The organism is Nitrospirillum pindoramense, assembly GCF_007827955.1.
GTDB classification, from domain to species: domain Bacteria; phylum Pseudomonadota; class Alphaproteobacteria; order Azospirillales; family Azospirillaceae; genus Nitrospirillum; species Nitrospirillum amazonense_B.
Window position 1 is genome coordinate 173,015 of sequence record NZ_VITR01000008.1, and the last position, 57,454, is coordinate 230,468.

50 protein-coding genes (2 of these 50 cut by a window edge) are annotated in these 57,454 nt (G+C 66.3%); 24 read left to right on the forward strand and 26 right to left on the reverse strand.

The window, feature by feature from the left end; genetic code table 11:
• The 18 genes from FBZ90_RS15115 to tagH form a co-directional block, all read right to left on the reverse strand.
• Positions 1-476, reverse strand: the start of a protein-coding gene (locus FBZ90_RS15115; protein WP_145733435.1) for a hypothetical protein. The gene continues 484 nt to the left of window position 1, outside the view; only the first 476 of its 960 coding nucleotides appear in the window; its start codon is at positions 474-476; the stop codon falls past the left edge of the window.
• A gap of 89 nt (positions 477-565) precedes the next feature.
• The gene (locus FBZ90_RS15120; RefSeq protein ID WP_145733436.1) at positions 566-1,042 is read right to left on the reverse strand and encodes an Hcp family type VI secretion system effector; all 477 of its coding nucleotides are present in this window, start codon (positions 1,040-1,042) and stop codon (positions 566-568) included.
• A 147-nt stretch (positions 1,043-1,189) separates the two neighbouring features.
• Positions 1,190-3,865: a type VI secretion system ATPase TssH gene (tssH, locus tag FBZ90_RS15125; protein WP_246130432.1), complete on the reverse strand. Its 2,676-nt coding sequence runs from the start codon at positions 3,863-3,865 to the stop codon at positions 1,190-1,192.
• 215 nt (positions 3,866-4,080) lie between these two features.
• On the reverse strand, positions 4,081-5,151 hold the full coding sequence (tssG, locus tag FBZ90_RS15130) for a type VI secretion system baseplate subunit TssG (protein WP_145733438.1): 1,071 nt from the start codon (positions 5,149-5,151) through the stop codon (positions 4,081-4,083).
• On the reverse strand, positions 5,148-6,980 hold the full coding sequence (gene tssF / locus FBZ90_RS15135) for a type VI secretion system baseplate subunit TssF (protein ID WP_145733439.1): 1,833 nt from the start codon (positions 6,978-6,980) through the stop codon (positions 5,148-5,150). Before tssF ends, tssG begins: the two co-directional genes overlap by 4 nt.
• Positions 6,973-7,464: a type VI secretion system baseplate subunit TssE gene (tssE, locus tag FBZ90_RS15140; RefSeq protein ID WP_145733440.1), complete on the reverse strand. Its 492-nt coding sequence runs from the start codon at positions 7,462-7,464 to the stop codon at positions 6,973-6,975. The genes tssF and tssE overlap by 8 nt, the downstream gene beginning before the upstream one ends.
• Before the next feature lie 3 nt (positions 7,465-7,467).
• A complete protein-coding gene (locus tag FBZ90_RS15145; protein WP_145733441.1) occupies positions 7,468-8,292 on the reverse strand; it encodes a type VI secretion system accessory protein TagJ in 825 nt (274 codons plus the stop codon).
• A gap of 12 nt (positions 8,293-8,304) precedes the next feature.
• Entirely contained in the window at positions 8,305-9,768 is a 1,464-nt protein-coding gene (gene tssC / locus FBZ90_RS15150) for a type VI secretion system contractile sheath large subunit (protein ID WP_145733442.1), read from the reverse strand.
• Positions 9,768-11,261 carry a type VI secretion system contractile sheath large subunit gene (gene tssC, locus FBZ90_RS15155; RefSeq protein WP_145733443.1) on the reverse strand — a complete coding sequence of 498 codons (1,494 nt, stop codon included), beginning with the start codon at positions 11,259-11,261 and terminating at the stop codon, positions 9,768-9,770. Before tssC (FBZ90_RS15155) ends, tssC (FBZ90_RS15150) begins: the two co-directional genes overlap by 1 nt.
• Positions 11,261-11,770, reverse strand: coding sequence for a type VI secretion system contractile sheath small subunit (tssB, locus tag FBZ90_RS15160; RefSeq protein ID WP_145733445.1), 510 nt, complete (start codon positions 11,768-11,770; stop codon positions 11,261-11,263). The genes tssC (FBZ90_RS15155) and tssB overlap by 1 nt, the downstream gene beginning before the upstream one ends.
• A 76-nt stretch (positions 11,771-11,846) precedes the next feature.
• Positions 11,847-12,980, reverse strand: a complete 1,134-nt coding sequence (tssA, locus tag FBZ90_RS15165) for a type VI secretion system protein TssA (RefSeq protein ID WP_145733447.1) — start codon at positions 12,978-12,980, stop codon at positions 11,847-11,849.
• Entirely contained in the window at positions 12,977-14,260 is a 1,284-nt protein-coding gene (locus tag FBZ90_RS15170; RefSeq protein ID WP_145733449.1) for a serine/threonine-protein kinase, read from the reverse strand. The genes tssA and FBZ90_RS15170 overlap by 4 nt, the downstream gene beginning before the upstream one ends.
• Positions 14,257-15,834: a type VI secretion system-associated protein TagF gene (tagF, locus tag FBZ90_RS15175; protein WP_145733451.1), complete on the reverse strand. Its 1,578-nt coding sequence runs from the start codon at positions 15,832-15,834 to the stop codon at positions 14,257-14,259. The genes FBZ90_RS15170 and tagF overlap by 4 nt, the downstream gene beginning before the upstream one ends.
• Complete coding sequence (tssM, locus tag FBZ90_RS15180) at positions 15,816-19,406, reverse strand: type VI secretion system membrane subunit TssM (RefSeq protein WP_145733453.1); 3,591 nt, start codon at positions 19,404-19,406, stop codon at positions 15,816-15,818. The genes tagF and tssM overlap by 19 nt, the downstream gene beginning before the upstream one ends.
• Positions 19,403-20,794 (reverse strand): type IVB secretion system protein IcmH/DotU, encoded by a 1,392-nt coding sequence (icmH, locus tag FBZ90_RS15185; protein WP_145733455.1) that lies wholly within the window; start codon positions 20,792-20,794, stop codon positions 19,403-19,405. Before icmH ends, tssM begins: the two co-directional genes overlap by 4 nt.
• A complete protein-coding gene (tssK, locus tag FBZ90_RS15190) occupies positions 20,794-22,137 on the reverse strand; it encodes a type VI secretion system baseplate subunit TssK (protein ID WP_145733457.1) in 1,344 nt (447 codons plus the stop codon). The genes icmH and tssK overlap by 1 nt, the downstream gene beginning before the upstream one ends.
• 10 nt (positions 22,138-22,147) lie before the next feature.
• On the reverse strand, positions 22,148-22,696 hold the full coding sequence (gene tssJ, locus FBZ90_RS15195; protein ID WP_145733459.1) for a type VI secretion system lipoprotein TssJ: 549 nt from the start codon (positions 22,694-22,696) through the stop codon (positions 22,148-22,150).
• Between the two features lie 60 nt (positions 22,697-22,756).
• A complete protein-coding gene (gene tagH / locus FBZ90_RS15200) occupies positions 22,757-24,385 on the reverse strand; it encodes a type VI secretion system-associated FHA domain protein TagH (protein ID WP_186455824.1) in 1,629 nt (542 codons plus the stop codon).
• A gap of 986 nt (positions 24,386-25,371) precedes the next feature.
• Between tagH and FBZ90_RS15205 the strand changes: the two genes are divergently transcribed.
• The 18 genes from FBZ90_RS15205 (at position 25,372) to FBZ90_RS15290 (ending at position 43,068) form a co-directional block, all read left to right on the forward strand.
• The gene (locus tag FBZ90_RS15205; RefSeq protein ID WP_145733463.1) at positions 25,372-27,789 is read left to right on the forward strand and encodes a type VI secretion system Vgr family protein; all 2,418 of its coding nucleotides are present in this window, start codon (positions 25,372-25,374) and stop codon (positions 27,787-27,789) included.
• Between the two features lie 3 nt (positions 27,790-27,792).
• A complete protein-coding gene (locus tag FBZ90_RS15210) occupies positions 27,793-29,004 on the forward strand; it encodes a hypothetical protein (protein ID WP_145733465.1) in 1,212 nt (403 codons plus the stop codon).
• Positions 28,995-29,465 carry a hypothetical protein gene (locus FBZ90_RS15215; RefSeq protein ID WP_145733467.1) on the forward strand — a complete coding sequence of 157 codons (471 nt, stop codon included), beginning with the start codon at positions 28,995-28,997 and terminating at the stop codon, positions 29,463-29,465. The genes FBZ90_RS15210 and FBZ90_RS15215 overlap by 10 nt, the downstream gene beginning before the upstream one ends.
• Positions 29,466-29,469: 4 nt before the next feature.
• A complete protein-coding gene (locus FBZ90_RS15220) occupies positions 29,470-29,958 on the forward strand; it encodes a hypothetical protein (RefSeq protein ID WP_145733468.1) in 489 nt (162 codons plus the stop codon).
• Between the two features lie 7 nt (positions 29,959-29,965).
• On the forward strand, positions 29,966-31,684 hold the full coding sequence (locus FBZ90_RS15225) for a type VI secretion system Vgr family protein (protein WP_145733470.1): 1,719 nt from the start codon (positions 29,966-29,968) through the stop codon (positions 31,682-31,684).
• 55 nt (positions 31,685-31,739) lie between these two features.
• A complete protein-coding gene (locus FBZ90_RS15230; RefSeq protein WP_145733472.1) occupies positions 31,740-32,501 on the forward strand; it encodes a hypothetical protein in 762 nt (253 codons plus the stop codon).
• A gap of 12 nt (positions 32,502-32,513) precedes the next feature.
• Positions 32,514-32,972 (forward strand): DcrB-related protein, encoded by a 459-nt coding sequence (locus tag FBZ90_RS15235; RefSeq protein WP_145733474.1) that lies wholly within the window; start codon positions 32,514-32,516, stop codon positions 32,970-32,972.
• Between the two features lie 2 nt (positions 32,973-32,974).
• On the forward strand, positions 32,975-37,378 hold the full coding sequence (locus FBZ90_RS15240; RefSeq protein ID WP_145733476.1) for an RHS repeat-associated core domain-containing protein: 4,404 nt from the start codon (positions 32,975-32,977) through the stop codon (positions 37,376-37,378).
• Positions 37,375-37,692, forward strand: coding sequence for a hypothetical protein (locus FBZ90_RS15245; protein ID WP_145733479.1), 318 nt, complete (start codon positions 37,375-37,377; stop codon positions 37,690-37,692). The genes FBZ90_RS15240 and FBZ90_RS15245 overlap by 4 nt, the downstream gene beginning before the upstream one ends.
• Positions 37,693-37,757: 65 nt before the next feature.
• Positions 37,758-38,117, forward strand: a complete 360-nt coding sequence (locus tag FBZ90_RS15250; RefSeq protein ID WP_145733481.1) for a hypothetical protein — start codon at positions 37,758-37,760, stop codon at positions 38,115-38,117.
• Between the two features lie 45 nt (positions 38,118-38,162).
• Positions 38,163-38,804 (forward strand): hypothetical protein, encoded by a 642-nt coding sequence (locus FBZ90_RS15255; protein ID WP_145733483.1) that lies wholly within the window; start codon positions 38,163-38,165, stop codon positions 38,802-38,804.
• Positions 38,805-39,569: 765 nt separating this feature from the next.
• Positions 39,570-39,884, forward strand: coding sequence for a hypothetical protein (locus tag FBZ90_RS15260; RefSeq protein ID WP_145733485.1), 315 nt, complete (start codon positions 39,570-39,572; stop codon positions 39,882-39,884).
• Positions 39,885-39,944: 60 nt separating this feature from the next.
• A complete protein-coding gene (locus FBZ90_RS15265) occupies positions 39,945-40,304 on the forward strand; it encodes a hypothetical protein (protein ID WP_145733487.1) in 360 nt (119 codons plus the stop codon).
• A 776-nt stretch (positions 40,305-41,080) separates the two neighbouring features.
• On the forward strand, positions 41,081-41,344 hold the full coding sequence (locus FBZ90_RS15270) for a hypothetical protein (RefSeq protein ID WP_145733489.1): 264 nt from the start codon (positions 41,081-41,083) through the stop codon (positions 41,342-41,344).
• A gap of 17 nt (positions 41,345-41,361) precedes the next feature.
• Entirely contained in the window at positions 41,362-41,730 is a 369-nt protein-coding gene (locus tag FBZ90_RS15275) for a hypothetical protein (RefSeq protein ID WP_145733491.1), read from the forward strand.
• Positions 41,730-42,119, forward strand: coding sequence for a hypothetical protein (locus FBZ90_RS15280; RefSeq protein ID WP_145733493.1), 390 nt, complete (start codon positions 41,730-41,732; stop codon positions 42,117-42,119). Before FBZ90_RS15275 ends, FBZ90_RS15280 begins: the two co-directional genes overlap by 1 nt.
• Before the next feature lie 13 nt (positions 42,120-42,132).
• A complete protein-coding gene (locus FBZ90_RS15285) occupies positions 42,133-42,348 on the forward strand; it encodes a hypothetical protein (RefSeq protein WP_145733506.1) in 216 nt (71 codons plus the stop codon).
• A gap of 336 nt (positions 42,349-42,684) precedes the next feature.
• Positions 42,685-43,068, forward strand: a complete 384-nt coding sequence (locus tag FBZ90_RS15290) for a hypothetical protein (protein WP_145733508.1) — start codon at positions 42,685-42,687, stop codon at positions 43,066-43,068.
• Positions 43,069-43,132: 64 nt separating this feature from the next.
• Here FBZ90_RS15290 and FBZ90_RS15295 read toward each other — a convergent pair whose 3' ends face one another.
• Positions 43,133-45,400 carry a glycoside hydrolase family 3 C-terminal domain-containing protein gene (locus FBZ90_RS15295; RefSeq protein ID WP_211102061.1) on the reverse strand — a complete coding sequence of 756 codons (2,268 nt, stop codon included), beginning with the start codon at positions 45,398-45,400 and terminating at the stop codon, positions 43,133-43,135.
• 276 nt (positions 45,401-45,676) lie between these two features.
• Between FBZ90_RS15295 and FBZ90_RS15300 the strand changes: the two genes are divergently transcribed.
• The 3 genes from FBZ90_RS15300 to FBZ90_RS15310 all read left to right on the forward strand — a co-directional run bounded on the left by FBZ90_RS15300 (position 45,677) and on the right by FBZ90_RS15310 (position 48,887).
• On the forward strand, positions 45,677-46,081 hold the full coding sequence (locus FBZ90_RS15300) for a group II truncated hemoglobin (RefSeq protein ID WP_145733511.1): 405 nt from the start codon (positions 45,677-45,679) through the stop codon (positions 46,079-46,081).
• Between the two features lie 98 nt (positions 46,082-46,179).
• Positions 46,180-47,451: a glycosyltransferase family 4 protein gene (locus FBZ90_RS15305; RefSeq protein ID WP_145733513.1), complete on the forward strand. Its 1,272-nt coding sequence runs from the start codon at positions 46,180-46,182 to the stop codon at positions 47,449-47,451.
• Positions 47,448-48,887: an oligosaccharide flippase family protein gene (locus FBZ90_RS15310; RefSeq protein WP_145733515.1), complete on the forward strand. Its 1,440-nt coding sequence runs from the start codon at positions 47,448-47,450 to the stop codon at positions 48,885-48,887. The genes FBZ90_RS15305 and FBZ90_RS15310 overlap by 4 nt, the downstream gene beginning before the upstream one ends.
• Here the strand turns inward: FBZ90_RS15310 and FBZ90_RS15315 are convergent.
• The 3 genes from FBZ90_RS15315 to FBZ90_RS15325 form a co-directional block, all read right to left on the reverse strand.
• Positions 48,880-49,908 (reverse strand): radical SAM protein, encoded by a 1,029-nt coding sequence (locus FBZ90_RS15315; protein ID WP_145733518.1) that lies wholly within the window; start codon positions 49,906-49,908, stop codon positions 48,880-48,882. The two genes, FBZ90_RS15310 and FBZ90_RS15315, sit on opposite strands and share 8 nt — an antisense overlap.
• Positions 49,909-49,986: 78 nt before the next feature.
• Positions 49,987-50,778, reverse strand: coding sequence for a PIG-L family deacetylase (locus FBZ90_RS15320; RefSeq protein ID WP_145733520.1), 792 nt, complete (start codon positions 50,776-50,778; stop codon positions 49,987-49,989).
• Positions 50,768-51,904: a glycosyltransferase gene (locus tag FBZ90_RS15325; protein ID WP_145733522.1), complete on the reverse strand. Its 1,137-nt coding sequence runs from the start codon at positions 51,902-51,904 to the stop codon at positions 50,768-50,770. Before FBZ90_RS15325 ends, FBZ90_RS15320 begins: the two co-directional genes overlap by 11 nt.
• A 79-nt stretch (positions 51,905-51,983) precedes the next feature.
• On the opposite strand from FBZ90_RS15325, the gene FBZ90_RS15330 reads away from it, so the two are divergent.
• Complete coding sequence (locus FBZ90_RS15330) at positions 51,984-52,475, forward strand: DUF2141 domain-containing protein (protein WP_211102063.1); 492 nt, start codon at positions 51,984-51,986, stop codon at positions 52,473-52,475.
• On the opposite strand, the gene spt is transcribed toward FBZ90_RS15330, so the two are convergent.
• Positions 52,469-53,704, reverse strand: a complete 1,236-nt coding sequence (gene spt / locus FBZ90_RS15335; protein WP_145733524.1) for a serine palmitoyltransferase — start codon at positions 53,702-53,704, stop codon at positions 52,469-52,471. The two genes, FBZ90_RS15330 and spt, sit on opposite strands and share 7 nt — an antisense overlap.
• 3 nt (positions 53,705-53,707) lie before the next feature.
• Complete coding sequence (locus FBZ90_RS15340; RefSeq protein ID WP_145733526.1) at positions 53,708-53,959, reverse strand: acyl carrier protein; 252 nt, start codon at positions 53,957-53,959, stop codon at positions 53,708-53,710.
• A gap of 244 nt (positions 53,960-54,203) precedes the next feature.
• On the opposite strand from FBZ90_RS15340, the gene lptF reads away from it, so the two are divergent.
• Entirely contained in the window at positions 54,204-55,355 is a 1,152-nt protein-coding gene (lptF, locus tag FBZ90_RS15345; protein WP_145733528.1) for an LPS export ABC transporter permease LptF, read from the forward strand.
• On the forward strand, positions 55,342-56,454 hold the full coding sequence (gene lptG, locus FBZ90_RS15350; RefSeq protein WP_145733530.1) for an LPS export ABC transporter permease LptG: 1,113 nt from the start codon (positions 55,342-55,344) through the stop codon (positions 56,452-56,454). Before lptF ends, lptG begins: the two co-directional genes overlap by 14 nt.
• Here the strand turns inward: lptG and FBZ90_RS15355 are convergent.
• Entirely contained in the window at positions 56,426-57,307 is an 882-nt protein-coding gene (locus tag FBZ90_RS15355) for a CDP-alcohol phosphatidyltransferase family protein (RefSeq protein ID WP_145733532.1), read from the reverse strand. The two genes, lptG and FBZ90_RS15355, sit on opposite strands and share 29 nt — an antisense overlap.
• An 18-nt stretch (positions 57,308-57,325) precedes the next feature.
• Positions 57,326-57,454 carry the 3' portion of a phosphocholine cytidylyltransferase family protein gene (locus FBZ90_RS15360; protein ID WP_145733534.1) on the reverse strand. The gene runs 588 nt beyond the window's last position, so 129 of the gene's 717 nt are visible here — the last part of the coding sequence; its start codon lies off the right edge, out of view; the stop codon is at positions 57,326-57,328.

Here is a 57,454-nt window from a genome sequence, read left to right on the forward strand (position 1 = left end):
GCACCTAAGGCGACCAGACCAAGCATACCCAATCCGGTTGGGATTAGAATTAAAGAAGTTGCCACACAGAACACATCGATGGCGATGCCCATCGTATCGTCATTATGCGAAAAAGCTCTATCAATAACACGATTAATATTCCCAGACATTGCCAACTGGGCCTGGGTTTGCACCAGATCCGATTGGACCTGGGCTTCCATGCAGCGTTCTATAAAGGCTTTGGCCCTCCCCCAGAAACCTGTTGGCGGCGCAGGTTTCGGCACGGCTTCAGGAATATGGCTCCAATGAAAAACTAAAACATCTCCGAATCCATCTGCATCCAGTACCGGTGCGCGCAAAGGATATAAATATCCGTTGGAAGCCCAGCTAATTCCGACAGCCGGGCCACATGCATGGTCTACAAACATCGATAGATGGCTAGCGGCATCCTGCTGATCACGATAGGGGCCCCAATTACTATCTAATCCATAAGCCATGGCGAATCTCCGACCAGAGCTAGAACTTTATTCTTACATGCTCACGCAAACCCTGCGGGCAAAATGCCCGCAGGGTTGCTGCTACTCGATCAAGCCGACTTGGTGGTGGCCAGGTCGTAGGAGGCGATGATCGGGGACTGCGGATTGTGCTGGCTGTCGTACGGAGTGTACTTCATCTCCACCTTGGTGAAGTTCAGCACGATCTGCTCTTCCGGACGGTCGCTGGACGCCGAGATGTTGTAGGACGAGATCAGGGTGTTGGTCAGGGTGAACTCGATGTAGGTGTCACCCGGGTTGCCGGCGGTGACGATGTGGATCTTGGCGGTCACGCCCGTGCGACCGCTGCAGGCCTGGGAGAACAGCTTCACGGAGGAGCTGTCGCTGGTCTTGGTCAGGACGACTTCGCGCACCGACGGCTCGGACCCTTCGCGGTTGGCGGTGGCGCCAGCCAGGGTGTTCATGGACCGGGTCACGCCCCACTGCAGGGTCTTGATGTCGGTCCACTGCTGGTGGTTCTGCTGGGTGGCGTCGCCGGAGATGCCGTCGATCTGCAGGTAAATGGGCATTCGTAGTTCTCCTCACTTCATGGACTTTGGTTGAACGCGGGTTTGCGTCGATGCACCGGACTGGCGGGCGGCCAGCGGCCGGTGCGGTAGGTACGGTGCGCCGGGTGACCCCAAGCGGCTTGGGTCCGGGCGGGGCCTTGGCGGCCCTTATTCCGCCGCGGACTCCACCATCGGCCTTTCGGCCAGTGGCACCGTCTGGATGTCGATCCGGAAATCCCCGGCCTCGTCATCCCAATCCACGGTCGCCGCGGCCACGGTGCGCCGGGCGGCCAGGGTTTCCAGAAGGCGCTTGGACAGCGCCGGCATCAGGCTGCGTGACAGCACATGGTCGATGGCGCGGGCGCCAACGTCGCTTTCGCCGCAGCGCGCCACCAGCCGCTCCACCACCGCGGGCGACACCGTCAGGGTGGCGCCGTAGGTCTGCTCCACCCGCTGGCGCAGGCGGCCCAGTTGCAGGCCGACGATGTCACGCAGACGTTCGGCCGTCAGCGGCAGGTAGGGCACCACCGTGACGCGGCCCAGGAAGGCGGCCTTGTAGTGCTTCAGCAGTTCAGGGTGCAGCGCCGCCGACAGGCCCGCCAGGTCCGGCAGGGTCTCGCGATCCGCCGCCAGGGCGGTCAGCAGGTCCGACCCGGCGTTGGAGGCCATCAGGATGGTGGTGTTGCGGAAGTCGATGTCGCGGCCCTCGCCGTCCCGCAGCACGCCCTTGTCAAACACCTGGTAGAAGATGTCCTGCACGCCGGGATGCGCCTTCTCCATCTCATCCAGCAGCAGCACGCCGTAGGGCCGGCGGCGCACCGCCTCGGTCAGGATGCCGCCCTCGCCATAGCCGACATAACCGGGTGGAGAGCCCATGAGGAGGGAGACCTTATGCTCCTCCTTGAATTCCGACATGTTGATGACGGTCAGGCTCTGCTCCCCGCCATACATCATGTCGGCGAGCGCCAGGGCCGTTTCCGTCTTGCCCACGCCGCTGGGACCGGCCAGCAGGAAGATGGCGGGCGGCTTGCGCGGGTCGGCGATGCCGGCGCGCGCGGTGTGCAGCACGTCGGCGATCAGGTGCAGGGCATCGTCCTGGCCCACCACCCGCTGACCCAGACGCCCCTCCAGGCCCAGCACCGTCTCGATCTCGCTGGACAGCATGCGGCCGACGGGAATGCCGGTCCAGCGCGCCACCACCTCGGCCACGGCCTGGGCCGTGACGTCGTGGTGCATCAGCGGCTGCTCGCCCTGATGGTCCGTCAGGTCCTGGTGCAGGCGGGCGTGGCGGCCGCGCAGGGCGGCCACGTCGGTGTCGCTCGCCGGGGCGTCGTCTTGGGCCGACTGGGCGATCTTGGTTTCCAGGGCGCCGCGCACGCCGATGATCTCATCGACCAGGCGGCGTTCCTCCGTCCAGCGCTGGTGCAGGGCGGCTTGGCGCCGCTGGGCGTCGGCCAGCCGCTCGTCCAGGGTGGCGATGGCGTCGCCATGGTCGGCGCCCAGCGCCACCTCCCGCAGCAGGGAAACCTTTTCCGCCTCCAGCCCCTCGGTCTCGCGCGCCACGGCGTCCAGGGCCTCGGGTCGGCCGGCCTGGCTCATGGCCACCATGGCCGCCGCCGTGTCCAGGACGCTGACGCACTTATCGGGCAGCTGCCGGCCGGTGATGTAGCGGTGCGACAGGTGCACCGCCGCCCGCACGGCCGCGTCCAGGATGCGCACGCCGTGGTGCTTCTCCAGCGTGGGTACCAGGCCGCGCATCATGGCGATGGCGGTGTTCTCATCCGGCTCATCCACCTTGACCGGCTGGAAGCGGCGCACTAGGGCGGCGTCGCGCTCGATATAGCGCTTGTATTCCGCCCACGTGGTGGCCGCCACCATGCGCAGGGCGCCACGGGCCAGATCCGGCTTCAGCAGGTTGGCGGCGTCGCCCTGCCCCGCCTGGCCACCGGCGCCGATCAGGGTGTGCGCCTCGTCCACGAACAGGATGATGGGCTTGATCGAGCCCTTGACCTCGTCGATCACGCCCTTCAGGCGGTTCTCGAATTCCCCCTTAACCCCGGCGCCGGCCTGCAAGAGGCCGAGGTCCAGCGTGCGGATGCTGACCTCGCGCAGGGCGGCCGGCACCTCGCCCGCGGCGATGCGCAGGGCCAGGCTTTCCACGACGGCGGTCTTGCCCACGCCGGCCTCGCCCACCAGGATGGGGTTGTTCTGCCGGCGGCGGGTCAGAATGTCGATCACCTGCCGCACCTCGGCGTCGCGGCCGGTGATGGGGTCGATGCGGCCCTGGGCCGCCTCCGCCGTCAGGTCGATGGTGTAGGCGTCCAGGTTGGGGGTGCGCCCACCGGGCTTGGCGGCCGAGGCCGGGGCCGCGCCGGGAGCGCCGGCCGCGGGCATCTCCGCCTCGATCAGGGCGTCCAGCGCCGGCGGGTCGATGGCCTCCAACGCGGCCGCCAGGTCACCGAAAGCCAAGGCGCCCTTGTCGTCGGCCACCAGGGCCGCCAGCAGGTGCAGGGGTGACACGGCCCCTGCCTTGAAGCGCAGGGTGGCCAGGAACCAGGCCTCGCGCATCAGCGACACGACGCGGGGCGAAAAGGCCGGGGCGCGGCTGCTGCCGGTGCGACAGCGGGCCAAGCCCCGGTCCAGCGCGCGCTCCAGCGCTTCCGGCGACAGCCCGACCTTGGGCAGCGCCCCGCGCAGGCCCGTATCCGGCCGGTCGAGCAAGGCGTGCAGCCAATGCTCGATTTCGATTTCATAGTGGGTCTTGGCCATGGCGCCGCCGGCGGCGGCTTCAAGCGCCCGGCGGGCCGTGGGGTCCAGCCCATCGACCAGTGTCCTTAGATCCATCGAATCCATGTCAAGACCCGCGCTTTTGGTTGACGTATTCCCCTACCCCATCGCCCGACCCAGGCCGGCCGACAGCACAGTGCAAAATAAAACTCGGAAGAAGTTTGGAACTTATCCAATAGTTATAGAGTCTATTTTTTTGGCTGTTAGCGTGCCGTTTACGTAACATTACATTAATATACCGGCCGTACTTGCGACATATACTCAAAGTTAAATTAGTCTATGCCATCTATGCTTATGATTGCATCGTCTGGATCTTGCAGCATAGGCAATGCGGCCAGCCAGCTGTCGTAGCCCAGGCGCGGCCCTTCGCCGTTCCGGCCATCCAGCTGACAGGGCGGCACCTCTTCGCGATGCAGGACCAGCTGCACGTCGAAGCCCAGCTCCGGCCCGGCGTAGAGCCGCGCCAACTCCACCAGGCGGGTCAGGCCCGGGCGACCCGGCAGGTGATCCATGAACTGGCGCCGCGTCAGGGGGCCCAGGACGATGCGGAATTGGCCCTGCACGTCCCACATGCGGGCCCCCGCCACGGCATCCACGCCCAGGCGGTTGAAAGCCGGGGCCTTGCCCCCCAGCCTCAGGCAGGTCTGCTCCTCCGCCGGGATGGCGATCCAGCGGCCGGCGAACTGGCGCACCTTGACCGGCAGGCCACAGGCGTCGGCCAGCATGCGCTCCAGCGAAACGGCGGCGCGCGGCTGCTGGCTGAACAGGCCAGCGTAATAGACCGGCACACCCTCCGGCACGGACAGGCGTCCGCGCAGGTGGGCGGTGCCAAAGCCGGCGACGCTGAACAGGGTGGCCGTGGCGGCGTCCCCGCCCTCCAGCCCGCGATGTTCGAACAGGGCCGGCAGGCGGTAACGACGCCAGGCACGGAACAGCAGCGTGGCGATGCGATCGTTGAACAGGTCGAGGAAGGCGGCGAAGCCGGGCGTGCGGTCGCGCAGGCTGCGGATGGCCGTCTCGGTATAGGCCTGTGGCAGGGCGGAAACCGGCCCCGTCAGGGTCATGACGTTCAGGTCCAGCCGGGCGGGCTCCGCCGCCTCACCCTCTTCCCCGCCCTCGGTCGGGGCCGGCAGGTGCAGCCGCTGGATCTCATGCGCGGGGAAGCACAGCGACTGATGGGCGGCGAAGCGGATGGGCAGCTCATCCTCCTCCGCCGACGCGCCGAATTGCCGTTCCAACAGCTGGATGGCCCGGAACAGGTCGAACCGGAACGGCTCATGCCGCAGCATGTCCAGCAAGGCGGGCGATCCGGACAGGGGGGGCACGGGCGCCATGGCGTTCATGCCGTCACCTTGGCCCCGATGCGGGCCCCCCAGCGCACCAGCGCCTCCTTCCGCCCCTTGGCCCGCACGGTCAGGCGGGTGAAGGAGTTGATGGACGTGTAGAGCGCGAAGAAGCGCTCCAGCACCGCTGATGGCAGGTAGACCCCCGTGGCGCCCGCCCGTTCCGGGTCCATCACCAGGTCGATGTCGACACCCCGGCACAGGGCGGCAAAATCGGCGTGGGGTGCCCGCGCCGTGGCCCGGCGATAACTGATGGCGGTGACGCTCTCGACGATGGCCCGTGTCTCCGGCGTGTCCTTCAGATCATAGAGCTTCAGCAGCTCCCGCAGCGCCGCCGCCCCGCCCTGGCCGTCCCCCCTTTGGCCATCCATCAGCGACAGATGGTTGAGGTTCAGGTGGGAGATCAGGCGCCAGCGGGCGCCGTTGCCGGTTTGCGGCCGCACCACCGCCGTGGGCGGGGTCAGGCAGGTGACGCCTGCGATGGGGCCGCCTTCGGTCAGATGCAGGCGGGGATGGCCCCCGCCGAACGGCAATTGCGCTGGCAGGTCGCGGTTGAAGCACAGCGTCTCCACGCTCACCGTCCAGTCGGGCGGGGCGTTGGGGTTCAGCCCCAAATCCACCAGCGACAGGTACATCTCGCTGCTGGCGTCGCGCCCGCCCCGGGGCCGGCGCATGGCATGCCAGAAGTGCTGTTGCCGCGCCGGATCGGTGCCGTGGTGATTGCCGTAAAGCGGCAGGAACTCCGCCTTCTCGCCGCGAGGAGAGGAGGCGCGCACCCGCTCGATGGCATAGATCTCGCGGGCCTCCGGCCGGCGGGCGTCGGGCTGCACCAGATACTCGGTGGCGTCATGGCCCAGGATGATGGGCTCCGCCGACTGGCGGAACAGGTTGACCATGGGTGCGCAGCCCAGGGCGAACACCTGCGGGCGCACCAGCCGCTCCCCCTCCGCCCACGCGCGGTCGAGGTAGAGGTAGACCTCCATATGCTGGCCGACGCCACGCAAGGCGCGGGCGCTGAGGCCGGCCAGGTCCACGAACAGGAACTTCTCCGGAAAGGCGAACAGCTCACTCAGCAGGCGATAGCCCAGGAAGGACTGGGCACCGTAGGGCACCATGCCGTCCTCGGGCTCGAACCCCACGGGTGTCAGATGCTCCGGGCCCAGTTCCACCGGCGCCGGGTCGTTGACATCCTCCACCACCGCCATGCCGACCACGTTGTTCAGCAACAACTCATGCAGGGTGTACGCCACCTCCGGCGGGCCAGAGAGGAACAGGCGCAGGCGGTCCACGCCCAGGTCCGTCAGGCCCAGGCCCTGGGCGGTGGAACTGATCTTCAGGCGCAGCACCGACTTGGCCTGGCGGGTGGCCGCCACCAGGGGGGCCGCGGCCGGCAAGGACGCCAGGCTGGCCGCCGTCACCTCCACCGGCCAGATCTCGGCCGGCATAGTGGTCTGGAAGCGGCAGGGCTCGCCGCGCACGGCCTCGGTCTCCACCTGAGCGCCCCGGGGCACGGTGAAGCTGCCCGTCAGCTCCGGCGCCGCCTTCATCTGCACGATGGCCATGGACGGCAATGGCGTCACGTAATGGGGGTAGAGCACCCCCAGCAGGGCATCCGTCAGCTCGGGGAAATCGTCGTCCAGCTTCTGCCGCACGCGGGCGGTCAGGTAGGCGAAGGATTCGATCAGGCGGGCGACATGGGGATCGTCCACCGTGGTGGGACTGATGCGCAGGTTGCCCGCCACCTTGGGGTGTTCCCCCGCGAAGCGGGTCGCCGCCCGCCGGATGGCCGCCAGTTCCTGGTTGTAAAGGGACAGGAAGGTGTCAGGCATGGGGATCCCCCTTGATCAGGAAGGTCTGGCTGACGGGGTCCAGCACGGACTCAAAGACGATGGGCTCGGGCGATGGATCCAGGCGGATGATCGCCTCCACCCGGAAACGCAGCGTGCGGTCCAGATTGCGGCCCCCGTTCAACAGGGTGACCGCCACGGCCGACAGGCGCGGCTCGAACTCGCGGATGGCGATCTCCAACGCGCGGCCGAAAGCGGCTTGGCGCTCGGGTGCCGCCATGCTCATGGCCGTGAAGTCGGGAATGCCATACTGCAGGGGAGAGCGCTGCACCTCGGCGACATCCGGGCCCAGCTTTCCCGGTCGACGCCGGGTGTTCAGCATGGCCTCCAGGTCCCGGCGGATGGAGTTCTTCAGGTGCGACAGGGCGGCGTTCCAGCCGGGACTCCGCACCGTCGGCCCTTCCACCGGCTGGATCAGCCGATCGAGGACGGAGGGGACGATGGTGGCGGGCTGGGGGGCGGGCATGGCTTACGCCGCCTCCACGCCGGCCTGGGCTTCGTCGAAGCGCAGGGTGGTGAGATCGGCGGCGCTCACAGCCTCCTCCCCCACCAGGAAGCACCGCTGGCCACGGCCCAGGATGCTGCCGTCCCGCTCCACCCAATCGGTCAGGCGACCCAGGCGGTGCTGGTCGGTCAGGCCATCGGTTCCGGCCCCGGCATAAATCATGGGCATGTACAGGCTGCCGGCGGTGCCGTCGCGTAAGCTCAGGCGCACAGGTCGCCAGATCAGGTCGGACAGACGCTTGGCCGGGGCGAAATCCAGGCCCAGCACATCATCCTGGCCAACCCAGAAATACGTGCCGTCGGCGCTGAGCATTTCCAGCAGGCCGCCGCAGGCGTCGTCCAGATCACGGAAGTCGTCGAAGCTCGCATCCTTGTGCCGGCCGGCATGAGGGGTGCGCAGCGCCTCCGCCTCCGCCAGCGTGGCGGCTGCCGCCGGCCCGTCGCCCGCGCGGGCCTTGACCCCCGCCTCCAGATGCAGACGGGCGATGGCGGAAACCTCCGTCAGGAATTCCGGCGGCCGGCCGTCACGGTGCCAGTCCTGGCGGGCCGTCTCCGCCCGGATCAGCTGGCGCAGCAGCGAGATGGGAACCATGCTGCCCGGGTCCTGGTTCAGCACGACGGACAGCTGGGTGTCGGCCCGTTCCAGCTGGCCCGCCACGCACAACAGCTCCGCCAGCAGATAGCGGGCACCGCTGTCCGTGGGGGCCTTCTGCACGTGCGCCGTGGCGGCGGACACGGCCCCCGACAGGTCGCCGGCCTCGATGGCGTGGTTGATCGCGGTCTGGCTCATGGGTTCCTCCGGTCAGGCCTGCGGACCGACGAGTTCGGTGACCAGCCGGAAGCTGGTCTGGACGTCGTCGAGCTGGAAATGCGGTTTCAGGTGGATGACGCAGCCGAAGGCGCCCGGCCGGCCGGCGATGTCGCGAACCTGCACCTCGGCCTCGCGCAAGGGATAACGGGCCTTGAAGGAGGTGCTGGCGTCGTCATTGGCCAGGCAATAGCCGCGCAGCCACTCGCGCAGATGATCCTCGAAATCCTGCGCGGTGGCGAAGGAGCCGATCTTGTCCCGACCGATCATCTTGATGTAGTGCGCGAAGCGCGACGCGCAGAGCACGTACTGCAGCATGGCCGACAGCCGGGCGTTGGACGTGGCCGTCGCCCGGTCGTAGATCTTGGGCGCGTGCAGGGACTGGCAGCTGTAGAAGACGCAGGCGTCGAGATAGTTGACCCGCGACAGGGGCACGATGCCCAAATCGCTGAGCTGCTTTTCCTGCCGGTCGGACAGATAGACGTCCAAGGGGGCCGCGGGCGCCGCGGCGCCCCCCAGTGCCGGGAAGGCGTGGCCGGGGAACTGGTCCACCAAGCCGCCGCCGTTCAGATCGTCCGGCGTGCCCCGGATGTCCGCGAACCAGCCATATTGGTGGAAGGCGCGCATGACGACGGTAGCGAAGGCGAAGGCGGCATTGCCCCACAGGTAATCGCCCGCCCCCGGCCGCCCTGTCCGTTCCGCGAAGCGGAAGCCGTCGATGCGATTGGGATCGTGGCGGTAGGGTGGCCGCATCATCACCCGCGGCAGGGCGATGCCGATGAAGCGGGAATCGTCCGCCTCGCGTAGGGCCCGCCAGCGGATGAACTCATGCCCTTCGAAGGAACGGGCGAGATCCACGTCGCTGGCCATGTCGCCGAAGCTGTCCAGCCCGAACAGCGCCGGCGAACAGCTGGTGACGAAGGGGCAGAAGGCCGCGGCCGCCACGGCGGCGATGGCCTTCAGCGTGCCCACGTCGTCGGTGGGATGGTCGGCGTCACGTTGGTGCTGCACGGCATAATCGCCGATCAGCAGGCCGAACGGTTCGCCGCCGGGGGTGCCGAACTCGTCGCTGTACACCTTGGTGAACAGCTGACTCTGGTCAAACTCGATGGCGCGCTCGAAATCCCGGCACAGCTCTCGCCAGGACACGTCCAGCACCCGGATCTTGATGGCGCGGGTGGAGGCCGACGCCTCCACGAGCTGAAGCAGCCCGCGCCACGACGCCTCCAGTTGCTGGAAGCGGGGATTGTGCAGGATGGCGTTGACTTGGGCCGTGAGCAGAGCGTCGATCGCCGCGATCAGCTGGTCGATGACCAGGCGCTTGTCGGGATGGCGGCTGAGATCCAGCCGCCAAGCCGAGGGGGCGTCCGGCCGGGGTTGCCGGCCTTCCATCGCGTCGATGCGCCCCCCCGTCGCCAGGGCCACCCCCGGGGCTGCCGCCTCAAGGGTCTGTTGCATCAGAGTTTGCTCGGTATCCGTGCCACCATGCGCAGGGAGGTCGTCAGCTCCTCCATCTGCAACCAGGGCCGCAACCAGGCGATGGCGTTATAGGACCCGGGCTTGCCCGGGATTTCCTTCACCGTGATCTTGGCCTCGCGCAGGGGATAGGCGGCCTTCATTTCCTGGCCGGCGCCCTCGTTGGCGTTGACGTAGTTGTTGATCCAGCGGTTCAGCCAGGCCTCGCAGTCCTCAACCTCCAGGAAGGAGCCGATCTTGTCCCGTGCCATCACCTTCAGGTAATGGGCGAAGCGGGAAGTGGCCATCATGTAAGGCAGGCGGGCGGAGATGGCGGCGTTGGCCGTGGCATCCGGACGGTCGTACTTCTTGGGCTTCTGCACCGTCTGGGCGCCGAAGAACACGGCGTAATCGGTATTCTTGTAATGGCAGAGCGGCAGGAAGCCCAGCTTGCCCAGCTCGGCGTCGCGGCGGTCGGTGATACCGATTTCCGTCGGGCACTTCTGGTCGGGATCGCCGTCATCGCTGACGAAAACGTGGGTGGGCAGGGTTTCAACCTTGCCGCCGCCCTCGGCGCCGCGGATGGCCGTGCACCAGCCGTACTTGGCGAAGGCCTCGGTGGCGCGCGAGCCCAGCACGTAGGCCGCGTTCATCCAGCAATACTCGTTGTGCTCCAACGCCAGCGACTTGCCCGAGGGGTCCAGCGGCGCCTCCTCGAAATTGAAATCGTCAACGCTGAGCGTGCCGGCGCCGTACGGCAGGCGGGCCAGCACGCGCGGCAGAGTCAGGGTGGTGAAGCGGCTGTCCTCGCTGTCGCGGAAGCTGCGCCACTGCGCGTATTCCGCCGTCTCGAAGATCTTCTCCAGGTCCCGGGGCTTGGCCAGCTCCTGATAATCCTGGAAACCGAACAGCTTGGGGCTGGCGGCGGAGACGAAGGGGGCGAAGGCGGCGGCCGCGATGCCGGAAATGCCAGCCAGCATCTGAACGTCTTCGGGATGGTTGGTGAACTCATAGTCACCGATCAGCATGCCGTAGGGCTCCCCGCCCGGCGTGCCGAATTCGTTCTCATAGAGCTTCTTGAACAGCTCGCTCTGGTCGAACTCCACCGCCTTCGACAGATCCTTCATCAGCTCGCGCTTGCGCACGTTCAGCACGCGGATCTTCAGGTTGGCGCTGGTCTCGGTGTTCATGACCAGGTGGTGCAGGCCGCGCCAGCTGCCTTCCAGCCTCAGGAATTCCGGATGGTGCATGATGGCCGCCAACTGCTTGGACAGCTTGGCGTCGATGGCCTTCACCGCGGCGTTCAGCGTCTGGGTCAGGTTGCGGCTATAGGTGACGGTGCCGCCCAGCGCCTCTTCGGTCAGAGTGCGGAGCAGTTCCTGCACACGGGCCGGTTCCGTCTGCTTGGTGGCGCCGATGGCCTGGTCCAGCAGGGAGGGGCCATCGACGGTGCCGGCCGCGGCGTCCTCGCGGGATACGGTCAGGGTATCGGACATCACTTCACCTCCTCGGCGGCAACACCCAGCTGCTGCGACAGCTTCCGCAGTTGCGCGTCATCCTGAAGAATGGATTCCAGCAGGTCTTCCAGCTGGGTCGAACGGTCGGCCTTGGTCAGCAGGTCGCGCAGTTGGTTGCGCGTCTCCAGCAGCTTGCGCAGGGCCGGCACTTGGCGGACGATCTGGCCGGGCTCCATGTCCTCCAGCGAGGAGAACTTCAGGTCCACGGCCATCTCGCTGCCGTCATCCTGCAGCTCGTTGCGCACACGCAACGACAGTGACGGCTTCATGCGGGCCAGGATTTCGTTGAAGTTGTCCCGGTCGATCTGGATGAACTTGCGGTCCTTCAGTGGCTTCAGGTCGTCGGTCGGGTCGCCGGAGAAGTCGCCGAGCACGCCCACCACGAAGGGCAGCTCCTTCTCGACCATCGCGCCATCCGTTTCGACTTCGTACTTAATATGCACGCGCGGCTTGCGAACCCGCTCTAGCTTGTCATGAACGCTGGCCATCTACCTTCTCCTACCCAGGGGTTTCTTCATGCCATCCGGGATTTTCCCGGGACAAAAATCTTTGTTAATCAGCGGGTTATTGCCCATTGTTCGAAGCCGGCCTTATGCCGGCCGTGGTCAAGAGGGTGTTGCGCGCCCCGGCATCCGCCAGCAGTTCGGCCAGCAACTCGGGCAGGCTCATGCGCCCGCGCCGGACCAGGTCCTCGATGGTGTAGGACAGGGGGGAATGCGGCTCGGTCCGGCGGAAATACTGGCCGATCTCCGACAGCAGGCTCAGCGCCTCCTCCCGGCTGGTGATGCCCTGGGCCGGCCGCTGCGGCGCCGATGCCGCCTCGACCACCGGGGCGCCGCTGGCGGATTGCAGGATGACGTCGGGCATGGCGGCCTCCTCCACCTCTTCCTTGGCCGACAGGCCGGTCAGGAACACCACCGCGTCCTCCACCTCCTCCAGGATGTGGGTGATGGTGGAGGTGGGCGGGGCATCGGCGCCCGCCCGTTCGGTCAGCAACCGATCCAGGTCGCGGAAGGCCTGGCGGCAGGCCCGGATGTCGGCCAGCAGCGCCCGGTTACGCACCGCCGGCACCTGGCCCATGCGCTGCGACAGGGCGTCCAGCGTGGGTGGCGGGGTCCGGCCCGGGCGATTGCGGGTGTCCGGCGTCTGGCTGGCGCGCTGGGCCAGCGCGTAGTGCCAATAGGCGATGGGCTGGTCCTCGCGCAGCAGCGGCACCTTGCGAATGGGCTGGATCAGCGTGCCTTCGGCGCCATGGCCGTTCAGTCCGCCGATGGGTGCCAGGCGCACGGCGATACCGTCCTCGTCCGGCTCGGGATGGACGCCATCCCAATAGCGGTCCACCAGGCCGGCCAGCAGGCGGAAGCCATCGGCCAAGCCGGCGAAGCCGTCCAGCCGCACGGCGGCCTCCGTCAGCCAGACGGCGATCTCGATGTCCTTGCTGCGCTCGGCCAAGACGGCGCGGGCCAAATCCTGGATACGCTGCCATTCGCCCAGCGACGACTGGGCCTCATCCTCGGAATCCGCCCGGCGCTCGATGGCGCGGGCGGTGGCCCGCAAATCCTTGAGCTGGAAATAGGCGGCGTCGCCGCCGTTGTACACGCGCAGATCCGGGCCGCAGGGCTGGTCCCCGGGGATCGGGGCCAGCAGGGCCGACAGGTCCAGCACGCTGGATGACACGATAGCGCCATTGTCCATCATGCACCTTTCCGGGATGGCCACAGCCGGCCCCAGAAGCCCCCACCCCTGCCCCCGGCAGCGGCGCTGGCATCCAGCGCACGCAGCAGGGCGGCCAGGTCCGTGGGCCGGCGCTTGGGATCGGGCTGCAACATGGTGGCGACCACGCCGCGCAGGCGGTCCGGCACGGCGCTGATGTCCGGAACCTGGCGCCGGGCGGCCGTCGCCTCCTCCACCGTCTGGCCCATGGGCAGCTTCTCGCCCCGCGCGGCGGCGACGATGACCAGGCCCAGGCTGTAGATGTCGGACGCGACGCCGATGGCGCCGCCATGCATGCCCAGCTGCTCGGGCGAAGCGAAGGAGAACTTGCCGGCGAAATCCAGGCCATCGCGCGGGGTGGCGCCGTTGCGCATTTCCCGCGCCACGCCGAAGTCGATCAGCTTGGCCCCGGCCGGATTGTCCCCCGGCAGCAGGATGTTGTCGGGGGACACGTCGCGGTGGACGATGCCGGCGGCGTGCACCGCCGTCAGGCCCGCCGCCAGGCGGCGCAGCAGGGCTTCCAGCCCGGTCAGACCCAAGGGACCCCGCCGCAGGAAATAAGACAGCGACTGGCCGTCGATATATTCCAGCACCAGCATGGACCGGCCATCGCCATCCCGGTACAGGCCGGCGCAACTGACCACCGCGTCATGGCGGATGCGCTGCAGCAGGCGGCCTTCCTCATGGAACAGCCCGACGATCTTGGCGTCGTCCCGATATTCCGGAATGATGACCTTGATGGCCTGGTCGGTCTTCAGGTCGCGGTGGCGCACCCGGTAAATCTCACCCATGCCGCCGCGGGCCAACAGGGTGCGGACGACGAAGGTGTTCAGCATCGTGCTGCCGGGCGCCACCGACCAGCCGGTGGGATCGGCCTTAGCCGCCTGCCCCGCCGCAGCCGGCGCCGGGTCATCCTCCCACGGGCGCTGCACAGCCTGGATATGGCGGTCCAGCGCGGCACGGGCTCCGCTCAACAGATCCAGCGACGCCACCTCATCCAGCCCGGCGCGATGCGCCTCCGCCCGAACGCCGGCGATGAAGCTGGCGACCCGGCTTTCCATCACCTCCCGTGTCGGCACCACCGGCGCCGCATCCGGGGTGACCATGACCTCGGTCAGTTCCGCGGGGGCGAAACGGGTCAGTTCGTCCGGCGCCTCCGGGCTCACCAGCAGCGAGGTCATCTCGTCCGGCTGCTGGGGCGCCTCGACGGCGATGTCGGTGCCGGAAGCCTCGGGCACACTGGTCTTGGCGGCGGCCTGGGTCATTCAGCACCCCCTTGTGACGCCGCATCCAGGGTCGGCGACGGCTGCGCCGGCACCGGGCCACCGGCGTGCAGCGCGGCCTGCGCCACCGGGTGGTCGCTTTCCGGCACATCGACGACGATGGCCGTCAGGTTGTCCGGCGCGCCGCTGACCAGGATATTTTCGATCAGCGCGTCGACGGTCTCGCGGGCCGGCAGACCGCGCAGGATGCTGGCGATCTCCGTCTCGTTGAGCACCTTGGTCACGCCGTCACTGCACAGCAGGAACCGATCCCCGGGCTGGACGACATCCTGGACCATATCGATTTCCAGGGTGTCGGCGGCGCCCACGGCACGGGTGACCAGCATGGTGGCGCGCTGCTGCTGGTTGATGCCGGCCGCGACATGGTCGGTGGTCAGCTGGCGCAGCCGGCCCTCGCGCAGCAGATAGACGCGGCTGTCACCCACCCACAGGCAGTTGAAGCGGTTGGCATAAATCAACAGCACCACGGCGGTGGACGCGATCAGGGCCTGGTCGCCCAGCATGGCCGCCTGCGACCTCAGCTTGTCGTTGGCCTCCACCAGGGCCTCACGCACCTCGTCCACGAAGCCGCCGTAGGACAGCGGCGGCATCACCGCGTCCAGCGCCTTCACGGTCAACGCGCTGGCGACCTCACCGGCCGAATGACCGCCCAGGCCGTCCGCCACGCACCACAGCCCGAGGTCGGGACGCACCAGAAGGGCGTCCTGGTTGATGGTGCGTCGGGTGCCGGCATGGGTGCGCCCATGGCTGGGCAAAGCCACCACCGGACGCAACAGCAGAATGGGCAGTTCCTCATCCGCCAGGTGCAGCGCGGAATCCGCGGGGCGTTCCCAGCCCCAGCGTTCCCACCGGCCGTCCAGGAAGGCCGCATAGTTCTGCGGCGCCGGCAGGCCGGGGGAGATGAGCAAGGAAGACGCCACCTTGTCCGACCCGGTGGTCCACCACAGGCTGAAGCGGTTGTTGAAGCCGATCAGCACCTGGTCCAGCAGCTCGGCATAGGCGGTGCCCAGGGCGCCCCGTCCGTTGCCCCCGCCATTGTTGGCGAGACCGACACGGAAGGCGCTGCTCTCGGCCGGGCCCCGCGTCGTGTCATAGGGCGGGGCGCCCAAGACGCGGGCCGCCCGGTCGAAACTGTCGAAATCGAAATCGTCATCAAGGGAGCTGAGCGCCAGATCCTCCAGCTTGTCGAACCAGGCCCGGCCGCTTTCGATCAGCCGGATGGGGGCGACGCAGCCGGGCAGCGGGGTGGCCAGCACCAGGGGGAAATAGCGTCCCACCCGGTCCACGCTGGGCATCAGCACCCCGGCCATGGCCACGTCGCCGCAGACCCCCGGTCCCAGGACGAAGCGCCAGACCGGCGTGTCCAGGTAGCTGGGCAGCCACGCCTCGCCCATCTGCCGCTGGCTGGTCGACAGGGATGCCTGCAGCCATTCGTCCAGCGGGCGGACGACCGTGGGATCCAGCCGCCGGGAGACGAAGTCACCCCGGGCCGGGATCTTGCCGAAGAAACCCGGCTCGTGAGCCGAGACGGCGCCATTCAGAAAGAGACTGGACAACGGAACGCCCTCAGTTCTTTGAGGATGAAGGGATTGAGCGAGGTGCTGGACTTCACCTCGAAGCCGGCGTTGTGGCTGCCCGAGGTGAAGTTGACGCGGAAGTTGTCGCTGCCCAAGGTGGTCACCGTGCCCTGGTCGACCAGGTGGAACAGGGACCACGGGCCGGTCTTCATCACGCTCTGCGGCAGGCCGTCGGTCACCTCGAACACCACGCGGCTGACGCCGTTGGGGTCGCTGTCCGGCCACTGGAGGGAGGCCGGCCACTGGGGACCGTGCTGGTATTCGATCTGCTGGCCGCCGCTGGCGAACAGCACGCCGGTCGTCTTCGGATCCAGGGTGACCGGGGTCACCTGCAGGGCCACGCGGGGCTGCTGACCGCCATCGGGGAAGAAGGCGTCGCGGATCTGGGCGGCGTACTGGAAGGAGGCCAGGACGCTATCGGGAATGCCCAGGCCCGTGTCGCCCACCTTGCTCCACCGCCACTTGGCGCCCGAGGTGTCGACCAGGGTCTTCAGGTGGTTGTTGAAGAAGTTGTCCAGCATGCCGTTGGGGGCGAACAGCCGGGTGAAGTCACCCACCGAGATTTCCTTGGCGCTGTCCTTGGCGAAGGGGTAGCGGCCGTTCACCGCGCGAGTGCAGAAGCCGCCGACCTCGGCGCCCCACAGATTGCTCAACTGGGCGCGGGCGCCGCCCACCGACTGTTCCGACGCGCTGCCGGTGATGGTGGCGATCCAGCCGTTGACCGGACGCGGCATCTGCGGCGCCTGGCTGTTCAGCATCTGGATGGGGCCGCCGGCACCGCCGTGGGAGGTGCGGGCATAGAGGGCCATGCGGCCGTTGCCCGGCCCGCTGGCGACGTTGCTCAGCTCCTGATAGGCCTCCCCCAGCAGCCGCACCAGATCCTCCGCCCGCGCCGGCGCCCCGTTGTTGGGCGTGACAAAGTCGGCGATGGGCTGGAAGTGCTGGGCCACGGCCACGGCGCCCGAGGGGGCGTCCGGCGTCGGCAGCGCCGCCGGGGCCGCGGCACCACCGCCGGCGGCCACGGGCTTGGGCCCGCCCGGCAGGGGGACGATCTGCGTCTCCGCCGCCACGTCCTTCAGCAGCTTCAGCATCGGCATGTCGGGGCTGGACACCAGGTTCAGCACCGCGATGGTCTGCTGCATGTCGGCCAAGGGCACGACGCGCAGGTCGCCCAGCATGGTATCCCACTGCTGGATGTAGTCGGCGTAGTACAGCTGCGTCACACGCTCGCGCAGGTCCTCCGCCTGGGCCGCCTGCGACGGGGCGTTCGCCCCGGCGGGCTTGTCGCCCAGGACCCAGCTCTGCCCCTGCACCTCGGTGATGACCGCGTTCAGCGTCGGCAGGAAGGCCTTGTAGCCTTCGGGCGTATAGAGGCCCGGGATGCCTTCGGTCAGCGGCTTGCCGGAGATGCGGGTGAAGACGTGGTCCGCGGTGGCGCCGGCATGGTCGATGGGCCGCCACTGGGGCAGTTGGCTGACGCCTTCATGCTGACGCACCAGGGCATAGACCCGCTCCGCCGGCGACAGCTTTTCCAGGCTGCGGCGCGACTGGCTGATCAGGTTGGCATCGAGGGGAATGGGGGTCAGGCTGCCCAGGGTCAGCAGGCTGTCCAGGTGGCGCGCCAAATCCTCACGCAGGCCCTTGTTGGCTTCACCCGGCCAGGTGGCCGCCCAGTCGGCGGTCATCCACTGGCGTACGGCGTTCGCGTCCAGGGGGCCGCGGCTACCCAGCATCAGATAGATCTTCAGCGCGCCGGCCACGAAGTCGTCATCGTCCTCATGCGCCTGGATCTGCTTCTGCAGCCGGACCAGCAGGCGGGGCAGCATCAGGCCGTTCAGCGCCCGGTGGTAGACGGCGGCATGCACCGTCTTCAGCTTGTCACCCTGGTAGAGGCCGAAGGTCAGCCACTTGCTGGCCACACCCTCGTTGTTCTCCAGGCCCGTGGGCAGGTTGCGCAGGATGTTCAGCGGCTTCACGACGCGGACCAGATCCTCGTCCGTCACACCCTGGCTGGGAATACCAGCGGCCGCCTTGTCATAGGCTTGCAGGCCGTCGTCGATCAGGGCCACCTGGCGCTTGTTCTCCTGGTAACCGGTGCTCCAGGCATAGGCCAGGACGCCCAGGATGACGGCGGCGGTGGCGTAGGTGGCGATGCGCAGGCGGCGGCGGCGCTGCTCCACCTTCGGGTTCAGGCTGACGACGGCCGCCTCGGCGAAGATCACCTCGTTGAACAGCCGGGTCAGGAAGTAGCTGCGGCCCTGCCGGTTGTTGGCCGGCATGCGCACCGGGTCCAAGCCGAAGGTGGCGGCGATGGTGGCCATGGTGCGGTCGATGGGCATGCCCACCTGCACGCTGCTGGTGAAGTAGCTGCCGCGCAGCAGGGGCCGCGTCTCGTAGGGGCTGGCGCGGAAAATCTCCGTCAGGATTTCCAGCAGCGCGTCGCCGAGGCTGGCCACCTGGTTGGGGAAGTTGAACACCAGGCCGCGGCGCTCGATATCCGCCTCCTGCTGCACCCGTTCCAGCAGGCGTTCGTTCAGGCGGACGACCAGGCCCTCCAGCTCCTGCGGAAACTGGTCGACCACACCCGGGCTGTCGGCGGCGCCGTCATCCAGGGGGAAGGTCGTGCCCCAGACCTGCTCGCGCTCCGACTTGCCCAGGTTGTCGAAGAACTCGACGAAGCCCGGCACCAGGTCGACCTTGGTGAACAGGACATAGACGGGGAAGCGCAGGCCGAAACGGTCATACAGCTCGTTCAGGCGCAGGCGGATGGCGCGGGCATGGTTCAGGCGCTCCGTCGGGTCGGGGGCCATCAGGTCGGCCAGGCTCATGACCACGATAGCGCCGTTCACCGGCTGGCGTGGGCGGTAGCTCTTCAGCAGATCCAGGAAGCCCAGCCAGGCGGCCTGGTCCTGGTGCGGATCGCTGTCCTGGGTGGTGTAGCGGCCGGCCGTGTCCAGAAGGATGGCCTCGTCCGTGAACCACCAGTCGCAGTTGCGGGTGCCGCCGATGCCCTTCAGGGGGTCACGGCCGATGGTGGTGGACAGCGGGAAGTTCAGGCCCGAGGTCAACAGGGCGGAGGTTTTGCCCGAGCCCGGCGGCCCGATCATGATGTACCAGGGCAGCTGGTAGAGATAGCCCCGGCCCATGCCCTTGCGGCCGGCCTTCTTGCGCAGTTGGCTCAACGCCTCTTGCAGGCGGTCGCGCAGCAGGCGCAGTTCCTCGGCGGAGGCGGCATCGGCACCGCGGCGCTTCTCCTCCTCGCTGGGGTCGGTCAGGTCGTGGACCATGCGCCGGTCGGTCTGGCGGGCCTTGAGATTGACCTGAAGATTGAAGGCGGCCCAGATGGCGAAGACGGCGCCGCAGGCGATCATCCGCACCAGGTCGCCCTCCAACGGCCGGTGGCTGCCCACCGCCACCAGGGCGCCGAAGAACCAGATGACCAGGGCGAAACCGACGGCCCACACCAGGGACCAGGCCCAGCGGGCGCGGAAGGGCTGCGCCAGGGCGGAAATCAGGGGTTGCGCGAAGTAGACGCTGCTGGGGACGTTCATTGGGCCGTTCCCTGGTTGGGGGTCGGGGCGGGCGTCGCGGCGGGGGTCACTGAGGCGGCCGACGGCGCCGGGACGGCGGCCGGGGGGGAGCTCAGGATCACGTCGATGCGGCGGTTGGCTTCCCGGCCGGCTTCCTGGTCATTGCTGGCGACGGGCTGAGTGTCGGCCATGCCCTGCGCCTTCAGGCGGGACTTGTCGGTCAGGTGGGTGGCGATGACGGCGGCGACCGCATCGGCACGGGCCTGCGACAGATGCCAGTTGGAGGGGAACCGGATGGTGCGGATGGGGATGTTGTCGGTATGGCCGGTGATCAGCACATTGCCGGGCCGGGTGTTCAGGGCCTCGCCAATGCGATGCAGCAGGGCGATGTAGCTGTCATTGACCTCGCTGCTGCCCGACGCGAACATCCCGGCGTTGCGGATGCGGACGACCGTGTCGGTGCCCTGGGGCACCACCGTGACCAGGCCCTGCGCGATCTCCGGCGCCAGGAAGGCGCGGAACTGGTCAAGGTCCCTTGACTTCGGCTGGACAGGGGCGGTCGGCTGGGCCAGGGCGACGCTGGGCTGGCCCACTGGCGGCAGGGTGGCCATCTTTTCCAGCGTGGCGTCGGAACTGCCGTTCAAGGCGAAGCTGAAGCCCGTGGCCATCACGGTGATGATGATCAGCGTGGCCGCCATGACGGTCCAAAACTCGATACTGGGCAGCAGCGGGCGGAAGGGCGCCTCCACCCCGCGCCAATGCACCGACAATTCGCGTTCCGCCTCGCCGCGCCGCTGGGTCAGCACGCGGTAGAGGTTGTCGCGGATGCGGGCGTGCTCCAGGGAGCCTTGCGGCAGGATGCGCAGGCGGCCCTCGAACCCCAGCGACAGGCAGAGGTACATCAGCTCCAGCACCTGGAAGTTGGCGGCCGGATCCTTCAGCAGGTGGTTCAGCAGGTCGTAGAACCGCTCGCCGCCCGTCACGTCGATGTGGAAGGTGATGACCATGCCCGCCCGGGCCCAGCTGCTGCTGGCGCCCCAGGGGGTGTTCAGCACGATGTCATCGAGGGTGGCGCACAGCGCGTAATGGGCGGCGCGCGCGGCCTCGTTGGTCACGCCCGTGCCCTGCGCGCGCTTCTCGAACGTCTTGATCTCATCGGAAACGCGCTCGCGCAGTTCCTCGATGTTGGACTGGGCGGCGGAGGTGCGCAGGCGGCGCGCCAGGGTCAGGATGGGGCCAGCGGCCGCCACCAGCGGGTTCAAGCCGCCGAGCGTCAGGTCGACCGTGTCTTCGGGCGCATAGTCGCTGGGCGGGGCCGTCACCTGCACCGGCGCCGGACGCCGGCCACCCGGCGTCGGCTTGATGATGGTCGGTTCGTGCGCCGTCTGGCCGTAACTGGGATAGGACATCACGCACCCCCCTTGATGGCCCACAGCTCCATTTCGACCTGGGCGAAGTCACCCGCCAGGTGCAGGGCGATGCCGCCGGACTTCTGAAGCTGCTTGAAATGCTGGCTGCTGCGGTCCAGCTCGAAGAAGACTTGGCCGCTGCGATAGGGCAGCTGGCGCGGCGCCACCGGCAGAGGCCGCACGTTGATGCCGGGCAGGGCCACGTTCACCAGCTGCGCGATCTGTTCGACCGGGCCGATTTTCACCTGGTTGGGGAAGACGCGGCGCAGATGCTCCACCGGCATATCGGCGTTCACGGCCAGCACGAAGGTGGCGTTGAACAGCAGCGACCGGTCGACGATGACGCCGACCTTGATGCCATGGCGGCGCGCCTGCAGTGGGATGGCGACGGCGGTCTGCTCCAGCACCGCGCTGAGCGAGGCGCGCAGGTCGGAGAACACCGGGCGGAAGGTGTTCTGCAGATCCTCGTGCCGGTATTCCGGGAAGACGGCGGCGCGCTTGGCCTCGGTGGTGAAGGTGGCCAGTTCCCCGGCGATCTCCACGCACAAGCGATAGAACCGCTCGGGATGCAGCATGGAGGCCGTGGCGGCGTAGTGGCGCAGCAGCGGCTCGTACCGGTTCACCGTCTGCAGCAGCAGGAAATCCGCGATCTCCGCCGCGCCCTTGGCCGAGGGGCCGGACAAGCGCCCGGCCAGCGCCTCCGCCCGGTGCTGGATCAGGGCCTGCAACTCGGTCAGGAAGGCGGCCAGGGGCGCCTGCGCCGCGACCGAGGTGACCGGGGCGATGAACTGCTCATCCAGGATGATGGCGCGGTCGGACCGCACTTCGACCACCCGGGCGATGGCCACCTTCTCATAGCCGGCCAGGGGCTGGGTTTCCGGCGCCAGACGCAGGCGCAGGCGGGCCACGTCCATGGGGGCCGCCTGGTCGCTGCCCAGGTTGGCGTCCTCCGCCTCATACCGGGCGGGGACGAAGCGGGTGATGGCGTCCTCGGAATTGGCCAGGCCGACTTCGGCTCCGCCGGGCTGGCGCACCGGCAGCGTCAGGTAGATCAGGCAGTTCTTGGTGGTGTCGAACAATTCCAGCGGCGGCGGATGGTCGGCGTCGTCGGGAATGGAAAAGGGCGTGCCATCCGGCAGGATGCCCTTGGCGGACACGATGGCGAACTTGCCGATGCCCAGCAGCTCGCGGTTGATGGTCAGCTCGCTCAAGCCCCAGGCGAAAGGCGTCAGCGGTTCGGTGCGCGCGTGCAGCAGGCGTTCCACATGGCGGTCGGCCTGCTGGAAATGCTGGACCCGTAGGAACATCCCCTCGGTCCAGACCACGCGGTTGGCGGACATCATGGCCGGGGCCTCACTTGGCGGAGGTGCGCTGGGGGGCGGCACCGGGGGGCGGGACGGCGTCGGCCGTGTCGCGCTTCACCGCCAGCCCGGTGGCCCCCACGGTGACGCTCAAGGTCACGGGGCCGGTGTCCGGCAGGGCCACGACCTCGCGCCAATTGGCCTGGTCGATGGCGCGGTAGGCGGCGACGATGCCCACGTAATGCACCTTGTCGTTCTGCGGCAGGGTCATCTGCTTCTTCTCACCCGGCTGCAGCACGAACTCATCCCGGCCCAGCTGGTCCGTCCCCAACGCCTGGGCATCGTGCTGGATCAGCTGGATGGGGGCGGCGATCGTGAACTTGTCCTTGGACGCCAGCTGATAGACCCGGGTCACGATCGGCGAGGGCCGGCCCAGCGTATCGGGGTTGGCGTCGGGGCCGACATTGATCGACACGGGCACCGTGGTCCGCGCCGGCGGGGGCGGAGGCGGCTCGTGCGAGCACGCCGCCAGTTGCAGGACGGCGCCGGCGAGCATGGTGACAAGGGCGATGCGAGGGGCGGTGGTCTTGGCGAGAGGCATCGTCGAGGGAACCCTGTTGGTCTGGGCTGTTCTTGGGAGGATGAAAAGAGGCGCCACGGTTCAGAGGCTTCTGAACTGCTGGGTGTAGGCGGAGGAGAACTTGCTGCCGAGCGGCGGGCCGGAGGACTGTTCCCCCATCATCCGCTGGTGGGCCTGCTCATACCGTTCCCAGCAGCGGGCCTTGTGAACCTGCGGCAGCATGGAGGCGCTGACATCGTTCTTGATGGCGTCGGGCGACAGCTGTTCCAGCACGTCGCCCACCACCGTCTTCATCCCGGCGATCAATGCGACCTCATGGGCCTTGATATCGCGCAGGCTCTCGCGAATGGCCTCGGGCGCATCCATGAAGCCCATGACCCGCCGGCCGATCAGCACGGCGAGCGTGCCTTCCAGATTGGCGGAGAACTTCAGCGGGTTGTTCTCCTTGGCGCGCAGCAGCGTGTGCTCGATGCGGAACTCGGACTTCAGGAAGGCGCGCAGCTCCAGCAGCTCCCGCAAGCCGGCGACCGCCTCGCGCAAGGCGAGGCCCATCTTGTGCATCAGCGCGGGGGCATCGGCCGCGTCCACGGCGTCGAGGGGCAGGCCCACACCGGCGAGGAAGGCCTCGAACAGGTCGTTGGGAATCTGTGGCGCCGACGCCTGCGGCGCGGGGCCGGATGGCGCGGGGGCTTGGGCCAGATGGGTCTGAGCCACATGGGCTTGAGCCGTCGCGGGCATGGCGGGCGTGGCCAAAGCGGCAGGCGTCATGGTGCCCAGGGGTGCCGCCGCACCCGCCGCAGGACCGCCCATCGACACCGGAGGGGCCGCCGCGGGGATCGGCGCGGACGCGACCGCATGGGGCCGCGCCGGGGCGGACGGGTTGATCGGCAGGATGGTGGCGCCGGCGCCGTTGGCCGGGGCGACCGGCATGGCATTGCCCGGCGCCGGGCCAACCGGCGAGGACAGCGGCATGCGCGCCGCGGCCTGGCCGCCGCGCGTCCCGGCGAACGCCTCCGCGATGACGGGTGCGCCGACGGCCTCCAGCTCACCCGGAATGCCGGCGCCATCGGCACCTTCAGCCTGCCAGTCCATGGGGATGACGGGGTGCTTGACCTCCGGCGCCTCGAAATAGGCGCCGGTTCCCGAATGGGCGGCCAGCGACGGGGCCAGCGCGCCCCCGAACGGCGGCTCCACCTCCGCCTCCCCTTCCCCCAAGATATCGGTCAACTGCATCTCGCCGACGCGGTCGCCGGCCAGAACCTGGGTCAGGGAGGGTACGTAGCCGGTGCGGGCGCCGTTCAGGCCTTCCAGGCCGTATTCCATGTCCGGATCGGGTGCGGATAACCCGCCCTGGGCCAGGCCCGGATGGGCGGCCGCGCCCAGGGGATGGCCCAGCGCGGAGGACGCGGGCTGCTCACCGATCTCCAGGCGCAGGCTGCAGGGCCCCAGGTTGATGACGTCGCCGTCATTCACCGGCTGGGCGTTACCCCGACCCAGGGGCGACGAGGCGCCGCCGACGTATACGCCGTTGGTGCTGGTATCGATGACGAAATAGGTCTGCCCCCGCAGTTCTATGCGGCAGTGCTGTTTGGACAGGTGCCGCTGCGGGTCGCTGACCACCCAGTCGTTTTCCGCCCCGCGCCCTATCGTGAAACTGCCGCCATCGCAGACGCGCGTCTCACCTTCGGAAACGGAGCAGTCCCCAGCCATAATAACCCGTAAGACAAGGGCCATCTGTTCCTCGCTGAGCAAGGACGACGTTGTCGACATCCCCGAGAGGCCGACAATGCGTCCAATCTTTTAACGATAAATTTACCAAGCAATGCACGCTGATATAATTCGGAAGATAGTTCCGTCGAGCCCCCAGAAACGGCTCTCGGCGGCTTATGCATATAGAGGTAGATATAGGCTTCGCCCGCATGAAACCCCAATCATAGGGCATAGCTTCAAAGTATATTTTGAACGGTATTTTAATCGATATTGTTCAATGCAACCCCCGGAATCACTTGAATAAATTATAGATTCCCAGCGAAGAAGGCGGCGTTCTATGACGACTGGGCGGAACGGCATATATAGCGGGATGGCAACGGCATATGACCCCCACCGCAGCCCATAACGGCGGCCTTTGGAACCAGCTTCCCATCCTTTGGTCCAGTCCAATAACGCGTTAATACGAAGGTGCCATTTGCCGGCAAAGGCGCGGAAATCCTCAGTTTTTATTGGATTTTTCGGGGCGATAACGCTCCGTTCACCATGGCGCCTTCCGCCATCAGGATAAGCGGGCCTGTTCCCGATAAGTCGGAAGGACATAGTCATTCGTAGGGGATGACTACCTTGATATTGAGCTCATACCGAAGATGAAACGCCAAATTCTCCAGTAACGATCGGTTTTCCAAGCTGGATCACACGGCCCCGCCGCCCCGTTCATCCACGATTAAAGTATTAAATGCGTCACTTTCTTGCCGGATTCATGACGGCATAGGTCGAAGGCCGGTTTGGCAGACCCTTGACGTCCCGCTGCCGGCCCATAGCTTTCTGTCGCGGCATGACGTCGGAAATTGCCGATGGGTTTTAAAAGCGCGGCGTGTGAACCGCCGGTTAACTGACAGCAAGGGTAGAAAGCGGCGCCCCGCCTCGCGGGGCCATACCGGGATTGAAGCGTTCGGCGGCCCCGTCGCCGGGCACATGAGGAACGGATGGACGGTTACACGCAAGCGGAACGGCTATTGGGGATCGAGAGCCCCTTGGGTCCGGACCAGCTTTTGCTGGAGGCGCTGGAAGGGCGTGAGGGCATATCGGTGCCCTTCGAGTTCCGGGCGACCGTGCGCGCCCTGGACGACAACATCGACCCGGCCGCCCTGCTGGCGCAGAGCGTGGACCTGAAGCTGCGCGTGGACGACGGCGTCTATCGCGTCTTCAACGGCGTCGTCGCCTCCCTCACCGGGGGCAACGCCGCCTCGCGCGGGCAGCGCCACTACACCCTGCGGGTCGTTCCCCGCCTGTGGTTCCTCACCCGCACCAGCGACTGCCGCATCTTCCAGAACAAGACCACGCTCGACATCCTGGAGACCATCTTCGGCGAGCTGGGCGTCACCCACTACGACTTCTCCGGCGTCAGCGCCCCGCCGCCGCGCGAGTATTGCGTGCAGTACCGCGAAACCGACCTGGCCTTCGTCTCCCGCCTCCTGGAGGAGGACGGGCTCTACTACTTCTTCCGCCATGAGGCGGGAAAGCACACCCTGGTCCTGGGATCCCAGACCTCCGCCTACCAGACGGGCGAGGAGGCGCTCATCCCCTTCAGCGCCACCTCCTCCCGCTCCAACCACATCAACACCTGGAACCGCGACCATGCCTACCAGGCCAGTGCCTGGGCCATGTCCGACTACAACTTCCAGACCAGCAAGCTGGACCTGAAGCAGACCATCCCCACCGTCTCAACCTACGCCCAGGACCCCCAGCACGAGTATTTCGACTATCCCGGACTGCACGGCACCGCCGGCGATGGCGAGCGCCGCGCCAAGCTGGCCATGCAGGCCGAGGAGGTCGAGCGTGAGACCATCCGTGGCGCCAGCGACTGCCGCTCCCTCGCCCCCTGCGGCCGCTTCCAGCTCACCGACCATCCCGTCATGGCGGAGAACGGCGCCTATGTCGTCCTCAGCGTCAGCCACAGCGCCAGCGACCTGAGCTACGAGGGTGGCGGCGCCAGCCATTCCGGCTACGCCAACCACTTCACCTGCATGCCGGCCGCCACCCCCTTCGTCCCCCAGCACACCACCCTGCGCCCCACCATCCCCGGCATGCAGACCGCCGTCGTCGTCGGGCCCAAGGGCCAGGAGATCTACACCGACAAGTACGGCCGCGTGAAAGTCCAGTTCTTCTGGGACCGCCGCGGCCAGTCCAACGAGGCCAGTTCCTGCTGGGTCCGTGTCGCCCAGGGGTGGGCCGGCCGCGGCTTCGGCGCCCAGACCATCCCCCGCATCGGCATGGAGGTCGTCGTCGCCTTCATGGAGGGCAACCCAGACCGCCCCGTCATCCTCGGCTCCGTCCCCAATTCCGAAACCACCGCCCCCTTGGGCCTGCCCGCACAGCAGACCCAGACCACATTCCGCACCGCCAGCAGCCCCGGCGGCGGAGGCTTCAACCTCTTCACCCTGGAGGACAAGGCTGGATCAGAAGAGATCGCCTTCCACTCCCAAAAAGACCTCTCCATGGTCGTCCAGAACAACGCCTTCGAGACGGTGACCAAGGCGTCGGTGCGCCAGGCGAAGGAATTGCTGGCTTTCAAGGTCGGCAACAGCTCCATCCAGTTCACGCCGGACAGCATCATCCTGTCCAGCAACGGCAGCACCGCCGTGCTGGACAAGGACGGCATCCGCTATCACGGCGGCAAGATCTGGCTGAACATGAAGGAGCAGGCGAAGGCTGAGGCCAAGAAGGAGGAGCATAAGGTTTCCGCCGAGGCCGCGGTGGCCAACACCCCCAATGCCAAGGTGCTCTATGCTGGGGCGTCCGCATCGGGCAGCAGTTCGTCCAACGGCATGACTGGCGAGGCCAAGGCCGAGATAGGCATGGCTAATATCGGCGGCGAGGCCCAGGGCAAGTATGGCGCCATCGGCGGCCGCATGCAGGTAGCGACCGCCGGAGCGGAAGCCAAAGGCGGCATCACCTCCGACGGATTCGGCGGACAGCTTAAGGCGGAAGCGGCGCTGGCCTCCTTCTCCGCCAGCGGCTCCCTAGGCTCCGACCCCAAAAATCCCTATGAAAAGTTGGAGCTGGAGCACAAGCAGTTCTCGGCGGAGGCCAAGGGCGACGTGTTATTCGGTAACGACGGCACGCGTGAAGGCTTCGCGTTACAGGGCAAGGCCAGCGCCTCCGTGTTAAGTGGCGGCGCCACCAACACCATCAACATCCCCATCACCCCAACCAAGACTCTGACTATCAAAACAGCGGTTAGCGGCGACCTAGCGTCAGCCGGGGCTGGGGCTGGCATTTGGGGATACAAGGATCTGGCCGAGAATCGGGTCCACGTCGGTCTCTTCGGCGAATTTGAAGTACTAGCTGGCGGCGAAGGTAACGTCGACATTAGTTATGGCGACAAGCTCAAAGGGCCCTGACGCATGATTAACCCCGCCCGTACTGTAATCAGCGTTCGGATGATCAGTGGTCGTTTGAAGGCAAAATTACTCAGATTTAATGCGGTTAATTATTTTCCAGGATTATCACGGATGCACAAAATATCATGCAGACCACCTGGATTGATGACCGTCTTGTCAGTCACTTTATCCGTAACGTTTTCCGCAGTCGCAGGTGCGAAAATGGACCTCAAGTCCCAGCCAGTTTTATCCGAAGCGGAACTCAGGGCCACTTATGGGCAGGTGGACGTCACCAAGCCTCGCCACCCAGCATTCGATTTTAGCATTCTGCGCCCCAGAGGGACGGAACAGTACGATTTGCCGGATGCCGAACCTACACCGTCCGACAACCTTGCCCAGCTAGCCTTGTTTGGCAAGACAGGCGAGAACTACGCCATTGAGGTCGACGTCATCCTGCTGCCACGGGAGATGAGTGCCGCCGGTTGGCTGGCCGCCTGGTTGGAAGGCAACGGCTACCAGGTATTAGACAAGCGCTTGACCAAGACGCCAGCGGGCGATTTGGCGGAGGTGATGGCAACGCGCACCATCAACGGCATCGACTTCGTCTACCGCATGAAGACCTATAAGGACGGCCCGTATATTTTTCTCGTCCAAGGCCGCGCGCCCATGGTTGCCTACGCTCAGCATGCGGGTGAGATTGGCATCGCCGTCAACCGCTTCGCCTTGACTCATCCTACCGGGGCCATCGCGGCCGAGCCTCTAACCAGCTATGACATGCCGCATCCACGACCAGCGCGTTTCAAGATGCCGGCCTCCTGGATCATGTCACCGGATCCGGTGATGCCGCCGAATGGCACCTCCCTGCGCTTCAAGGCGGAGGAGCCGTCGCTGCACCACGTTTACGGTAATATGGTGGCGGTGACTCTGCCGCTGTCCAGTGCCCGGACGGCGGACGAAGTGGAAACGACCTACCTAGCCGCTCTGCATGCCAAGGGCGTTACAATGGACAGTACCAAGCTCATTCACATGTCTGGAGCCCGAGACGCCTGGATGGCTGAGCGAGCGGCGTCCCTCAATGGTGGCCCTATGCACATCTCGACCCGTGTCCACAGAGGGGGAGAGGGCTGGGTCTTCTTTGGGATGTTAATGTCCGATCCCAACGTCAAGTTACTGGCGCTGCAAGCCAGTGCCCAACGGGCCCTGGAAATCGCGGAAGAAAGCTTCCGTTGGAACTAAGCATCGTGCCAACCGGCCTCTCCCAAGCTCCCGCGGACGACAAGACCATGGATACATTGATTTCCATGATTTCAAACCTGGGTCACACTGCGCGATTGCCGCGCAGCCGGGTGTTTGTATCCGTCATCGCCGTGTCGGTTATTGGATTCATTATCTCCTATACGCTTTGGTTCCAAGTCACGGATGGAATTAGCAAGGAGTACGACGAGGTCGGCCCCTCGAAGTACGTGCTGGTCCCCTTCATGGCTTTTATGGTCCTAGCATTCTTATACAGCGCTACGGCAATGGTTTTCAGAACCGTCTTTCACACCAACGGTCTGAGGATCGTACGGAACGTGCGGCAACAAGGGATACCAACCGCGCGCCTGGAAGCCATTTCCCAGTCAGAATTCTCCGATGGCTGTACTGTCCTTGCCTGGCTCGCCTACCTAGTCGGTATTTATATGCTGTGGGTGGGCTAACACCATGGCAGCCCACTTGCACACCAAGCCCTTCCGTTCGCCCACCCCGCCGCCAACCCTGGGCCTGCTGGCCTCCCTGGCCGCGCGCCTGCCGGACCGGGAGCGGACGCCCAAGGCGTTCCTGGGGCTGTTCGGGTTGCTGGGCGTCTGCCTGGCCCTGTTGGCCCTGGGTGGCAAGTCCATGTCCATGGTGCTGGCGGCCCCCCTGCTGGCCGCCGCAGGTGTCGCGGCGCTGTCGCTGTTCTTCATGGTCGGCCTGCTGCAGTGGCGCTCGACCATCAAGGCCTGGATGGCCAGAACCGGGGGAACCGGCGAGTTCCCCGGCCTGTGGCGCCTGTTCCTGGCGCCTTACCGCAAGGCCGATGTGGACTACATGGCGGCGACCGATCGCCTGCCCGAATTAATGGCCTTTTCCATGATCATGATCATCGCGTCCGGCCTGGTCATCGCCGCCCTCCTCGGCGTTCCCCCGGCCGGCGCCCAGGTTTTGTGAGGCTTCCATGGACGGTTACACGCAAGCGGAACGGCTATTGGGGATCGAGAGCCCCTTGGGTCCGGACCAGCTTTTGCTGGAGGCGCTGGAAGGGCGGGAGGGCATATCGGTGCCCTTCGAGTTCCGGGCGACCGTGCGCGCCCTGGACGACAACATCGACCCGGCCGCCCTGCTGGCGCAGAGCGTGGACCTGAAGCTGCGCGTGGACGACGGCGTCTATCGCGTCTTCAACGGCGTCGTCGCCTCCCTCACCGGGGGCAACGCCGCCTCGCGCGGGCAGCGCCACTACACCCTGCGGGTCGTTCCCCGCCTGTGGTTCCTCACCCGCACCAGCGACTGCCGCATCTTCCAGAACAAGACCACGCTCGACATCCTGGAGACCATCTTCGGCGAGCTGGGCGTCACCCACTACGACTTCTCCGGCGTCAGCGCCCCGCCGCCGCGCGAGTATTGCGTGCAGTACCGCGAAACCGACCTGGCCTTCGTCTCCCGCCTTCTGGAGGAGGACGGGCTCTACTACTTCTTCCGCCATGAGGCGGGAAAGCACACCCTGGTCCTGGGTTCCCAGACCTCCGCCTACCAGACGGGCGAGGAGGCGCTCATCCCCTTCAGCGCCACCTCCTCCCGCTCCAACCACATCAACACCTGGAACCGCGACCATGCCTACCAGGCCAGTGCCTGGGCCATGTCCGACTACAACTTCCAGACCAGCAAGCTGGACCTGAAGCAGACCATCCCCACCGTCTCAACCTACGCCCAGGACCCCCAGCACGAGCATTTCGACTATCCCGGACTGCACGGCACCGCCGGCGATGGCGAGCGCCGCGCCAAGCTGGCCATGCAGGCCGAGGAGGTCGAGCGTGAGACCATCCGTGGCGCCAGCGACTGCCGCTCCCTCGCCCCCTGCGGCCGCTTCCAGCTCACCGACCATCCCGTCATGGCGGAGAACGGCGCCTATGTCGTCCTCAGCGTCAGCCACAGCGCCAGCGACCTCAGCTACGAAGGCGGCGGCGCCAGCCATTCCGGCTACGCCAACCACTTCACCTGCATGCCGGCCGCCACCCCCTTCGTCCCCCAGCACACCACCCTGCGCCCCACCATCCCCGGCATGCAGACCGCCGTCGTCGTCGGGCCCAAGGGCCAGGAGATCTACACCGACAAGTACGGCCGCGTGAAAGTCCAGTTCTTCTGGGACCGCCGCGGCCAGTCCAACGAGGCCAGTTCCTGCTGGGTCCGCGTCGCCCAGGGATGGGCCGGCCGCGGCTTCGGCGCCCAGACCATCCCCCGCATCGGCATGGAGGTCGTCGTCGCCTTCATGGAGGGCAACCCAGACCGCCCCGTCATCCTGGGCTCCGTCCCCAATTCCGAAACCACCGCCCCCTTGGGCCTGCCCGCACAGCAGACCCAGACCACCTTCCGCACCGCCAGCAGCCCCGGCGGCGGAGGCTTCAACCTCTTCACCCTGGAGGACAAGGCTGGATCAGAAGAGATCGCCTTCCACTCCCAAAAAGACCTCTCCATGGTCGTCCAGAACAACATGTTCGAAACCGTCGGCAAGGCGATGGTGAACGTCGCCGGGGAGATGGTGGTGCTGCAGGTGGGCAAGAGCGCCCTGCAGATGACCACCGACCACATCGTTCTCATGAGCAACGGCAGCACCGTGGTGCTGGACAAGGACGGCATCAGCCAGGACGGCCAGAAAATCTGGCTGAATTGCAGCAGTTGACGCCACCAGCCCCAACCCTAGTTCCCATTAGCTTCATTTCCCGGGAGATTTCCGGATGGTCGACCTACCCGCCCTGATCCAGCCCGGCGCCATTGGCGCCAGCCTCGGCATCCAGCCCTACACGCCGATATCCCTGTCGGCGGCGCCGGCCGGTTTCGGTTCGGCCGGCGACCTGGGCGCGCTGGCCAACGCCGCGGCGCCGGCCCTGCCCTCCTCCGTCGGCAGCCCCCTGGGCTCGGCGGCGCAGGCGGCCCAGCTGCTGGGTGGAGGCGGAACCCCGGCGGTTGGGTCGGCGGGGGGGATGGCCGGTGGTGGCCTGGCGCAAACCGCGCTGGGGCAAGGCATGTTGGGCGGCAGCGGCTTGGCCGCTCCCTCGCTGACCAGCCCGTCGCTGCCGGGCTCATCCGGTATGGGCGTGCCCAACGGGGGCGTGCCGGGCATTCCAGACGCGTCAACCGCCCCCAGCCTGTCCAATCTGGCCGCCAGCGGCGGCATGAACACGGGCTTGCCGCCCCTGCCCCAGGCCCCGTCGGTTGCAGCACCCTCCTTGTCGGCACCCACGTTGGTGCCGCCCTCCCTGGGGCAACCGTCCCTGGCCGCGCCTGTGGTGGCCACATCCTCCGCCACCCCGCCCGTGATGCCCTCCTCCTATTCCAGCGTGCCTCAGGCGGGCGCCTGGGGGCAGACGGGCAGCTTGCCGGCCAGCAGCCTGCCGGGCGGCCAAGCCACCCTGCCCACCCAGGCGCCCCTGCCCAGCACGGGCAATGCCGATGCCGACAGCGCCATCGCGGTCGCCCGCATCCTGGGTCAGATCTAAAGGACATCCGCCATGCCGCAAACCTGCCGCACCCCCGACTTCAGCATCCAGTTGCCGGACAGTTGGATCGACCGCTCCATGATCGCCTGGTCGGCTCCGCCCAGCGGCGGCCCGGTAGTGCCCAACATCATGGTCGCCTATGACCGGCCGCAGGCGGAGGAAGGCCTGGGCGCCTATGTCAACCGGCAGCTGAAAGACCTGATCGCCCGGGCCCGCAGCTTCCAGCTGATCACACGCCAGGATGTCATGCTGGCCGGCCGGCCGGCAGCGGAGCTGGTATTCCAATGGGATGCCGGCGCCGGTCCGATCAAGCAGCGGCAGGTCTACAGCCTGCTGCCCGACGGCCGTTGCATCACCATCGTCAATACCGCCCGCTTGACCGAGTTCCCGGACGCGGATGCACAGTTCATGCAGATCCTGAACAGCTTCGCCTGGCCGGCGCCCGCCGGTGCCGGCGCCGCCGGGGCCTGACGATGGACGGCGGCGCGCCGCAATACGGGGCAGCCCGGCTGGAAGACCCCATCCAGCACACCAGCGCGCTCTCCGGCTTCATCGCCGGGGCGGCCATTGGCTTGGGTGCGGCCCTGGCGGTTATCGCCGTGGTGGGAACAGGCGGGGCGGCGCTGGGCGTTATCGCGGCGGTGGGCGGGGCCATGGCCGCCACCGGTGGCGGCGCCCTGCTGGGCGAGGCGCTTGGCAGCACCTTCACCGACAAGACCGGGGAGATCGCGCCCGATTGCTCCAGCAATGTGCTGATCAACGACAAGCCGGCCGCCCGCGCCATCCAGGACGCGGCCGCCTGCTCCCGCGACGGGCCGCCCAACCAGCACATCGCCCAGGGCAGCAAGACGGTCTTCATCAACGGCAAGCCGGCCGCCCGCATCGGTGACAAGCTGGAATGCGACGGGTCCATCATGGATGGGTCGCATGACGTCTTCATCGGCCGCGATCCCGGCACCTATATGGAGATCCATGGCGAGGTACCGGACTGGGCCAATACCTTGGCCGAAGTGCTGATGATCGGCGGCACGGTGCTGGGGCTGGGCGCCGGTGCCGCCGGCGCCTTCATGGCGGAAGGGCTGTGCGGCCTGGCGACCTTCGGCGAGACCACGGTCATCAGCATGGCGGGCGGCTATGCCGGCTCCAAGGTGGGCGGCGCCATCGGCCAAGCGGTTGGAGGAGAGCGCGGCCGCATCATCGGCGAGGCGCTGGGCGGGGCCGCCGGCGGCTTCGCCGGCGGCAAGCTGGCCACCCGCTACACCGCCGGCCATCCCGTGGACGTGGCCACGGGCGAACTGTTCACCGAGGCGATGGATTTCGAGGGGACGGGCCCCCTGCCGCTGGTGTGGTCGCGCGTGTGGATGTCCAGTTCCACCCACAAGGGCGAACTGGGGTCGGGCTGGCACCACCCGCTCGACATGGCGCTGTACCGCTGGATCGACGGTGGCGGCTGGGCCGCGCGCCTGGCCGACGGGCGCCTGGCCTTCTTCACCGACCCGGCCCCCGGCCGCCCCAGCCTGAACGTGGTGGAGCGGCTGATCCTGCACACCGATGGCCGGCGCTACTGGCTGGCGACCTACACCGGGATCGCCTACGTCTTCGGCGACCGGGATGATCAGAGCGGCCTGCGCCACCTGGCGCACGTCGTCGACCCCAACGACAACGCCATTGTCCTGCACCGTGGGCCCGGCGGGCGCCTGACCGGCATCCACGACAGCGCCGGCCGCGCCTTCGCCGTCACCACGGATGACGCCGGCCGCATCACCGCGGTCGATGGGCCCGACCCGGCCGGCGGCGACCAGCCGCTGCGCCTGGTCAGCTACACCTATGACGCGGCCGGCGACCTGGTGGAGGCGCGCGACGCGCGCGGCAACGCCTGGCGCTACCGCTATGACAACCATCTGCTGGTGGAGGAGACGCGGCGCGGCGGCCTGCGCTTCCAGTTCGTCTGGGACGATGTGGCGCGCGGCCGTGATGCCCGCTGCGTCGACACCTGGGGCGTGTATCTGTCCGGTGAGGCCGGGCTGTACCGCGCCCGCATGGTCTATGACGTCCAGGCCCACACCACCGTGGTCACCACCGGACGCGGCGCCGTCACCCGCTATCGCTGGAACAAGCTGGGCCTGGTGGAGGAGGAGGTGAACCCGCTGGGCGGCGCCACCCGCCATCGCTACGACCCCGCCGGCAACCTGCTGGCCCTGATCGGGCCCGACGGCGGCACCCTGCAGCTGACCTATGACGATCTGGGCCGCCTGGTGGAGCGGGTGGCAGCGGACGGCGCCGTCACGCGGCTGACCTACGGCGACGACGGTGCTCAGCCCGATTTAAATCGGGCCACCTTGGGCCGCCCCGTCCAGGTGACGCGGGCCGACGGCGCGGTGGAGCGCTTCGGCTATGACCGGCGCGGCAACCTCACCACCTATACCGACCCGCTGGGGGAGGTCACCCGCTATACCCGCGACACGCGCGGCCTGCCGCTGGCCATCCAGGACCAGTTGGGCCTGCTTGCGCGCTACAGCTGGTCCCCCCAGGGCGACCTGCTGGCCGAGGGCACGGCCAAGACCGACCGCCGCCGCTATGCCCACGACGCCCTGGGCCGGGTGGTGGAGATGCGGCGGGGTGAGGACGCGCCCCTGCGGCTGGAGCGCGACGCCAACGGCAACGTCACCACCCTGCACCGCCCCGACGGCGGCGTGGTGACGCTGGAATACGATGCCGAGGACCACGCCACCTTGCATCGTGACCCGCTGGGCCGCGTCACCCGCTGGCGCTATGACGGGCTGCCCTACCCGGTGGAGCGCATCGCCGCCGATGGTTCCGTCTTCCGCTATCAGTACGACAGCGAACTGAACCTGGTGGCCCTGTTCAACCAGAAGGGGGAACAGTACCGCCTGGACTACGACCCCGCCGGCCGACTGGTGGGGGAGACGGGCTTCGACGGCCGGCGCCTGGACTACCACCGCAACGCCGCCGGCTTCGTCGCTGCGGCGGTGGACCAGGGACGGGTCACCCGCTACACCCGCGACCCGGCCGGCCGGCTGCTGGAAACGCTGTACGCTGATGGCCAGAGCCATCGCTTCGGCTACGACGTCGCCGGTCGGCTGCTGTCCGCCGACACGCCCGACACCCACGTCGCCATCGCCTATGACGCCGCCGGCCGGCCGGTGCTGGAACGGCAGGGCGACCAGGAGATCCGCTTCCTGCGCGACGCCCGGGGCCGGCGCGTCGCCACCCTGCTGCCGGACGGTCGCCGGCTGGACACCGCCTGGGGGCCGGACAACCTGCCGGCGGCGGTGGGGCTGGACGGCAAGGCGCTGGCCCGCTTCGCCCGCGACGCGGCGGGGCGGGAGGTGGAACGCTTGGCCGGCGGCATCCATCAGATCCAGGCCTTCGACCCCCAGGGCCGGCTGGTGCGCCAGGAAGGCCGCCGCCGGTCCAATGGCGGGGCGGCGGGAGGCGAGACCGTTTACGCCCGCGCCTATGGCTATGACGGCGCCGACACCCTGACCGCCATCGAGGACGCGCGGCGCGGGGTGACGCGCTATCGCTATGACGCCTGCGATCGCCTGCTGGCGGTGGAGGGCGCCAACCCCGAGAGCTTCGTCACCGACCCCGCCGGCAACATCCTGGCCTCCGGCCCCGATGCCGCCTTCTGGGGCGGCGAGGCCCGGGGCGACCGTTTGCTGGTCCATGGCGACGCCAAGTTCGAGTACGACGCCTGGGGCAACCGGGTGAAGGAATGGCGCGCCGCCGGCGGTGCCGTGACCGTGGACTATCGCTATGACGCCGGCAACCGCCTGACGGCGGTGGAGGAAACCAGCCGCCGGTGCACCACCCTCACCCGCTTCGGTTACGACGCCTTCGGCCGCCGCGTGTGGAAGGAAAGCGCCCATGCGGGCCCCGTCCCGGCCAACGATGCCGGCCCCGCCCCAATCGCCGCCCCTCAGCGCACCACCTTCCTCTGGGACGGCGACACCCTGCTGGCCGAAAGCGCCCCGGTGGAGGTCAAACCAGCAGACGCGGCGTCAGCACCCGCCGACCCCCTGGCCACCGTCTATGTCTACGAGCCCGGCACCTTCCGCCCCCTGGCGCAGCTGCGCCGGGCGGAACCGGGGCAACGCGCCCAGGCCTACCACTACCACCTGGACCATCTGGGAACGCCCCAGGAGCTGACCAACGACAATGGCGAGGTGGTGTGGGCCGCCGACTACAAGGCCTGGGGCGCCCTGGCCCGCCAAACCGTCGCCACCATCCCCAACCCATTGCGCTTCCAGGGGCAATACCACGACCCCGAAACCGGCCTGCACTACAACCGCCACCGCTACTACGCCCCGGCCGAAGGCTGCTTCATCACCCAGGACCCCATCCGGCTCAGGGGCGGCAGCAACATCGCCGCCTACGCGCCCAACCCGGTGCAGTGGGTCGATCCGATGGGGTTGGAGTGTGGCTTAGACGCGTTGGCCAGCAACAGGATTGATTACTCAAGAGGGTTTGAGGAAGATCTGGCCAACTTCAAACCCGGCTATAAGCTTATGTCTGGTCCATTGGAGAATGACCTAACTCTCGTTTCATACCACGCTGACACTCCGTTAGGTCAGGGACGAAGTGCGAAATGGTGGACGAGTCTTGAGCAGGGCAATAAATTCTCGACAATAGACGATGTCCATCAAGGACTTGCATTGCCTCCCGAATGGGGAAATCGTGAAGTGGCAACTGTTATTAAAATCCCAAAAGGAACTGATATAACGGCTTATGTTGGTGAAGCCGCTCAACAGAAAGGCGCTGACGGCACAATTTTCCAAGGCGGCGCGCTTCAATACAGGTTCAAAGATTTCGATCCATCTTGGATCGTAGAATCCAGAGGAATACCAAAATGAACACTCTTGATGAAGAAGAAAATGGCTTTATTAAGCTTATACAGGAAAATATTGATCTATCAGAACGAAAAATATCTGAAATTAATTACGAAAAACTAGATACATGGAAGATTGAATACTATCAAAGACTTATTAACAATCTGAAAACAATGAAAAATTCCGTTATTTCAAGAAAATTTCCACGACCTTCTTCTGGAATTCCTCCTGTTGTTACAAACATCGGAGTCACTAGGTATCTTGGAGAATGGTGCGATGATGAGGATGTGATCGAAATGGCAAAAAAATTGGAGGCGTTTCACAGGGATAAATATTAAAATACACAACACATAAGCCGAGGTTCAAACATCAGAATATTACAGCCAAATCGAGAGAGCCTGCCATGACATCCAGGGCAATGTTGATCGGCGTCGCCATCCTGGCCAGCGGCGCGATTGGTTTCGGCTACACCTTCATCAAAAGCAGCCATCCCGACGTCGCCACCTTGCGCAAGAACATGGCCGGCGGGATGATGGAGCAATGCGTCAAGGCGGCGCGCGCCGCACCGGGGATCAGCGAGAGCCAGGTCCAGACCTATTGCGGCTGCAACACCACCAAGCTGAACGCCGCCCTGAGCGATGACGAGGTTAAGCATCTGGTGGACCTGGAGCATCAGGGCCAAACGGGCGTGCCGCCGGAACTCGCCCCCAAGCTCGACCTGATTTCCAACGCCTGTCGCAAAGAGGCGCAGATCCCAGGCTGAAGCTGACCGGACAGCCCTTCCCGTCAGCATAACCTGCCGGCGGCGGTGGGGCTGGACGGCAAGGCGCTGGCCCGCTTCGCCCGCGACGCGGCAGGGCGGGAGGTGGAACGCCTGGCTGGCGGCATCCATCAGATCCAGGCCTTCGACCCCCAGGGCCGGCTGGTGCGCCAGGAAGGCCGCCGGTCCAATGGCGGGGCGGCGGGAAGCGAGACCGTCTACGCCCGCGCCTATGGCCATGACGGCGCCGACACCCTGACCGCCATCGAGGACGCGCGGCGCGGGGTGACGCGCTATCGCTATGACGCCTGCGACCGCCTGCTGGCGGTGGAAGAGAGCGGCCGCCGGGGCACCACCCTCACCCGCTTCGGCTACGACGCCTTTGGCCGCCGCGTGCGGAAGGAAAGCGTCCATGCGGGCCCCGTCCCGGCCAACGACCCGGCCCCGCCGCGTCCATCGCCACCCGGCGCACCACCTTCCTCTGGGACGGCGACGCCCTGCTGGCCGAAAGCGAGCCGGTGGTGGTCAAACCGCTGGAGGTCAAGCCGGCGGACGCGGCCCCCGCACCTGCCGATCCCCTGGCCACCGTCTATGTCTACGAACCCGGCACCTTCCGTAGTCTGTCGCCGACGAAATGATCAGCAACGCGGGTGGCAGCGTCTCAAAGCTGGAGCAAAGCTTGAGCCTTGATCCAGGCACACTTGGGGACAACCCCATACGGGTCGATATCCCAAATCCCAAGGGCCTCCGCATGCCGGATGGGAATGAACTTGGGGCGAATTCACAATGGGTCCCTGGAGGATATACTGCCGGTGGCATTCCAGAGGCCACCATTGATCCCGCGGTTCCCGGCACCTATACCGCCAACCCAATATTCTAAGAGGCAGCCCAATGATCGTCGCAAGTGCCCATGGCGTGAAAATCATCAAAGAAAACGACACGCTATATGCTCGATATGATCGAGGAGAAATCGTCCCTCAATTTGTAGATGTAGAGATTAACCAGGATGAGGCTGATATAATATTGAAAAGTGAAAAGGATGCATATTCCGTTATCGTTAAAACTCAGAATGAGAACAGGCCGCTTAGGAAAGCGACGTCTTAAAAAACATACAGATTTGTGCTAAATTCCAGATCGGATTTAGTAGTCGAATGTGGAAGGAAAGCGTCCGCGCAGCACCCACACCGACCAACGAAGCTGCACATCGCACCACCTTCCCCTGGGATGGCGACCCCCTGTTGGCCGAAAGCGCACCAGAGGAGGTCAAGCGGCAGATGCGGCATCAACTCTCGCCGACGCGCTGGCCACTATCTATATCTATGTACACGGCACTTCCGCCCAGCCTCGCCTTCTCCGAGCATTATTAGATGCCTCTTAATTAAAGTTTACGCTGATAAATCACACCCTGTACCGAGAGCAACGATTATTGGTGAAACGTTGTAGGGGGTATTGAATATGAACGAGCAAAAAAAATGTCAAGAACTATTGGTGCTTTTTGAGGGACTTAGAAAAATACTTTTAGAAGAGAATGAAAATAATTGGGTGAGGGGAATTAATTCGATATGCCACTCCCTATCTTCTTGTGTAAAATTTCATGGCGATTTTAATGGATCAATTAACTATGTCAGAGACACGTATAAATATATGATGGGCGGGAACGGCAGTTTTTCTGATTTCTACATATGGCGCGATAATTTTAATGAAAGAGTTTTGGAGAATAATAAGCTGGATAAAATAAAAGATGAGATATGGAAGCGACTAACCGAATGAATTATCGCTTACATTTATTTATTTCGGACTTCCAATTCTGAGATCTCAGAAAGGCTTACCATGACATCCAAGGCAGTGTTGACCGGTGTCGCCATCATCGTCGGTGGTGTGATCGGTTTTGGCTACACCTTGCTCAAAAGCAGTCATCCCGATGTCGCCATCTTGCGCAAGAACATGGCCGGCAGGATGATGGAGCAATGCGTCAAGGCGGCGCGCGCCGCACCCGGGATCAGCGAGAGCCAGGTCCAGGCCTATTGCGGCTGCAACACCACCAAGCTGAACGCCGCCCTGAGCGATGACGAGGTCAAGCATCTGGTGGACCTGGAGCATCAGGGCCAGACGGGCGTGCCGCCGGAACTCGCCCCCAAGCTCGACCTCATCTCCAACGCCTGTCGCAAAGAGGCGCAGATCCCGGGCTGACGCTGATCGGGCACCCCTTCCCGTTGGCCTGTTCTGCCAGCGGCGGTGGGCCTGGACGGCAAGGCGCTGGCCCGCTTCGCCTGTGATGCGGTGCGACAAGGCTGGCTGGTGCGTCAGGAGGGCCGGCCGTCGCCGGAGCAATGGGCAGGGCAGCAGGCAGATAAGTCGCCACAATACAATTTTCCCAGGCAGCCAAAATATTTCGGATATCGATTAGATGCAGGCATTGGGACGACGGCGGCCGGAGCGAGGGAGCACGAACCTGTGGAATCAGCACCGACAAAGCTGAATGAGAACCGTGACGCAAGGAGTGTTGATGATTCACGCCTGCCGGAAAATATTAATGATTAACTTATAAAATATTTGGGCTTTGGTAAGTTCCCACACCCAACAGAGAGCATGGACAGAGCCACTGCCGGCCTTGACGAAGGCATGTCCAGAGCCGTCGGCAAGAAGATAGAAGAAATCTTAGCATATGCGGATCAACTTCAACCTGACTGGCAAATTCACGACCTATTTTCCGGGTGTCACTGGATTGCGCAGAAGACATCGGAGAAATACACGACCCTAGATGATGCCGCGTTAAAGGCAATCAGCTGGGCGTACAGCTACTGGCACAAATAAGCGTTCCTGAAACGGCACGCCGTTAACGAACAGGCCCTATGAGCGCAACAACCGGCCAGGAAAAAGCGGCCACTCCCTACATTTTCCCGTATGGCGCCCTAGTTTCCTACCCAGTCCCCCAAGGAAAGCATGCCATCAAGTGTAGTCGGGATATGACGGTCAAGGATATCACCATCAGTCGGGAGCACCGCTTCGCCATCGGGGTGGATCAGGGCGATGGCCGGTTCTATCTGTCCATCCCCGTCAGCAACCGCCTAGCCGACTATGAAGAGTACTATGAGATCAGCCGGGCGGAGTTCGAGCGTTACCGTCAGGACCTTTCGGCGGCCTTGCCCCTGGTGGAGCGATGCCGCCAGCGTCAGGCAGACAGCCGGCTGACAACGCCGCCGGGCGCAGACCGGGGAACCGCATCGTAGGACCGGAAAAAGCCATCATGGATGGACCAATCACGGTGCACGCGGGCAAGAGTGTTTTCTGGGCGCGGGAGGGTGGTCCGCTCGCCCTGGACATTCCCGGTGCCGAGTCAGCTTATGCATACGGCGACCGATTGTTCGTCCTTGCCGCCCCCCCGCCTACCTCCGGCATCGTTCACCTCAGGCTGAAGATATTCGGCCCCGATGGCGCGATGGTGGCGGAGCTGCCGCCGCCGGCGGGCTATCTCTTCGAATACGTGTCCAGCAATCTGGAGACAGGCGTCTCCGTCGTTTGTGGAGCGATGAAATTTACGGAGCCTTGGCAAGATTGGCACTTCGCCTATGATCCGCTGGCGGGCGCCTTGGTCCGGCAGGGGCCCGCATATTGATGAGCGATCCATGGCCCCAAGGTGCCCAGTTTCACCCCCAGGGAGGTCCCACGACGCCGACAGCGGTCCTGCCTAAACAGGGCATCATCGTTACCGAACTGGCGGGAGAGCGGGCGGTGGCGATGGCCATGACCCCCACCGACCAGGGGGCCCTTGCCTCTTTAGGGTTTCAGCTGTGGAACGGTGAGCATAGACGCGCCATCACGTCCACCGAGGACAGAATCACCCTGATCCATGCCCTGATCGACATCGGCGCCCTGTTTTCCTCTGGCCGGGATTGGTGCCCGGCGGAGGTTGTTGCCCACTATCGAGACAGCGGACGTGTCGATCGACCGTATTGGGTGATCGCGTGGACGGGACCCAAGACGTTCTCAATCCGGCCCGCGTGACAAGGACCAAGCGATGACGGGAGAAGAAGCGACCATCATTCTGGAGGATCTGGTCCGCCTGTACGTGAACGACACGCACAAGCGGCAGGAATTACTGGCCATTCTGGCCTTGGATTTGCCCTCACCCCCCGTACGCGGCCTGCTGAATGACATCTATATCAATCTTAGCGACCCCATCGCCCCGGAAGATCGCGACAGGATCGCCGATCTCATCCATTATTTCGGATAAGGCTACTGAACAATGCGACGCCCCCTCCCGTTTTCCCCTGGGCAAGGCTATCCCGCCGGAAAAAAGATAAGTTACGAATGCCTGAGCTGCAGCGACACGGTGCCATCCATGCCCGCCCATTTCGCCGAGTGCCGCTGCGGTAACATCACAGTCGATAGCAGCAGTGGGCGCGCATACATCCGCCGACCGGAAGAAATGCGGATCTACCAGACCCAATGATAGGTTGGAACCCCGCGCGTAGTTCAAAATATTCTGGTCAAGCGCCCCTGACAAAACCGTCGCGTCCGTCCATACTCCCGTTCACACGGGATACACAGAACGGAGAGCCGGATGCCCATGAACAAGACCAAGATGGCCGTCGCCCTTGTCGTCGTTTGCGGCGTGGCCGGTCTCGGGGTCGCCTTCATGCGGTCGCCGTCGTCCCTGTCGGTGGCCCAGTCGGCAGAGGTGGCTGGTTTCCGGGCCGCCATGACGGCCAACTTCGCCGAGCATTGTTTCCAGGCCGCGCGGGCATCGTCGCCGGCCGGGGTGGCGGATGCCAAGCTACACCGCTTCTGCGACTGCACCGCAAGCCGCGTGAACGCGGCGCTGACGGACAAGGAGGTGACGGTCCTGGCGGAGCAGGAGCGCAAGGGCCTGACCGGCGCCCCCGCCCTGCTGATGGACAAGGCCAAGCCCATCGCCGCCGCCTGCCGGGGTGAGGCGGGCCTGACCGGCTGAAGCCCAGCCCAAAATGAAAGGGGGCGCCCCCAAGGACGCCCCCATTGCTCACCAGATGATACGCTTACGGCGCGCCCACGGGCAGGGTGGCGTCCGGCAGGTGCACCGTCACCTTGGCGGTGATGTCCTGGTAGGACGTGCCGGTCATCACCGTGTAGTCGCCGCCCTTGATCTTCCAGGCGTGCGCCGCGGTGTCGTAGGTCGCCAGCAGGCGAGGGTCCACGGTCAGGCTCACGCTCTGGCTCTCACCGGCCTTCAGCGCCACTTTGCGGAAGGCGCCCAGGCGCTTCGGCGCTTCCCAGCCACCAGCCGCCGGCGTCACGTAGACCTGGGCCACGGCCTTACCGTCGCGGGCCCCGGTGTTGCGCAGCGTCAGGCTGACCTTCACGCCCTTGCCGTCCAGCGCGGCGGCTGCCAGGTCGGACGCGGCGAAGGTGGTGTAGCTGAGGCCGTGGCCGAAGGGGAACAGCGGCTTCAGGCCCTTCTTCTCATACCATTTGTAGCCGACGGCCGCGCCCTCGAGGGTGTAGTCGACATGCGGATGCTCCGCCTTGTCCTTGCGGTCGCCGTCCACCACCTTGCGCGGCAGTTGGTCGACCGAGGCCGGGAAGCTGACCGGCAGGTGGCCGGAGGGGTTGACCTCACCAGCCAGCACGCGGGCGATGGCCTCGCCACCACTGGTGCCGGGGTACCAGGCGTCGACCACGGCCGCCACCTTGTCCAGCCAGGGCATCACCACCGGGCCGCCGTTCTCCAGCACCACCACCGTCTTCTTGTTGGCGCCGGCCACGGCCTTGATCAGGGCGTCCTGGTCGTTGGGCAGGTTCAGGTCGATGGCGTCCTGGCCCTCGCCCGTCCATTGCGTGGCGAAGACGATGGCGACGTCGCTGCCGGCCGCCAGCTTGGCGGCGGCCTTGGCATCCTTGCCATCGATATAGGTGATCTTGGCCTGGGTCAGACCCTGCAGCGCCTTGAGCGGCGAGGAAGGATCGTAAACCATGGGGCCGGGGAAGAAGGCGGGCCCCTCGTTGGGGATGATCAGGCCGTTGGCGGGTGCGCCATAGGGGTAAACCTGGGCCGAACCGCCGCCGGACAGCACGCCGACGTCGGCATGGCCGCCGATGATGGCGATGGTCTTCACCGTCTTGGCCAGGGGTAGCACATCGCCCTGGTTCTTCAGCAGGACGATGGCCTCTTCCGCGTCGGCCTGGGTGACCTTGGCGTGGGCGACGTAGTCGATGGTGGCCGCCTGGTCGCCGTTCAGCGGATGCTCGAACAGGCCGTTGGCGAACATGGCGCGCAGGATGCGGGCGGCCATGTCGTCCAGGCGAGCGGCGCTGACATGGCCGTTGTTCACCGCCTCATCCAGCGCGTCCTTGAAATAGGGCGACTTGTCGAAGGGATAGCCAGACTGCTGGTCCAGCCCGGCGTTGGCCGCCGGGGCGGTGGAATGGGTGGCGCCCCAGTCGGACATGACGAAGCCCTTGAAACCCCAATCCTTCTTCAGGACCTGGTTCAACAGCCAGTCGTTCTCGCAAGCATAGGCGCCGTTGACGCGGTTATAGGAGCACATGACGGACCCGGGGTTGCCCGTCTCCAGCGCGATCTCGAAGGCCAGCAGGTCGGACTGCCGCCCCTCCGCCTCATCGACCTTCACGTCGATGAAGTTGCGGCTGGTTTCCTGATCGTTGAAGGCATAGTGCTTCAGCGTCGAGATGATGTTGTTGGACTGGATGCCCTTGATGGCCTGGCCGACGATGGTCCCGGCCAGCAAGGGATCCTCGCCGCCATATTCGAAGTTGCGGCCGTTGCGCGGCTCGCGCGTCAGGTTGACGCCGCCGGCCAGCTGAACGTTGAAGCCGGAGCGGCGCGCCTCGTCACCGATCATGGCGCCGCCGGCGAAAGCCATCTCCGGGTTCCAGGTGGCGGCCGTCGCCAGGCCGGACGGCAGCGCGGTGCGCAGGCGCGGGGTGGGGCTGGCCTGTGTGGCCACGCCGACGCCGGCGTCGGTCTGCGACTGGGCGGGAATGCCCAGGCGGGCGATGCCGGGAACATAGCCGGCGGAGTCGGCCATGCCCCCCTCGATGCGGGTGTAGGCCTTGGGCTTGAAGTCGGTCGAGAAATAGCCGAACACCAACTGCAGCTTCTCTTCCCGCGTCATCACCTTCAACAGGGCGCTGGTGCGCGCGTCGGGCGACTGGGCGGCGTCCTGCCAGGTGCCCGTGACCGGGGCAGCCGGGGCGTCGGCGGCCAAGGCGGCCCGGGGACCGGCATAGGTAAGCGTTGTCATAAGCAACGCAGTGGAGAGCAGCAGGTGATGTTTAACCGACATGGACGTTCCCGATTTTCGTTTGGTCGTTAAGGCGGCGGCGCCGGTGGCGGCGCTGCTGGCGCGTATTCTCCCTGGGCATACCCGGATGGGCGCCGCCCCCCTTCATACCAGCACGCGGCGGGCGGGCGAAGGTGATAATTCCGGGATATCGCATATCCCCTGACTAATGGCCTGGCGCCACGGGAGGCGCGCGGCGCTTCCGGGCGAGGCGGCTTTGCGGTACAAGGCGCGGCGCCCCGTTGCCTTGGGGGCCGCAGGACAGGCAGAGCCCAGACCATGACCGGCGACAGCGGACAGAAGACCACCCTTTACCAGTGGATCGGCGGGATGGAACCCATCGGCCGGCTGGTGGATGCCTTCTATCATCAGATGGACACCGTGCCGGAGGCGCGCGACTTGCGCGCCATGCATCCCTCGGATCTGGCGGAAACCAAGCGTGTGCTGACTCTGTATCTGGCGCAATGGATGGGCGGACCGGGCGATTATTCCGCCGAGCGTGGCCACCCCCGCCTGCGAGCCCGCCATCTGGGCTTTCAGATCGGCGAGGCGGAGCGTGACGCCTGGTTGCTGTGCATGAAGCGGGCGCTGGACGAGACCATTCCCGATGCCCGGGGCCGCCAGGCCATCCTGGGCGCGCTGGCGCCCCTGGCCGATTTCATGCGCAACCAGCAGGCCGGATAGCGCGTCGGCATGGCGCGGCTGGCGATTGAGTCACCAGGCCATATGTGCGAACACTCCCCGCGAGCCCGCGCCCGGGTCCCTGCCTGGTATGGTTTTCAATGCGAATATTGTTCACCTTTGAAAATTCCCTCGCCAGCACAGAGGCCGATGCCGAAGTCTTCACGACAACAGCCCGTTATCTCGCCGCGCTGACCGAGCGGTCGTGGATGCATGTGCCGGTGGCGGACGGTGACGCGGCCATCGTGGCCGAGCGGGTCAGCGGCCTGACGGTGGTCCCCGCGCACGCGCCAGCCGGCCCGGCGGCGCTGCGGCATTTCCTGTGCGGGCTGACGCTGCCCTTCCGGGCGGAGTTCAAACAGGCCGATCTGGTCTACACCCGCAACCTCTGGGTCGCCTGGATGGCGCTGCTGTTCGGGCAGCGGGTTGCCTTCGACCACTACCGTCCCTGGCCGGACCAGATCCCGCCCCTGCAATACTGGCTGTACCGCCTGGTCGGCCACCGGCGCTTCATCGTCAAAATCTGCCATTCCGAGTACACGCGGCGGAAGTACCTGGCGCTGGGCCTACCGGAGGACAAGGTGCGCTGCATCCGCAACGGCTTCGAGCCCGCGCGCTTCCAGGCGCGCATCCCGGTGGCGGAGGCGAAGCGGCGCATCGGTGTCGAGCCCGACCGCAAAACGGTGGTCTATACCGGCCGCGTGAACCACAAGAAGGGTCTGGCCCTGGCCATCGAGGCGGCAAGGCTGCGGCCCGACGTGCTGTTCATCCTGGTGGGGTCGTACGGCGAGGGCCCCATCGAGGTGATGGCACGCGACCTGCCCAACGTCCGCATCGTGCCCTACCAGCCGGCGGATGCGCTGGCCGATTACATCTACGCCGCCGACATCCTGCTGATCCCCCCGTCCCGGCTGCCGCTGGCGGAGTTCGGGTCGACCGTGCTGCCGCTGAAGGTGTTCTTCTACTTGGCCTCAGGGCGCCCCATCCTGGCGGGGCAGACGCCGGACGTGGCGGAGGTACTGCGGCATGACGAGAACGCCTATCTTTGCCCACCGGATTCCCCGGCAGAGTTGGTGGCCGGCATCGACGCGCTGCTGACCGATCCCGCCCGCGCCGCCCGCTTGGCGGAGGCTGCCCTGACCGACAGTCAGGGCTACACCTGGGCGGCCCGGGCGGCGCGCATCCACGCGCTGATCCAGGAACGCCTGACGACACCGGCACCGGCGCGGCGCCCCTGGGGCAAGGCGGAGTTCCGGGCGTGGTTCGGCCAGTCGCGGGATTGGCTGCGGCACCTGCTGCGCACGCGGGCCTGGGTCCTGCCGCCCCGGCCGGAACCCGGGACATCCCCCTCCGCCGTCGTTGACCGCCCGTGAGCGACACCGATCATCAGCGACACCTGCGCCGGGGGTTCAACTGGCTGGGCGGCGCCACCGTCCTGGCCAAGGTGATCGACTTCACCACCATCCTGGCGGTGCTGGGCTTCCTCAGCAAACAGCAGGTCGGCGTCGCCTCCCTGGTCATCTCCGCCGGCATGGTGATCGAGGCCTTCGACGGCCTGGGCACGGGCGATGCCCTGCTGCAGGCCCCGTCGGTCAGCAAGCGCCAGTTGGACAGCCTGTTCTGGTTCATCATGGCCGCCGCCCTGGTCATGGGCGCGCTGACCCTGCTGGCGGCGCCGGGGTTCGAGTTGCTGTACGGCGTGCCGGGCATGGCCGCCTATTTCATCGCCGTGGGCGCCAAGCAGCCGCTGGTGGCCGCCGCCGTCATCCCCCTGGCGCTGCTGAACCGGGACCTGCGCTATGAGCGCATCGCCATGGTTAACGTCGCCGCCACCCTGGGCGCCGCCCTAACCCGCCTGGGCCTGGCCATGGCCGGGGCCGGCGCCTGGGCCCTGGTGGCGGGATATGTCGCCAGCGGCCTTTACACCCTGGTCGGCGCCACACTGGCGCGCCCCTTCCGGCCTGGCCTGCATTTCCAACGGGACGACATCGGGGGCCTGGTCCGCTTCGGGTTCCGGGCCGCCGCCGTGAACCTGTTCGAGCAGATCTTCAAGAACATCGACTTCCTGCTGGTTGGCTGGTTCTACGGCGCGGCGCCGCTGGCGCTGTATCGCGTGGCCTTCGACATCGCCATGGAACCGGTGATGGCGGTCGGCACGCTGATCAACCGCACCGCCCTGCCCGTCTTCGCCCGTATGGCCGGAAACCTGGACGGCCTGACCCAGTCGCTGACCTGGTCGCTGCGCCGGCTGGCCCTGCTGACGGCGCCGTTGATGGTGGGGTTGATCCTGGCGGCCGACTCACTGACCGCCCTGATCCACGACGACAACGGCGCCAGCTATGCCGCCGCCGCCCTGCCCCTGAAGCTGCTGGCCGGCGCCGCCCTGCTGCGCGTGACCGCGCAGTTGCTGACCCCCTTGATGATGGCGTCGGGCCGGCCGGGGCTGGCGGCGCGGCTGTCGGCCACCAGCCTGGCCCTGCTCAGCGCCGGCATCGTCGGCGTCGGGCTGCTGCTGCCGGCGGCCATGGGCATCGTCGCCGTTTCAGCGGTATGGCTGGCGCTGTACCCGCCGGTGCTGCTGTGGGGCGCGCACTATCTACGCGGTACCTGGGGCATCGCCGCCGGCACCGTGGCACGGGCCTTCGCGCTGCCGGTGGCGGGCATCGTCGTCATGGCGACGCTGGTCTGGCTCTTGCGCCTGCTGCCAGGCAGCGAACGGCCCGCCGCCGGGGTCGCCATCGTCGTGGCGGCCATGGCGGCGGTATACGGCGGGCTGTTCCGCTACGACCGGGAAAAGCCGGTCAACTGACCGGCTCAGCCGCAGGCCCCTGGGGGGCCGTCGCCTGGGTCGTCGGGTCGGCGATGGTTTGCCGACGGCGGTCGAACATGCTCATCTGATGCACACAGCTGAGGGTGCAGGTCGGCGCGCAGCCCTTTTCCGTATGATACTCCCGCTTGATGTCCTCCAGCGTGTAGTCCAGCAGCGGGATGTTGGGGTATCCGCGCTGCTGTGAGCACCAATGCACCCGGCCATCCTCGGTGACGTAGAGATAGCGGGCGCCGGCACGGCAGTGCCAATCGTTGCCCTGGCCATTCATCAGGTTCTTCTGGAACAGCCAGTAATTCAGGCTGTGTACCAGCGATGGCGAAATCTGGGTGACCTTCTCATAGGCCTGCATTTGCGCCGGGCTCAGCGGCTTCAACGTGCCGCTGCCGTCATGCAGGACGCCCACGGAATGCTGCAGGCCGTATTTGGCGGCCGTCTCCGCCACCGTCACCACGTCCTGCGTCCTTTCCCCGGTCACGCCCAGGACGGAATTGACGTTCACCTTGAACTGGGCGTGCTTGGACAGCAGCTCCAGCTTGCCCTCCACCGACTTCAAGCTCTTCATCGAGATGTCGTCGGGTTCCAGGTTGTCGATGCTGATCTGCATGCCCTGGAGGCCGGCGAGGTTCAGTCGCTCGATCCATTCCTGGGTCAGGCGGAAGCCGTTGGTGATGGTGGTGACGATCATGCCCTGTTCGCGGGCATGGCGAACCGCCTTGTCCAGGTCGGGGTTCAGCAGCGGCTCCCCCCCGGTGAAGGTGATGGACGCGGTCTTCAGCTTCGCCAGATGATCGACGCGCGCCAGCAGGTCCTTCAGCGGAACGGGCGGTGAGAAGTCGTCATATTCGTTGCAGTAGCCGCACGCCAGGTTGCAACGGCGGGTCACCACCACCTGGGCCAGCAGCGGGGTATAGCGCTGCCCGATGGCGCGGGCCGCGAACCGCAGGCCGGAGGCCAGGTTTTCCAGGCGCCCGGGGCGGGCGTTGTCAGTCGTCGACGTCATGAGGACATTCCGGAAAGGGGCCGGGAAACCGGCCAGGAAACAAGGAAGCGTACGAAAACGGAAAAGGTGGGCATCGGGTCAGGCCGGACGATCCGGCAATCGCCGTCGCGCCGGGCGCCAAGGTGGCGGCCACCAGCGCAAGCCTGCCACATCCAACAGAACCTCGCCCGCCAGGGACCTCCCCGACGACTCAGCCGGCGCATGGCCATAGAGCGTCTCCTCCACCGGCCAGCGGTGGAAGGGCGTCCAGGTCCAGGCGCCCTGGCGCCGGTACACCGCCCGGAGGCGCCGCGCCGTGGCGACATCGGGCCGCGCGGCCCGACGCTCGCTCCAGCACGGGTCACCGGCCAGACGACAGGCGAAGGGCCAACTGGCGGCATCGACGTAATTGCTGAACCAGAGGCGGAAGCCAAGCTCCGCCTGCAAGGCCGCGACGGCGCGATGGACCTGGACATGCTCGGCATGTCCGTATTCGCCCCAGGGATTATGGGTGTAGACCTCGGCGCAGCCCTCCAGCACGGGGCGCAGCGCCGCCACCAGGCGAGGAAAGTTGGCCTCGTACCGGCCCCGCGCGTCCGCGTCGCGGATCGCCAGGCCAAAGGGCGTGGCCGCCGGGTTGGCCCGGTCAACGGCGAAGCCGGCCCCGCTTTCCGGTATGCGCAAATCCACCAGGCTGGGTAGCGGCAAGGCGGCGACCGCACGCCGCCGCGCCGCCGCCTTGGCCGGACGGCCGAAGGGGTCGCCGAAACAGAAGACGACGCGGTCGGCGTCGGCCAGCACGGAACTGAGCCACAGGATCTCATCATCCGGGTGGGCAACCACCACGGCCGTAGGCCGCCGGCCCTCCTCATGCCGCCCTTCATGCCGCATGGCCGGTAACCCCGTCGTACAGACGTTCCAACGCGGCGGTCTGGTGGCGGATGTCAAAATGCCGGGCGACATGGCTGCGGGCGTCCGCCCCCATGCGCTGGCGCAGGTCACGGTCGGACAACAGGGCGTCCATGTGACGCGCCAGGGCCTCGGCATCGCGTTCCGGCGCCAACAGGCCGGTTTGACCGTCGATGACGGCCTCTGGAATGCCGCCGATACGGCTGCCGACCACGGGAACGCCGGCGGCGGCGGCCTCCAGCACCACCATGCCCAGGCCCTCCACCCGGCCGCTGCCGGTGCGCACACTGGGCAGGACCAGCATGGCGGCGCGGCGCATGCGCGCCAACACCTCGGCATGGGGCAACGCCCCCAGGAACCGCACCCTCTCACCCACGCCCAACGTCCCCGCAAGCTGCTGCAACGATTGGCGCAAGGGCCCGTCACCGATGATGTCCAGGTGGGTCCCGGGATGCCGGGGCGCAAGGCGGGCGAAGGCGCGGATCAGATATTCCGCCCCCTTGACCTCCACCAGCCGGGCGACATGCAGGATGGTCGGCGTCTCCTCCACCAGGTCGCGGGGCGGGATCGCCTGGGTGTCCACGCCGATGTAATGCACCTGTGTCCGTTCCGGCGGGAAGCCCATGGCCAGGACCCGCTCCCGGATGAAGGCCGAGGCGCAGAGGAACAGGTCACCCTGGCGGGCCAGGCGCCCTCGGAACAGCGGATAATTGATCCATGCCGGCGACAGCATCAGCGCCGCCGTCGACAGGGTGGCGTCAAAGCCATGGAAGGTGGTGACCAGGGGCACGCCCAGGCGTCGCGCCAACGGCAAGGCGTAGACCCCCTCCACGCCGAAATGGGCGTGGATCAGGGCGGGGCGGCGACCGGCGAGCAAGCGCTGATAGGGGCTGGGATCGCGGGTGAGCATCTGCCAGCCGATGCGCGGCAGGGCAAAGTGCGGCCACAGATCCCGCAGGGCCAGGGACTCGGCCCCCTGCGGTCCTGGGCCGTACCGCAGGCGGCCCAGGTACAGCGGCGTATGCCGCCGCAGGAAACGCGCCTGCTCGGTGATGAAGGTTTCCGAAACCCGGAACAGGTTGTGCCGGAAGATGACCACCTCAGCCATGGTGCCCCCCCACGCCACCCTTGCGGTCCGTCCGGTCCCGACCATAGATGATGACCGACGCGAAGGACGGAAGGGCACCATGGTGAAACGGGGCGTGATGATGGCGGGTATCTTGGCGGCGCTGGCCTTGCCGACCGCCGCGTGGGCGGAAAAGGCGACCCCCATGCCGGGCCCGGCCTGCGACGCGGGCGACAGCGGCCAGGTTCGGCTGCGCATCAGCGTAACCGGCATGCGCTCGGCCCAGGGCAACGTCACCATCACCGTCTACCCGGACGATGCGGCGCATTTCCTGGACGGCGCCTACAAGGTGGCGCGCCAGATCCTGCCGGTCACGCTGCCGATGACCGAGGCCTGCATCGTCGTGCCCCAGGCTGGCCATTACGCGGTGGCGCTGTTCCATGATGAAAACGACAATGGCCATTTCGACACGACGATGCTGGGCATCCCGGCGGAGGGGTACGGTTTCTCCAACAATCCGACGCTGTACCTGGGGCCCCCGGACCTGAGCAAGGTACGAATCCCTGCCCAGGCCGGGGACAACCCCGTGTCGGTGCTGATGAAGTATTACTGAGCGGCCACACGCATCTCGGGCGGGGCCGCGGCCTGGTCACCGATCAGTCCCATGGCCCGGCCCGTCTCCGCGAACAACTGCACCGCGTGGTCGATCTGCGACCGGGAATGCGCGGCGCTGACGCTGGACCGCAGCAGGGCAAGGCCCTTGGGCGTGGCCGGCGGCAGGCTGACGTTGGTGTACAGGCCCGCCTCCAGCAACTTGGACCAGAAGGTGAAGGCGGTGGCGGGATCGGGCATGATGGCCGACACCACGGGGCTGGCCTCCGGCCCGATATTGAAGCCCAGGTCGGCCAGCCCGGCGTGGAAGCGGCGCGCGTTGTCCAGCAACTGCTGGCGCAGGGCGGGCCGGTGGCGCAACTGGTTCAGCGCCTCCGTCACCGCCGCGACCACGGACGGCGGCAGCGAGGCCGTGAACATGTAGGGGCGGCTGGCGACACGCAGGATGTCGAAGCCGTCCATGTCGCTGACGCAGAAGCCACCGATGCCGCCCAGACTTTTGGAGAAGGTGCCGACGACGAAATCGACGTCGGCCTCCACGCCGGCGGCCTCGGCCAGGCCCCGGCCCGTACGGCCCAGGACGCCCAGGGAATGCGCCTCATCGATCACCAGGTAGGCGCCCCACTTGCGCTTCACCTCGACGAATTCGCGCAAGGGCGCGGTGTCGCCCAGCATTGAATAGATGCCCTCGACCACGATGATCTTGTCGCCCGGCGTGTCGGCCAGGCGGCGCAGCCGATTGTCGAGATCGGCGGGGTCGTTGTGGCGGAAGCGGGTGACCTGGGCGTGGCCCAGCCGCGAGCCGTCATAGATGCTGGCGTGGCTGTCGGCGTCCAGGATCAGGTGGTCATCCTTGCCGGCGAGCGCCGACAGGATGCCCAGGTTGGCCTGGTAGCCGGTGGAGAACACCATGCCATGCTTGCGACCGTAGAAGTCGGCCAGGTGCCGCTCCAGCTGCCGATGGGTGCCGTAGCTGCCGTTGGCCACCCGGGACCCCGTGGTGCCGGCACCAAGGCGCTGCGTCGCCTCCGCTGCGGCCTCGATCACGGCGCGGTCGTAGGTCAGCCCCAGGTAATTGTTCGTACCGAACAGCAGGATCCGCCGCGCGCCGATCATCGCCTCCGTTGGGGAGAGGACGGTGTCGAAACTGACGTTGAACGGATTGTAGCCGGTGGCCTCTAGACTAGCGAACTGGCCTATGAGCGCCGCGTACTTGTCGAATAGGGCCATGGCTCAGGCGACACCCTTCAGGTCATGTGCCGTGGCGATAAGATCACCGATGGTCTTGACCTCGGCGATCCGGTCCAACGGGATGGAAATGTCGAGGGCATCCTCGATTTCCATGACGAAATCCATGACCGCAACCGAGTCCAGCCCCAGTCCTTCGGTGATGTTCGTATCTTCCGACAGCTCTATTGGACTTGGCAACGACGCCTGAAGGGCATCGAATACAAGTGTGCGGATCTGATCAATTGAGGTAGCCATGCTTTTTAATTGGCCCTGATATCGCGACGGCGCCGACGTAGCCGTGGTCGCATTTTTAGGGAAGGGTTCATATATCCATCGTAACCTTTATAGAAGGCCGCCATCGGATTGTCATAGACATTAGTGCAAGATGTCATATATCGCGAGTGACGGTGGCCTTCCCCATGCCTAAGGGTGGTGACCGGGCCATGCCCGGGTAGCGTAACGCCCTGGATTCACGGAACGTACGGGGCGACGGACGATTTTGATCATCGAACGCTATCTGATCCGGGAAGTGGCGACGCCCTTGGCGGCTGTACTCGGCATTCTCACCACCCTTTTCGCCGGCTACAGCACCGCGGGCCTGCTGTCCGATGCGGTGAACGGCCTGCTGCCCACGGGTGCCATCGCGGAATTGGTGGGCCTTAAGCTGCTGATCGCGCTGGAGGTGCTGATCCCCATCTCGCTGTACGTCTCGGTGGTCATGGCGTTCGGCAAGTTGTATGGCGACTCCGAATTCACGGCCATGTACGCCCTGAACGTCTCGCCCGGCATGGTGTTGCGCGCGGTGTTCATGCTGTCGGCTGGGCTGGCGGGGGCCGTGTTGCTGCTGTCGCTGCATGTCCGGCCCTGGGCTTATGAGAAATCCCACGAGATCACCCGCCGGGCCCAGCTGTCGATGAACGTGGACGCGATGGAGTCGGGCACCTTCTACCTGAACAAGCATGGGGGCCGGGTCATCTTCTTCCCCCGCCGCGAGGGAATCAGGGGGCCCGCCAAGGACGTTTTCATACAAATCCAGCATCCCGACACCACCGACATCATCCTGGCCCAGAGCGCCCGCGCCCTGCCGCCGAGGCAGGACGGCGGCTCGAACGTCCGCCTGGACAACGCGCACGTCTATTTCCTGGGCAAGAGCGATACCACCCAGGATCGGATGATGGATGTGGGCAGCATCACGCTGGACCCAGCCAATCACAATATCGCCCCGGAGGAATACAGCGCGACGGGTGTACCAACCGCGCGCTTGGCCAGGTCCAGCAACCCCGCTGACATTGCGGAGTTCCAGTGGCGGCTGTCGACTCCGCTGTCCACCTTGCTGCTGGGCATGCTGGGCATGCCGCTCAGCCGCGTGCAGCCGCGGCAGGGCGGCCGCTACGCCAAGTTCGGCACGGCAATCCTGGTTTATTCGGGCTACTACATGCTCTGCACCTCGGCCCGGACCTGGGTGCAGCATGGCACCGTCAGCGCCATTCCGGGAATCTGGTGGGCGCCGGCGTTGCTGGGGCTTTTCCTGATCGCGGCGCTATACTGGCCGCAATGGAACGTCGCGTTCCACGTCCGGACCCTGCTCCGGCGGTTGGCAGGCGATCTGCGGGTCCCACCGGAACAGACGGCGCGCCATGACCCAGCTTGACCGCTATGTCGGCGGCGCCGCGCTCAAGGCCTTCCTGCTGGTGGCGGCGGGCCTGGCGGCACTGTTCAGCCTGCTGGAGTTCGTGGAACAGCTGAAATCGGTCGGCGAGGGACAGTACCGGGTCATCAACGCCCTGGTCTACGTGCTGCTGACCAGCCCGTCGCGTCTGCTGCAGGTGGCGCCGGTGGCCATGCTGATCGGCACGCTGCTGGCGCTGGGCAGCCTGGCCAAGGATTCGGAGCTGACCGCCCTGCGCGCGCTCTGCGTTTCCGAAATCCGCATCATCGCGTCGGTGCTGAAGGTGTTGCCGCCGGTGATCGCCGTGCTGTTCGTCATCGCGGAGTTCATCGTGCCGCCGGCGCAACATTTGGCGATAACCCAGCGGTCGGCCGCCCTGGCGGATTCGCCGCTGGCGGACAGCGGCGACACCCTGTGGGCGGGCGGCGCGCAGCAGTACCTGAACGTTCAGCGGATCGAGAGCAAGAACGTCCTGCGCGGCATCAACATCTACGACTTCTCCGACGACGGGCGGCTGGAGACCTTCATCCATGCCGAACGGGCGGAGATCGGGGCGGAGGGCCCCTGGCTGTTGCGCGAGGTGACGCGCAAAAGCATCGTCGCCCGGCGCTTCCAGACCGAACACCTGGAAACGCTGTCGTGGCAGTCCTTCCTGCCGGGCAAGCGGGTGCAGGATCTGATGCCGGCGCCGGAGAACATGTCGCCCACCACCCTGTACCGCTACGTGCGGGCCATGACCCGCCAGGGCCAGCACGCCGTGCGTTATGAACAGGAACTATGGAACAAGATCGGCATGCCGCTGGCCATGCTGGCCATGGCCCTGATCGCCGCCCCCTTCGTGTTCGGTCCGCCACGCTCGCAGAACACCGGCCAGCAGATCACCATCGGCGCCGGCATCGGCATCGTCTTCTCATTGACCCAGCAGATCTCCAACCGGCTGGACCTGCTGCTGAACCTCAACCCGGCGGTGACGGCGCTGGGACCGTCCTGCATCCTGATCGGGCTGGCGGCGTACCTGTTCTACCGGTCGCACCGCATCCGCCCGGTGCCGGCTATGCCGCCGCCGGTTCCAGCCCCTTGAGGAACCGGGCGTTGCGCGCCGCCTGACGCGACAGCAACACGGCCATGATCAGGCTGAAGCCCACCAGCTCGAACCAGAAGTACAGCAGCGGATGGCCGATGGCGGCGGCGATGAAGATGCCCAACGTGCGGTAATTCGCCGACAGGATGGACCAGTGCCGCACCGATGGGGCGAAGGCGGCGCGATAGGCGGCGCGGATATCCGGTGCCCGCGCCGGATCGGCGGCCAAAGCCCGCCCCAGATCCTCATGAAAGCCCAGGGTTACGCCGGTGGTGAGGTATTGCAGCCGGACATAGAGGCGGTACAGCGCGCCGAAACCGCCCTGGTCCCGCTTGGGCGGGGCGTCCAGTTTCGCCAGCTCGGCGGACTTCCGCCCCCAGCCCCAGAAGTTGTAGCACTGCCGCTGCATCTCATAGGCGGCTGACTGCGCGGCATGGGCGACGCCGGCGGCCACGACCACCAGCCAGACCCAGGCGCCCTGCTCCTGCGCCAAGCTAGTCGCCAGGCCGACATAGACGGCGATGAAGGTCACGTAATCGCAGATGCCGTCCAGGATCTTGCCCATCTCGGACTGGGCATTGGTCAGACGGGCCAATTGGCCATCGGCGCCGTCCATGACGTGCCAGGCGATCATCAGCAGGAAACCGGCCACCGACCAGCCCAGTCCCTGGTAATGGGAATAAGCCCAGCCGGCCGCCAAGCCGAACGCCATCCCCGCCAGGGACACCGCGTTAGGGGTGATGCCCAAGGCGGCGAAACGCGGCGTCAGCCAGGCGGAAATGGGGTGGATAAAATAAAGGTTGGTGACTTCCTCGATCTCGGAAGTCCGCCGGACGGGTTCGCTGGTTTCCATGATGTCAGAACCGGAATGTCAAAGCTGGCCGGCGTCCAACAGCGTTTCCGCCTTGGCGAAGGCGGCGGGGTCGTCCACGTCGATCCAGATGCGCTCACCAATGTCCAGGACCAGCGCCTTCTTCCAGCCCGCGAGCACGTTCATGGC

Excerpts from the sequence above, each read along its gene's own strand:
- tssC (WP_145733442.1), bottom strand. The coding sequence starts at position 9,768 with ATGCAACAGACCCTTGAGGCGGCAGCCCCGGGGGTGGCCCTGGCGACG.
- FBZ90_RS15250 (WP_145733481.1), top strand. The coding sequence starts at position 37,758 with ATGACATCCAGGGCAATGTTGATCGGCGTCGCCATCCTGGCCAGCGGC.
- FBZ90_RS15290 (WP_145733508.1), top strand. The coding sequence starts at position 42,685 with ATGAACAAGACCAAGATGGCCGTCGCCCTTGTCGTCGTTTGCGGCGTG.
- FBZ90_RS15265 (WP_145733487.1), top strand. The coding sequence starts at position 39,945 with ATGACATCCAAGGCAGTGTTGACCGGTGTCGCCATCATCGTCGGTGGT.
- tssB (WP_145733445.1), bottom strand. The coding sequence starts at position 11,770 with ATGGCCAGCGTTCATGACAAGCTAGAGCGGGTTCGCAAGCCGCGCGTG.
- FBZ90_RS15275 (WP_145733491.1), top strand. The coding sequence starts at position 41,362 with ATGGATGGACCAATCACGGTGCACGCGGGCAAGAGTGTTTTCTGGGCG.
- tssA (WP_145733447.1), bottom strand. The coding sequence starts at position 12,980 with ATGATGGACAATGGCGCTATCGTGTCATCCAGCGTGCTGGACCTGTCG.
- FBZ90_RS15305 (WP_145733513.1), top strand. The coding sequence starts at position 46,180 with ATGCGAATATTGTTCACCTTTGAAAATTCCCTCGCCAGCACAGAGGCC.
- FBZ90_RS15295 (WP_211102061.1), bottom strand. The coding sequence starts at position 45,400 with ATGTCGGTTAAACATCACCTGCTGCTCTCCACTGCGTTGCTTATGACA.
- FBZ90_RS15260 (WP_145733485.1), top strand. The coding sequence starts at position 39,570 with ATGAACGAGCAAAAAAAATGTCAAGAACTATTGGTGCTTTTTGAGGGA.
- FBZ90_RS15210 (WP_145733465.1), top strand. The coding sequence starts at position 27,793 with ATGATTAACCCCGCCCGTACTGTAATCAGCGTTCGGATGATCAGTGGT.
- FBZ90_RS15120 (WP_145733436.1), bottom strand. The coding sequence starts at position 1,042 with ATGCCCATTTACCTGCAGATCGACGGCATCTCCGGCGACGCCACCCAG.
- tssK (WP_145733457.1), bottom strand. The coding sequence starts at position 22,137 with ATGATGTCCGCCAACCGCGTGGTCTGGACCGAGGGGATGTTCCTACGG.
- tssH (WP_246130432.1), bottom strand. The coding sequence starts at position 3,865 with ATGGATCTAAGGACACTGGTCGATGGGCTGGACCCCACGGCCCGCCGG.
- FBZ90_RS15240 (WP_145733476.1), top strand. The coding sequence starts at position 32,975 with ATGGACGGCGGCGCGCCGCAATACGGGGCAGCCCGGCTGGAAGACCCC.
- spt (WP_145733524.1), bottom strand. The coding sequence starts at position 53,704 with ATGGCCCTATTCGACAAGTACGCGGCGCTCATAGGCCAGTTCGCTAGT.
- FBZ90_RS15285 (WP_145733506.1), top strand. The coding sequence starts at position 42,133 with ATGACGGGAGAAGAAGCGACCATCATTCTGGAGGATCTGGTCCGCCTG.
- tssM (WP_145733453.1), bottom strand. The coding sequence starts at position 19,406 with ATGAACGTCCCCAGCAGCGTCTACTTCGCGCAACCCCTGATTTCCGCC.
- FBZ90_RS15330 (WP_211102063.1), top strand. The coding sequence starts at position 51,984 with ATGGTGAAACGGGGCGTGATGATGGCGGGTATCTTGGCGGCGCTGGCC.
- FBZ90_RS15205 (WP_145733463.1), top strand. The coding sequence starts at position 25,372 with ATGGACGGTTACACGCAAGCGGAACGGCTATTGGGGATCGAGAGCCCC.
- FBZ90_RS15235 (WP_145733474.1), top strand. The coding sequence starts at position 32,514 with ATGCCGCAAACCTGCCGCACCCCCGACTTCAGCATCCAGTTGCCGGAC.
- FBZ90_RS15355 (WP_145733532.1), bottom strand. The coding sequence starts at position 57,307 with ATGGAAACCAGCGAACCCGTCCGGCGGACTTCCGAGATCGAGGAAGTC.
- FBZ90_RS15300 (WP_145733511.1), top strand. The coding sequence starts at position 45,677 with ATGACCGGCGACAGCGGACAGAAGACCACCCTTTACCAGTGGATCGGC.
- FBZ90_RS15325 (WP_145733522.1), bottom strand. The coding sequence starts at position 51,904 with ATGGCTGAGGTGGTCATCTTCCGGCACAACCTGTTCCGGGTTTCGGAA.
- FBZ90_RS15230 (WP_145733472.1), top strand. The coding sequence starts at position 31,740 with ATGGTCGACCTACCCGCCCTGATCCAGCCCGGCGCCATTGGCGCCAGC.
- tssG (WP_145733438.1), bottom strand. The coding sequence starts at position 5,151 with ATGAACGCCATGGCGCCCGTGCCCCCCCTGTCCGGATCGCCCGCCTTG.
- FBZ90_RS15280 (WP_145733493.1), top strand. The coding sequence starts at position 41,730 with ATGAGCGATCCATGGCCCCAAGGTGCCCAGTTTCACCCCCAGGGAGGT.
- FBZ90_RS15320 (WP_145733520.1), bottom strand. The coding sequence starts at position 50,778 with ATGCGGCATGAAGGGCGGCATGAGGAGGGCCGGCGGCCTACGGCCGTG.
- FBZ90_RS15270 (WP_145733489.1), top strand. The coding sequence starts at position 41,081 with ATGACGGTCAAGGATATCACCATCAGTCGGGAGCACCGCTTCGCCATC.
- tagH (WP_186455824.1), bottom strand. The coding sequence starts at position 24,385 with ATGGCTGGGGACTGCTCCGTTTCCGAAGGTGAGACGCGCGTCTGCGAT.
- FBZ90_RS15170 (WP_145733449.1), bottom strand. The coding sequence starts at position 14,260 with ATGACCCAGGCCGCCGCCAAGACCAGTGTGCCCGAGGCTTCCGGCACC.
- FBZ90_RS15145 (WP_145733441.1), bottom strand. The coding sequence starts at position 8,292 with ATGAGCCAGACCGCGATCAACCACGCCATCGAGGCCGGCGACCTGTCG.
- lptG (WP_145733530.1), top strand. The coding sequence starts at position 55,342 with ATGACCCAGCTTGACCGCTATGTCGGCGGCGCCGCGCTCAAGGCCTTC.
- tssF (WP_145733439.1), bottom strand. The coding sequence starts at position 6,980 with ATGCCTGACACCTTCCTGTCCCTTTACAACCAGGAACTGGCGGCCATC.
- FBZ90_RS15225 (WP_145733470.1), top strand. The coding sequence starts at position 29,966 with ATGGACGGTTACACGCAAGCGGAACGGCTATTGGGGATCGAGAGCCCC.
- tssJ (WP_145733459.1), bottom strand. The coding sequence starts at position 22,696 with ATGCCTCTCGCCAAGACCACCGCCCCTCGCATCGCCCTTGTCACCATG.
- tssE (WP_145733440.1), bottom strand. The coding sequence starts at position 7,464 with ATGCCCGCCCCCCAGCCCGCCACCATCGTCCCCTCCGTCCTCGATCGG.
- FBZ90_RS15245 (WP_145733479.1), top strand. The coding sequence starts at position 37,375 with ATGAACACTCTTGATGAAGAAGAAAATGGCTTTATTAAGCTTATACAG.
- FBZ90_RS15315 (WP_145733518.1), bottom strand. The coding sequence starts at position 49,908 with ATGACGTCGACGACTGACAACGCCCGCCCCGGGCGCCTGGAAAACCTG.
- icmH (WP_145733455.1), bottom strand. The coding sequence starts at position 20,794 with ATGTCCTATCCCAGTTACGGCCAGACGGCGCACGAACCGACCATCATC.
- tssC (WP_145733443.1), bottom strand. The coding sequence starts at position 11,261 with ATGTCCGATACCCTGACCGTATCCCGCGAGGACGCCGCGGCCGGCACC.
- FBZ90_RS15220 (WP_145733468.1), top strand. The coding sequence starts at position 29,470 with ATGGCAGCCCACTTGCACACCAAGCCCTTCCGTTCGCCCACCCCGCCG.
- FBZ90_RS15340 (WP_145733526.1), bottom strand. The coding sequence starts at position 53,959 with ATGGCTACCTCAATTGATCAGATCCGCACACTTGTATTCGATGCCCTT.